This window comes from Faecalibacterium duncaniae (assembly GCF_010509575.1).
GTDB classification, from domain to species: Bacteria; Bacillota; Clostridia; order Oscillospirales; family Ruminococcaceae; genus Faecalibacterium; species Faecalibacterium duncaniae.
This window is the reverse complement of sequence record NZ_CP048437.1, coordinates 1-57,671: the sequence shown is the minus strand read 5'-3', so window position 1 is coordinate 57,671 and position 57,671 is coordinate 1. Positions and strand designations below refer to the sequence as shown.

The window sequence follows — 57,671 nt, the reverse complement described above, 5'->3', positions numbered from 1 at the left end:
AAGATTAGCATGAGCCGCAGGATTGCGATAGGCTGCCATGATTCCTTCAAACAGAGATTGGATTCCACGTCGGTAGTCCCTGCCACTGGTAGTAGTTGTGTCACAGAATTTGAAAGCGCCGTTCTCGCTCATAAGTGCGCCAATCACATCGCCGATCTTTGAGGGAACTGCTGCGCCAGGTTTTAACTCTGAAAACTTTTCGCGCAGACGTGATTCCACTTCTTTAATTGCCTTTTCTGCCGCAGCTGAACAATGACCATCTACAAATAACTCACGGGAAACATTCACAATCCGCGGGTGTATCTCTGACCAGAACTGGACAACAACGGGTTCTGCTTTGATATGGCGAACAATTACCACCAACTCGCCAAATGCCGCAGGATTCAGGAAAATAGCACCCACTTCGTTTTGCTGAAAAAGTATATTTGCAACACAGGGGAGCGTAGTCGCATAAAAAGGATAGTCTGCTTGGATTCCTCTCGTAATTGCATTGATCCATTGGTAAACGCGCTGAATTTCCTGAGGCGTGTGGAGAAACTGCATATGCAAGTTTGCATTTGTAAAGTCTATCCACTTTCGCAGCTCATACAGTTCGTTCTCATACGGCAGTTTCAAAGCACGCACCTCCCTTACAGCGCCTTTACCGTGTCGATAAACTGGCTCATGCTCATTGCACCCGGCAAGAGGTTTTCCTCATTCTCAAATACCATGTAATAGCGGAAATCCTTGCCTGCTGCTGTACGCCACGCCTGACCGAGTGCGATTTTCTCCCGGCTGTCACCGTTTTTCAGGTGGTCGCCCTTGGTTTCCGCGCAGATGAGCTTGCCGCTTTGGGTCATAATCAGAATATCCGGGTAATGCTTGATAAAGCCGTTGATTGAAAAGCCCTGTCTGGCAATATTCCGATGCCACCAACGGACATTTGGCAGGGCGGTCAGCTCTACGACCAGCTTTTGTTCCAGTTTGTTCATGTCGCCGTCCTCCGCCGTGTACAGCGAACGGGCGTATATGTCAGTATGGGTGGTGGGATGGATTGCGAGGGGCAGGCGGAACGAGGGCTTGCAGACAATGCGCTCCGTTTCCAGCCACTTTTCAAAAATTTCCCGATAGTGGGCTTCCAGCAGCGTTTCAATCTTGTCACGGATCTTCGCCGCATAGCCCAACGGCGCTTTCTCCATGGCGGCGAGCTGCGCCTTGTCCATATCGTCCACAATGCGGTCTATGTAGGCTTTCAGCTCGGCAGCGTCCACCATGTTCAGTTTGTTAAGCTGCTTGAACATCATGTCCTTGCATTGGCGCACCCGGCTTTCCTGCGGCAGATTGTTGAACCACTCCTTGAAATACCGCTGCTCGGCGCTCTCCATCTTGAACACCTTCGGCAAACCGCCGTCCTGCTCCCGCACGTCGATTTCGCGGATTTCATCGTCTGCGGCGGCAAAATCAATGTCGTATGCTTTGCCCTTGAGGGTAAAGCCCTCTGCCAGCATTTCCTTGTCCAGCAGTTCAAAAGAGCCGTCCGTAAACAGAGATTGCTCGATTTTCAGGAAAAACTGCGGGATTTGCAGCGTTTCAATATCCTCCCGGAACTGCGGGTTTACCCCAAATGATTTCACTTTATCCCGCACCTCCCACGGAAGATTGTCCATCACCGGGTCATTGCCGGTCTGCTGAATTGCATCTGTATATGCCTTTTCGACCTCTGCGGCAGCGTCCAGCATGGTGTCGGCCTTCGGGGCAGTTTCAGGCGTTTGCGCCTGTTCTCTGCGCCGCTCCAACTCTGCCCCGATCAATTTCCCATCCAGCCCCGAAAAATCGTCCTCTGCGGTTTCCAGTTCGGAAACTCCTTGCGGGTCAGGCAGCGTAATTTGTTCTGCTGGCTGTTCGGGAATCTGCGGTTTTGCGGACTCCCCGATCCGATAGTCCTTATCGCTGAAACCTGCGCTGTTCAAGCCCTTGACGATATGCGCCACGGTGTTGTTGAAGTCGTTGGAGGAAGTCAGCACATAGGACATATTGAGTGCGCTTTGCGTATGCTGGCTCGTATGGGGCAGACGGAGAATCCGTCCCAAAATCTGCTCCACGTCAACTTGACTTGTCTTATTGGCAAGGGACGCAAGAATATAGGCAAAGGGGCAGTCCCAGCCCTCTTTCAGCGCATTGACCGTGATAATATATCGGATCGGGCAGTTTGGGGACATCAACTCCACATTTTTCAGCTCGTTCACATCGGCGGTACGAATGGCAATTTGATCGGCAGGAATCCCGGCGTCCACCAGCTTGTCCCGCAGTTTTTCAAAGGTGGTCGCGTCCTCCTTGCCCTTCGGCTGTGCCTGAAACAGCGCGATAGGACGGATATATTTACCCGTCTTGGCGTACTCCGCGTTTGCGATTTCTTCCAGCTTGTTCCGCAGGTCGATTGCATCAGTCAGTACCTCGGCTTGGCTGTCCCGGTTATAGACGATCACCGGCAGCTTGACCATGTGTTCGTTTTTCAGCTGCACCGCGTCCACATAGGAGATGATATTGCTCTCCTTTTTCGGTGTGGCGGTCAAATCCAGCACAAAGCAGGGATTGAAGTTTTCCAGCATTTCAAGGCTCAATTCCGACCGGGCATGGTGGCTCTCGTCCACGATGACAAGCGGGTTAAGCTGGTTGATGATCTGGAACAGAGCGGTTTCGTCCGCTTTTTCAATGGGGCTGTCGGGCTTGCCCAGCACCTTTGCAAACGCGGCAAGATTGCTGTTTTCCTGATAGGCTTTCAAGCCCTCCTTACCGCGACCGCGGAAGGAATCATAGGACAGCACCATAACCGACAACTGCTCCGTTACGGCCGTGGGGTTGAAGTTCTGACCGTTCAAAAGCTCCTGCTTGGTGTAGACCTCCACACGCCCGCCGAAATCCACGTCGATTTTTTGGCGGTAGGGATGGGAGGTGTCTTTCAGGGCTTTCGCCGTCTGTGTCAGAATCGCGTCCGATGGAACAAGCCACACGACCGCCTTTGTCTTGGTAGCGGGGAGCGCGTCAAAGATAGGGCGAACGGCGTTGCAGGCAATGAAGGTTTTGCCGCCGCCTGTCGGTACCTTGAAGCAGAGATTTGGAACACCGGGTATCACGTTTTGGTATCGCCCTAAAGCCGGTGCGCTCTTTTCCCGCCAGAACTGCTCAAACGCTGTCATATAGTTCTGCGTTTCGTTCAACAGTTCCAGATAGCGGGTCAGGTCCGCTATCACTTTTTTCTGATAAGATTTCAGTTCCATACAGCGAACACCCCTTACAGTCTGCTAATATCTCTCGGTATTTTCTTGAATGTAACGCCCATTTTTGCCAGCTTGTCCTCACTGATGGAGCAGCGGTCGGCGTAGATCACCGTTCCGTCGGCTTTTTCCGTAATGGTGGAGAGGAACGCATAGTCCAGCACCGTCACGCGCTGCGGCTCGTAGTAGAAGTAATAGCCTGTGCTGTTGTGCTTGCCGAGGTAATAGGGATTTCCGCCGCTGGGCGGGGCGTAGGGCTGCTTTGTTTCCATGAACCAGATGTATTCGCGGATTTTCTCCGGGGCAACCGCTTCGTTCAGGCAATCGCCCATAAGCAGCGGTTCGCCAAGATCATAGAAGCTGAAATTGCCGCCTGTGCCCTCCACGGCGTTTTTACCCTCACCGTAGCCCTTGATAACGCGCTTCACGCGCTCGGCGGTGATGCTGTCGGCGTAGTCCATCATCTCGACAAGAATAAACTTGCGGTGTCCGCCGTCCGCTTTGTTCATGTTCAGCACCGCATGGGCGGTGGTGCCGGAACCGGCGAAGGAATCAAGGATAATATCGGCATCTTTTGTGATTGCTTGAACCACGCTTTCAATCAGTGCAACCGATTTCGGATAGTCGAACGTTTTGGGCGATTCAGGAAAAATGTTTTTAAGCGTTTGCGTTCCGTTAACAGTGAAAAATGCTTTTTCAGCCCATATCGTAGGAACCTGTCCGCCTACGGTCTGATTTTCTCCAAATAACAACGTCGGAACACCATCTTCATGCCCTAAAACTTCCAACTCGCCGTCTTTGATTTTCTTGATAACTCCGCTTGGCAAATACTGGACACTGTATTGGTTCTGATTGCTCCCGCTTTTGTTTTTTGAGATTTTTATATAGCCTTTTTCCCAATCCACTTGTAATCGTCCTGAAATCTGCCGCCAGACACACTGCTTGCCTTTTGCTGTTACGGGCCAAACGGCAACTTTCCCTTGTGGAGCGATAGAGTAGTCATATGGAAAATCAGCTTTCTCTCCGGTGTATGAGCCGTCATCAATTTGCTCTTGTAATGATTTTCCTACACCAGCAAATACACCATTTTCGTCTATAAAAATTGGATATGTCTGATTTGGACGTTGTGTCTTGTCGAACGTACTCAGTGTAAGCCCCTCGAATGGCGTTCTGTTATTCCCGCCACAAAAATCAAGTGCGTTTGCGTGAAAGTCCGCAGGCACAACAAAAACCAGATACTCTTGCACATAGTTAAAACCGCCTGATGGTTTCCCACCAGAAGTTTGTACTGTGACAGTCACAATCTGCTTTGTCCCAAAAATCTCTCGCAAGAGATTTACAAGATTATGTAGTTCATGGTAGCTGATGCTTATAATTAAGCATCCATCATCCGCCAGCAGCTTTTGCAGCAGCTTCAAGCGCGGATACATCATGCACAGCCACTTGTCGTGGCGGGTCAAGTCCTCGCCCTCTTTGCCGACGACCTCGCCCAGCCATTTCTTGATCTTGGGGTCGTTGACGTTATCGTTATAGACCCAGCCCTCGTTGCCGGTGTTGTAGGGCGGGTCGATGTAAATGCACTTGACGCGCCCCTCATACCGGGGCAGCAGCGCTTTCAGGGCTTCCAGATTATCGCCCCGGATGATCATGTTTTCGCTGCCGTTATCTTCGCTGTGCTGTCCGTTTTCATCAAAGCTGTACTTGCGCTCCAACACCCGAAACGGCACTTTCTGATGGTGATTGATCACCTTGCTTTTTCCAATCCATTCAAGTGTTGGCATGGCTGATTTCCTCCTGAAAATAAAGCATATTTCGTAATTCACAATGCAGAATTTTCGACAGATTACAATTATGCATTACGCATTATGAATTATGAATTTTCTTCTTGATATACTTGCCGTTCTTGATTCTTGCGTCCGCCGGTTTCTCTGCGTCCTCTGGAATCCCCCAGACCGAGCCAATGCGGATCGCACCGGGGACACGCCCCTCGCCGCACAAAATCTGAATACGGCGGGTGGAGATACCCCAGCGTTCAGCGGTTTGCGCGATTGATAAATACTTCATGGGCAGCACTCCTGTTGCAGTTCCGTTCTGCGTCTGCTTATAAAATCACAGTATAATTATAATCGTCAAAGCGAATAAAAGCAAGGACTTTCCGGAAAAGCTCAGGAAGTATCTTCAACCTAAAAAACAAGGGTTTGGGGCTTTCCCAAAAATCAAAATGGGCGTATCGGCTGCAAGGCTGAAACGCTCATTTTCCCGGTGTGTACGGACACCGGATGTGCTTGCTATTCTCTCAAATCTCATATCCGCAGATACAACGCGCTCCCGCTTTCGCAAAAGCAGGGGCGCATATTTTTTGAAAATTTCTCATTTTGATCCCTGCGTTTTGACTTAAAAATGTCCGTTGTAAAGTGAAAGGAGTTCTTTGATATGCCAGACCGCACGCGACCCATCCGCAAGGAAATCTGCCTGAACGAGCAGGGGTTGAATCTCATCCAGCACAAGATGCGGCAGTTGGGAACGCACAACTTCGGTGCGTATGCCCATAAGATGCTGATCGACGGCTACGGTACTTTACACTTCACTTTTCATAAGTCCTACTATCACCGCTTTATCACAATAAATTTTACAAAACCATCTTGACGCACCTTGCAAACCGTGATACCCTTTATCGCAAATCCCGCCGAGCTTGTCGGGGCAATGCCCCTCCATCTTGCTGCGCAAGACCGCTCTGCCGCTTAAAAGCCCCACTGGGGCTTTCATTGCTACGCAAACGCGGTCTCGTCGAAAAGTACAGAGTGGCGAGGATTTGTTCCCTATGAAGATTTTTACCGCCCCGCAACACACCCGATCTATTTTGCCGCCGTTTCACCCGACAAAATCATCGCTGCGCTGCGTGGGCGGTATTTTTCTTTTTTACAAATAAAATCTTATGTAGTTGTTCAATCTTCCAAAATTTGTTTTTAGTTGTTGACTACACAACCACAAAGTGTTATTCTGTGCTTGAAAGAAGCAGGTTGTAGTGTCTGCACTGCGTCCGGCTTTCTTCATACTGTACCTTGAATCCTACATAAGCCGTCTGAACGAGATACTGCGCCATGACCTCACACTTTCTGTGGGCGAGCCGGACAACGCCGCTGCAAAACAGGGGTAGGAACTGCGTTCGGTGTGAACGGTGACCATGAGCAGGGGCTTTGCCTTTTCACACGTTTTGCTCTGCAAAATTTTCAACGTGCATTGCGGTTCGAATTCTGAAATTTTCAGTGTTGCACGGAAAGGGCGAAAGCAAGTATCGACCTGTGGCCACAAATTTTCAATGCTTGAAAATGTTCTGTCACATGGTCTGCCACTTGTTGAGGAGTGCCTTCCCCAAACCCTGCTCTAGCTTCGCACCGTTGGTGCGAAAGCGGCGTGTCGCATTACATAGCCTTCTCCATCCCGGAGTGGGCATTTATCATTTTCACAGGAGGTCGAATATGGCTGAAATGAAAAGTCCGAACGCACACGCACGAGAGAACCGCAATGACACGCCGCGAAAACGAAAGACACACATCATCAAGGTCAGAGTGACCGCAGAAGAAAAACTGCGGATCGCATACGCCTGCAAAGAACTCCACCTCACCCAATCCGAACTCGTCCGCCGTGTCCTGTACGGCGTAAACGTCAAGCACACCGTTGTGGTGGCGCAGGGCGGCGAGGATGCACTGGCGGCGCTTGCCGCCTTGTCTGCCCAGTGCAGCAAGGTGGGCAGCAACCTCAACCAGCTTGCACGGCACTTCAACTCCGGCGGCAAAGACACCGAGCAGCTCCGGGCGCAAATTCTGGAGGAACTGTCCGCACTCACGAACTTTCGGCTGAAAGCCGAAGAAACGGTTGGTGAACTGTATGGCAACCATCAAGCATTTGACCTCGAAAAACTCTAACTATGCCGCCGCCGAAAGCTATCTCACCTTTCAGCACAACGAGTACACTGGTCTGCCCATTCTGGACGAGAAGGGCAGACCTAAGCTGCGGGATTCGTACCTGCTCGACACCCTTGAGTGCGGCGAATCTTCGTTCGCTATGGCCTGCCTGATTGCCAACCGCAAGTACGGCAAGAACGGCGGGCGGGAGGACGTGAAGACCCACCATTATATCATCAGCTTCGACCCGAAGGACGCAGTAGAGAACGGCCTGACCATGGAGCGGGCGCAAGCCCTTGGCTTGCAGTTCTGCAAGGAAAATTTCCCCGGTCATCCCGCCATCGTCTGCACCCACCCGGACGGGCACAACAGTGCGGGAAACATCCACGTTCACATCGTCATTGGCAGCTTGCGTGTCCGCACCGTGGAACGGCAGCCCTTCATGGACAAGCCGTGCGACTGGGAAGCGGGCAAGAAGCACCGCTGCACTTCTGCCATGCTCCGGCACCTCCGTGTCGCAGTCATGGAGATGTGCGAGCAAGCCGACCTGAACCAGATCAATCTGCTGGAAGCCCAAGGCGACCATGTTTCGGAGCGCGAGTATTGGGCGCAGCGGCGCGGACAACGCCGCCTCGACCATGCCAACGCCAAACTCGCCGCCGAAGGGCAGCAGCCCACCCAGACCGTCTACCAGACCGAACTGGACAAGCTGCGAAAGCAGATCTACGCTGTGCTGAACAAGACTACCACCTTCGAGGAATTTTCTGCATTGCTCATGCAGAAACACGGCATCGCCGTGAAGGAGAGCCGAGGCCGGTTGAGCTTACTGCCCGCCCGGCCGGACAAAGTTCATCACCGCCAAGAAACTGAGCAAGAAGCTGGAAAAAGAGCAGGTGCTGACCGTCCTCTCCCAGAACATCCAGCTTGCCGTCACCATCCAGCCCAGCAGCGAGAAGAAGCCGGATAAGATCAGGAAACTGGTTGACATTCAGGCGAACGTTGCTGTGGGCAAGGGCATCGGCTATGAGCGTTGGGCGAAAAAGTTCAACCTCAAACGCTGGTCGCAAACCTTGTGTCTCCTGCAGGAGAAGAAGCTGCTCAGCGAAGATGCCCTGCACCAGCGCATTGCCGAACTGCAAACCCAGCACGACGATGCACTGGCGGTGGTCAAAGACTTGGATGCCCGCATGGTCTCCCTCAAGGAGCTGCGCGGGCATCTTGTGGTCTATCGGCAGTACAAGCCTCTTGCACAGAAGCTCCAGACGGTGCGGAATCCCGCCAAGTTTAAGGAGCAGCACCGTGCAGAGCTTGCCGTGTACGAAGCCGCTTGCGCCTATTTCAAGGCCAATGGACTCCGGACTCTGCCGGACCTCAAAAAGCTGGATGCCGAATACCAGGCCCTTTCCTCGGAGAAAAACGGGTTCTACACCCGCTACAAGAAAGCGCAGATCGAACTGCGTGAACTCCGCACCGCACAACAAAACGTGGAAGCCTTCTTCCGCAAGGAAGAGCGCAGCCACGCCGTACCGCAGCAGGAGGTCAAATGAACAACACTCTGACGGATCGATGTGTGAATAAACCCAACCTCACCCACGCCCCTCACCGGGCTTCGTCCTTTCGCCTGTACCCCAACCATTGGGACGGAGGGTAGCACCTCTGTCTTTTCGGACGTAAAAAGCGCCATCTCGACCCGGCAGGCAGCGGAGCTGTACGGCTTCGCTGTAAACCGGAACGGTATGATGTGCTGCCCCTTCCACGGGGATAAACACCCCAGCATGAAGGTGGACAGTCGTTTCCACTGTTTCGCCTGTCAGGCGGATGGCGATGTGATCGATTTTGTCGGCAGACTTTTTCAACTTTCTCCCTACAAGGCTGTGGAAAAGTTGAAGAACGATTTCGGCATGGCACTTGCCGACGGTAAGGTGCGGCTTGCTCCCCGCAGACCGCCCAGCGTCCGGCAGCAGCTGCTGGACTATTACCGCTGTCTGCAGCGTTGGCGGATCCGATACGCACCGCAGTCACCCACAGAAGAACTTCACCCCTGCTTCCTTGAAGCGATAAAGAACCTTGACATCGTTGAATATTATCTGGACTGTTCGGTGCTCCCGGACCCGAAGACCGAAGACGAGCTACGGAAGTATTGGGAGGGATTGCATGAGCGACTGGAAAAAGAGGAACGACGATTGGCGTGATGAGGACGAACTGGAAGAAGAGGAAGAATGTGAATGCCCTTGGGTAGACAGTAAGGGCAAAGTGCGTGAAACCGCTTACTGCCAGTACCTTTTAGAGAAACACCCCATGATGTGCCTGAAACAGAAGCTGTTCGACCAGAACGGCGAGGTAGACGAGGATGCACTGCTCTACGAAGTCCACAGCGACCTCCGTGACTTTGTGCTCGACAACCTTGCCAAGAAGGAGAAGCAGGTTCTGGACGCACTCCGTATCGAAACCTATACCCCTGAATGGAAACCCCAGCTTGACCGCATCCATCTCCAGAACGGAACCTACTTTCTGGACGAGCGGGGATTTGTGCCGGAAAAGGAACTCTGCCTGAACCGGCTCCCCGTGGAATACCAGCCCGATGCCCCTGCACCGACCAAGTGGCTGGAATTTCTGGACGGTCTGCTGATCCCGGAGGACATTCTGACCTTGCAGGAATATCTCGGCTATCTTCTGATCCCGTCTACCAAGGCGCAGAAGATGCTGGTCATGACCGGCAAGGGCGGCGAGGGAAAATCCCGCATCGGCTTGCTGCTGAAGAAGCTGTTCGGGGAAGCCTCTCACTCCGAATCCATCCTCCGCATCGAAACGAACCGCTTTGCCAGTGCAAATCTGGAGTACAAGCTGGTCATGGTCGATGACGATCTGAACATGGTGGCTTTGCCCGAAACCCGGAACATCAAGTCCATCGTCACCGCCGAGGACCGTTTGTGCATCGAGCGAAAGAACAAGCAGGCTGTCCAAGGTCTGCTGTACGTTCGTTTCATCTGCTTCGGCAATGGCAACCTTGTGGCCGCTCACGATGACAGCGACGGCTTCTGGCGCAGACAGATCCTCATCACGGTGAAAGACCGTGACCCTGCCCGGGTGGATAATCCCTTCCTCATCGAAGAGTTGTCCGAGGAGCGTCCCGGCATCCTGCTGTGGATGCTGGAAGGGTTGCACCGTCTGCTGGCGAACCGCTATCAGTTCACCATCAGCGAGCGCTCCATCCAGAACCTTGAAGCAGCTATGGCAGACAGCGATAATCTGACCCAGTTCATGCAGGCCAGTGCGTATGTCCGCTTCAAGCCCGACACCGAGGAACGCTCCACCTATCTCTACCGCGCCTACACCAAGTGGTGCGAGGATAATCTGGAATCACCCGTTCCGCAAAAGAAGTTCAGCCAGTTCCTGCTGAAAAATGCAGGGAAGTATGGCCTGACCTTCTCCAAGCACATCGAGGGAAAGTACCGCGGCTTCCGGGGCGTATGCGTCCACCCCGCCTTTGCTGCGGCATAAAACACACGAAAAGTGAAAAACTCCCGCCCTACGCGCCCTAAAGCCATGGTTTTGACTTGTTATCGCTGTTTTCTCCGGGCGCGTATCTGCCCTTTCCGGGCGGATGCAGGGCGGCAACGCGCCCTTCGGGGCGGGAAAGAAACCCGGATGCGCCCCAAAAGGGCGCGTCCATCCCAGCCATGCGCCCCATAAAATCCACGCAGAAAGGTACTTTTGTGTAGTTTGGGGCGCGTGGGGCGCGTAAATTCAAGTTCTCGCACTTTTTTGGGCTGCTGCTTCGGGTCAGGAGCGGCAGGCCCTTACATATTTTACCGGCCCACAAGGGTGCAGCTCAACCGGAGCTGCACCGGGTCTGGAGAAGTGCAAAGGAGACATGCCTATGACGAATGTCCGCAAAAATTCCGCTAAACTGACCCGTGAGGACTTGAAAATCGTGCCCGAATCCCCTACAATGAAATTGTCCGAAACCCCTGCCGTAGAACCTTCTGACCAGACCAGCAAAACCGTCCGACACGCCCCGCTCGTTTACCGGGTGGAGGAGATCGCCCAACTGTTGGCGATCTCCAACCGTGCTGCGTACAATCTGTGCAACACCACGAAAGATTTCAAGGTGATCCGCCTCGGTACCAGCATCCGGGTAAGCAAGCAGAGCTTTGACGATTGGTTTGCTGCGGTCTGAGGGAGGGAACATCTATGGCATCTATTATGAAACGTGGCAACACGTATTCCGTCCGATACAACTACAAAGATCATGCTGGCAAGCCCTGCAAGGGCTGGGAAACCTTCAAGACCAAGGCCGAAGCGCAGGAGCGCAAGATCACGGTAGAGAAGGAACTGCTGGACGGCACCTTCCTCGTGCCCGATGCAATGACGGTGGAGGAAATGCTGTACAAGTGGATTCCCATTCAGTCCAGCAAACACAAGTGGTCTCCCAAGACCTACACCCAATCTGTGGCGATGGTGCAGAACCTCATCGTGCCGTATATCGGAAATCGGAAGGTACAAGACCTCCGCACCTACGACATTGAGCAGTTCTACGCCACCCTGAGCCAGACCCCCTGCGGCCAGTACGTTCACGGCGAAAAGCAGGAGCTGACGGAAAATCAGAAGAAGCGGCTGTTATCCAGCACGTCCATTCACGAAGTCCACACGCTCCTGAAGACCGCCTTTTCGTATGCCGTTGACTGGGATCTGATCCACAAATCGCCTACTCCCCGTGAAGCCCCCAAGATCAATACCGAAGAACGCACCATCTGGGATGAGCGCACCATGCTGGCGGCGTTGCAGACCATTGAGAACCCCGCCCTCCATCTGGCGGTGCATCTGAGCATGATTCTCTCCCTGCGAGAGGGTGAGATCCTCGGCTTACAGCCGGGAGACCTCGCCTTCGATGCCGCCGATGGTCGTGGAGCTATCACGGTGAACAAGGCAATGCAGCGTGCCAACAAAGAAGCCTTGTCCAAGATCGACCCCAGCCAGATCTACCACACCTTCCCGGACAGACGGGAGGGGAGCAAGTCCTCGCTGATTCTGAAAAAGACCAAAACCAAGAAGTCCAACCGTGTCCTGTATATGACGAAACCGCTGAAAGAGGAACTTCTGGCATGGCTCGACAAGATGAAGCAGGACGAACAGAACGCCCCGGAGAAGTACAGCAACTGCGGTCAGCTGTTCCGCTTACCAGACGGCTTACCCATTGCCCCGGACGTTCTGACCAAGTGGTATCGGCAGTGGCGAGCAGAGCACCCGGAGTTTGAGAAGATCGTGTTTCATGGTCTGCGACACTCCAGTGCCACCTATCAGCTGTTGCAGTCTGGCGGTGACTTCAAATCGGTGCAGGGCAACACAGGTCATGCAACTGCTACCGTCCTGATGGACACCTACGCTCACACGCAGGACAGGCCCCGGTTGGAGCTGGCAAAGAAGATCGAAGCCGACTTCTACCGGCAGGACACAGCAGGAGCAGGGCCGCAGGCGTCCCCGGAAAGCAAAATGCCGGCGGCAACAAAAATCACAGGCAAAATGATCCTTGAAGCCATCCGGCAGATGGACGCAGAAGAACGCCGCGAGCTGACGCGGGTGCTCTTCGCATAAAAATTTCTTTTTTGTGCAGCGAAATGCACGCTGTGCGAGCAATGCAAAGATAACATGGCTTTTTTGTAAAGTGTGCAGAAAGTGTGCAAGTGTGTGCGACCTCTGCCAGAAAAACAAAAAAGCCATGAAATCTTTCGATTTCACGGCATTTTCTGGTGCGATGGAAGGGACTCGAACCCCCGGCCTACTGATTCGTAGTCAGTCACTCTATCCAGCTGAGCTACCAACGCATACGTTCCGGTCGGAACAAGATGTATTTTATCACGCAGGGCGGGGTTTGTCAACAGTTTTTTGCAGATTTTTTGATTTTATTTTCGTTTTTTATTTTTCCACGCAGAAAAGTACGTCTTTTCGTTTTTTCAATATTTTCCGTGCGGACCTCAGGCTTCCTCTGCCAAACGCTCGGCGATGCGGACACCGGTAGGCGTTGCAGCAAGGCCGCCCTGGCCGGTCTCCCGCAGATCGGGGGAGAGCAGACTGCCCACGCGGCCCATGGCATCGATGACTTCATCGCAGGGGATGGCGTAATCCACCCCCGCAAGCGCCATATTGGCGCAGGAAACGGCGTTCACGGCACCAACAACATTGCGCTTGATGCAGGGCACCTCCACCAGACCGGCCACAGGGTCGCAGACCAGGCCCAGCAGGTTGCCCAGTGCCATAGCGGCAGCGGCGGCGCACTGCTCCGGCGTGCCGCCCTTCAGGTGGCAGAGGGCGGCGGCGGCCATGGCGCTGGCGGCTCCCACCTCAGCCTGACAGCCACCCTCGGCACCGGCCAGAGTGGCCCGGGCGGCGATGACCTGCCCGAAGCCTGCGGCCACATAGAGGGCATCACAGATGGCTTCTTCATCGGCCTCGCCTGCACGGGCAAGGGGAAGCAGCACCGCCGGTAGCACACCGCAGCTGCCCGCTGTGGGGGCAGCAACGATCCGTTTCATGCAGGCGTTGCACTCAGCGGTCTTGAGGGCTTCGGCGGTCACTTCAGCAAGGTAATCCCCGCCATAGCTTCTGCCCGCCTGATGGGCCTGTTCCACCTTGGCGGCATCGCCGCCGGACAGGCCGCTGCGGCTGCGCTGGGCAGGGTCATAATCCCGGCTGGTGGCCTCCATCACATGCCACAGGTGGAGCATGGCATGGCGGCTGGCCTCTTCGGTCAGGCGGCTCTCGGCCAGATCACTGCGCAGGATGGCCTCGGCAAGGGAGAGGTTCTGGCTGCGGGCAGCGGCCAGCATTTCTTCACAGGATAAAAAGGACATGGTCATTCCTCCGCGTCTTCTTCGGGCTCGTCGATGTTCAGGCAGGTCACCTTCAGGATGCCGGGCAGGGTCGCCAGCTTCTGTTCCAGCGGGTGGGGGATGTGGGAATCGCACTCCAGCACCATAACGGCATAGCCGCCGGTCCCTGCGCGGAACACCTGCATCGATGCAACGTTGATCCTGCGCACGGCAAGGCAGGTGGTCACCTCGGCGATGCAGCCGGGGGTGTCCTCATTGTGAATGATCAGGGTGTTGCTGTCGCCGCCGAAATCGGCAGGCACACCGTCGATCTCGGTCACGCGGATGCGCCCGCCGCCCACCGAAGCGGCTTTCATGGAAAGCACCCGCCCCTCCCGGCCTGTCAGGGTGAGAACAGCGGTATTGGGGTGCGCAGAGCGCAATTCCACCGGATGAATCCGGAATGCCATGCCCTGCTCTGCGGCCAGGGCAAAGCTGTCGGGCAGGCGGGGATCATCGGGCCGCAGGCCAAGCAGGCCGGCGACCAGGGCTTTATCCGTGCCATGTCCCTTTCCGGTGGTGGCAAAACTGCCGTACAGGCCGATATCCGCCTGCACCGGGATCTCACCCAGAAGCTTCTGGGCCGTGTAGCCGATCCGGGCGGCACCCGCTGTATGGCTGGAAGAGGGGCCGATCATAACCGGCCCGAGAACGTCAAACAAGCGCATCCGATGCACATCCTTTCGTGCTCCGCCGGGCAAAAATCGCCCGCTTCGCACTTTTTTCTCTCTTTTATTATACCGCTTTTGCCCCACTTGTGCTATAATAACTTTATTAATGTTTGAAATCGCTCCTTTGGGGGCAACACGGAGGTTGGATTCCTATGAAACTGGTAAGCGTGGAAACTCCCGAAAAGAGTGTCTGCAAGATGACCTTCAGCGCAACAGCTGAGGAGCTGGAGGCCGCATCCAATGCGGTGTATGAGCGCACCCGCGCCAGCTACACCATCAAGGGCTTTGCCAAGGGCGAGGCCGACCGTGCTCAGATCGAGGCCGACCGCGGCGAGCACACATTCTGGTATGATGCCATCAACGACCTGATGGATCGCGATGTTCCTGCCCTGTACGAGGCCGCCATGGCCGAGCACGGCTTCAAGGCGGTGGATGAGCCCAGCTATGACCTGGTCAGCGTCAAAAAGGACGAGGGCTTTGTAGCCACCGCCACCACCCCGCTGCAGCCGGAGCTGAACCTGACCCAGACCACCGGCTTCCATGTGGAGTGCGTGACCCCCGCCGTCACCGACAAAGAGATCGATGCCGTGCTGGAGCGCCGCCGCAATGCTGCTGCCGAGCTGGTGCCCCACAAGGGCCCGGCCGTCAAGGGCAACATCGTTCACATCGATTACGAGGGCCTGCTGGACGGCAAGCCCTTCCAGGGCGGTTCCGCACAGAACCAGCCCCTGCAGCTGGGCAGCGGCCGGATGATCCCGGGTTTTGAGGACGGCATTCTGGGCCACAAGGGCGGCGAGGAATTCGAGATCAACGTCACCTTCCCGGTACGCTATCACGTCAAGGACCTGGCCGGAAAGCCCGTTGTCTTTAAGATCAAGCTGATCGATGTCTGCGTCCGCCAGCTGCCCGCCCTGAACAGCGATTTTGCCAAGAAGGTGGGCAAGGTGGACACCATGGAAGCGTTCCGGGAGCAGGTGCGCAAGCAGCTGCACGACGGCAAGCACGCCAGCGCCCTGAACCGCGCAAAGGATCAGGTGCTGACCCAGCTGGCCTCTGCCGCTGAGGGCGAGCTCCCCAGCGTTCTGGTGGAGAGCACCTACCAGCAGGAGATGCAGAACATCCAGCAGCAGCTCCAGATGCAGCGCATGAGCCTGGACCGCTACCTGAGCCAGATCCACCAGACCCGCGAGAACTTCACGGCCAACGTTCACGCCGCCGCCGAGAAGAACACCCGCGCCCGGATGGCTCTGCTGCAGGTCGCCCAGAACGAGGGTCTGGTGCCCACCGATGAGGAGATCACCAAGAACCTGCAGGAGCGCGCCGACCGCACCAAGAAAACGCTGGAAGAGGTCAAGGCCAACGCCAACATCCCCGCCATGCAGCGCAGCGAGGCCATCCGCCGCGCCGCCGACTGGGTGATCGAGCACTCCACCATCGAAGAAAAGTAATTTCCCAAAGTACAACAAAAAGAGCCTGTCTCCAAGGAATTTCGGAAGACAGGCCCTTTTCTTTAGCAGTTTATTTTGTCAGAAGATTGAAGCCCATGACCACGATGCCCAGCACGACCAGAACGATGCCGGTTGCACGGTTCAGGGTCTTGGCATCGGCCTTATTGGCAAAGACAGCGGCGATGCGGGCCCACAGCAGGGTAAACAGAACGCAGAGGATGAACACGGTCCAGTCCGGTGCGCCGCCGATGGTAAAGTGGGAGACCGCGCCGGTCAGGGCGGTGAAGGTCATAATGAACACGCTGGTGCCCACGGCAGTCTTGAGCTCGTAGCCCAGCACACTGGTCAGGATGAGCAGCATCATCATACCACCGCCGGCACCGATAAAGCCGCAGATCATCCCGATGACCACACCGCAGACGATGGACTGGAGGGCACGCTTCTTAGCAGAGACCCCCTGCATGGCTTCTTTGGTGGTCATAACGGGCTTGACGATGAATTTAATGCCCAGCAGGAACGTCATAAACACCGAAAAGCTGCCCATGGTGGTGGAAGGCACTAGGCTTGCCACCCAGCTGCCCACCACGGTGAACAGCAGCACACTGGCCATCATGATCAGGCCGTTCTTGATATCCAGGTTTTTGTTTTTGTGGTAGGTGTAGGCAGACACCGCACTGGCCAGCACATCCGAGGAAAGGGCAATGCCGACCGCCATATAGGGGTCCATCCCCAGAAAGGTGATGAGCATCGGGCTGATGACCGCGGCAGCGCTCATGCCCGCAAAGCCGGTGCCCAGGCCCGCGCCCATTCCGGCAAAAAAGGTAACGATGATGGTAAACAGCAGATTCATCTTATTTTTCTCCTTCTAGGATCGCATCCAGATTTTCGTTCATCGTATCGATGACTTCAAAAAATATCTCGAGTTTTTCTTCCTCCAGCCCTGCCATCAGGCGGCGGATGAAATCATCCTGCATCCTGCGGCCCTGTTCGATGATGGACTGCGCCTTTTCGGTGCAGGCAAGCTCCGTTTTGCGGCGGTCACCCGGTACCGGGCGGCGCTCCAGAAAGCCCTCCTGCACCAGCTTGTCCACATTCACCGAGACAAGGTTCGCCTTGATGTGGCGCACCTCCACGATATCGCGGGCGGTCGTGTAGTTGGGGTTGTTGGCAAGGAACATCAGGATATCAAACGCTGTCTGCGGCAGATGCAGCTTCTGGCACAGCGGCTTGCAGACGGCGCTGTACACAAGGCCCGTCTTGTTGGCAAATTCCACACTGGGGTTCAGCTCACGCATTGTGCGCCCCTCTTTCTCTCTTTTTGAATTGTTCATTTTTGAAATATTTTAGCACAAGAAATCTCTGTTGTCAAGGGCAGGCGGCGTAAAATCAACTGATCCCTATATTTTTTTCATCGCAAAAAGCCCGCACCATGAAGATTTTCACGGTACGGGCTTTTGATATGCTTCAGGACAGGGTCACAGCACTGCCACGGCAAGGAACCGCACAACGAGCGCGGCAAGCCATGCCACAACACACTGATTCACGACCATAACGGTGGCCCAGCGGCCGCCCATCTCCCGCTTGACCGCTGCCACAGCGGCGATGCAGGGGGTGTAGAGCAGGCAGAACACCAGCAGGGGAGCCGCAGCCGCCGGGCTGAGCGCCGCGCCCAGTGCGGCAGAGGAGCCATACAGGATGGTAAGGGTGGAGACAACGCTCTCCTTTGCCATAAAGCCGGTGATCAGCGCCGTGGACACCCGCCAGTCGCCAAAGCCCAGCGGTGCGAACAACGGCGCGATGCCGCTGGCGATCCAGGCCAGGATGCTCTCCTGCGGGTCTGCGGTCAGGCTGAGCTGGAAATCAAAGTTCTGCAGGAACCAGATGATGATGGTTGCCAGGAAGATGACTGTAAAGGCACGCTCGAGGAAATCCCGGGCCTTTTCCCAGAGCAGCTGGGCCACATTTTTCAGGCCGGGCAGGCGGTAGTTGGGCAGCTCCATGACAAAGGGCACGGCCTCACCCTTGAACAGCGTTCCCTTGAGCAGAAAGGCCATACCAATGCCCACAAGGATGCCCAGGAAATACAGGCCCACCATGACCAGTGCGGCGTACTCCGGGAAGAAGGTCACCGCAAACAGGCTGTAGATTGGGAGCTTGGCCGAGCAGCTCATAAAGGGCGTGAGCAGGATAGTCATTTTCCGGTCCCGCTCCGAGGGCAGCGTGCGGCTTGCCATCACGCCGGGAACCGTGCAGCCAAAGCCGATGAGCATGGGCACGATGCTGCGGCCCGAAAGACCGATGCGCCGCAGCAGCTTGTCCATCACAAAAGCCACGCGGGCCATATAGCCGGTATCCTCCAGCAGGGAAAGGAAGAAGAACAGGGTCACGATGATGGGCAGGAAGCTCAGCACACTGCCCACACCGGTAAAGATGCCGTCGATCACCAGCGAATGCACTGCATCGTTGACGTTCCACGCCGTCAGGGCATTGTCCACAAGGATCGTCAGATTCTCAATGCCCAGTTCCAGCAGGCCTTGCAGCCCCGCGCCGATCACGCCGAAGGTCAGATAAAACACCAGCGCCATGATGCCCACGAACGCCGGAATCGCCGTGTACTTTCCGGTGAGGAAGCGGTCGATCCTTGCGCTGCGCAGCTGCTCCTTGCTCTGGTGGGGCTTTACCACGGTCTGATTCACCAGCTGGTGGATAAAGTGGAACCGCATATCTGCAATGGCAGCGGCGCGGTCCAGACCGCGTTCCTGCTCCATCTGCAGGATGATATGCTCGATCATCTCTTTTTCATTCTGATCCAGCTTCAGGGCCTCCTCAATGCGGGGGTCGCCCTCCACCAGCTTTGTGGCAGCAAAGCGCACCGGGATTCCCGCCGCCCGGGCGTGGTCCTCGATGAGGTGGATGATGCCGTGGATGCAGCGGTGAACCGCACCGCCGTGGTCATCCTCGCCGCAGAAGTCCATCCGGCCCGGACGCTCCTGATACTTTGCCACATGGATGGCGTGATCCACCAGCTCATCCACGCCCTCGTTCTTGGCGGCGGAAATGGGGACCACCGGGATGCCCAGCATCGCTTCCATCTCGTTGATGTTGATGGTGCCGCCGTTGCCGCGCACCTCATCCATCATATTCAGTGCCAGCACCATGGGGGTGTCCAGCTCCATCAGCTGCATCGTTAAGTACAGGTTGCGCTCGATGTTGGTGGCATCCACGATGTTGATGATGCCCGTGGGCTTTTCGCCAATGATGAACTGCCGGGTCACGATCTCCTCGCTGGAATAGGGCGACATGGAGTAGATGCCGGGCAGGTCGGTGACTTCGGTATCGGGGTGTTCCCGGATGGCACCGCTCTTGCGGTCCACCGTCACGCCCGGAAAGTTGCCCACATGCTGGTTGGAGCCGGTGAGCTGGTTGAACAGAGTCGTTTTGCCGCAGTTCTGATTTCCGGCCAGCGCAAATGTCAGCACCGTTCCATCCGGCAGCGGGTGTTCACCCTTTTTGGTGTGGTAGCGGCCGCCCTCGCCCAGGCCCGGGTGCTCCACCATCCGGCCGGCCTTCCGTGCCGGAGCTGCTGCGGGTGCTTCCGCCGGGGTGATCTCGATCCGTGCCGCATCGTCCAGCCGCAGGGTCAGCTCATAGCCGTGGATCTGCAGCTCCATGGGGTCCCCCATGGGCGCAAATTTCACCAGCGTGACCTTCTCGCCGGGGATCAGCCCCATATCCAGAAAATGCTGGCGGAGTTCTCCCGTTCCGCCCACTGTATCGATCACGGCACTTTCGCCGATCTTCAGTTCCTTTAATGTCATGGCAGATGCCTTTCCTTCGACAAAATGTTAGTGTATGTGAACAGTCTTAATATATGCTAACTCAAAGGCATTGTCAAGGCAGGAAGCGGCAAAAATTCTCGCCTGTCCCCGCTGTTTTTTGTAGAAATCTTTCTCCTGTTCCGGCAGATTTCCGGGCAAAAGAAAACGCACCCCTGAATTTTCACGTTCAAAGGTGCGTTTTGAGAACAGTTCTGTTTACTTCACGGTGTGATAGCCATCGGGGTTGTTCTTCTGCCAGTTCCAGCTGTCGGCACACATCTCCTCGATGCCGTACTCAGCCACCCAGCCCAGCTCATTCTTGGCCTTGGTGGGATCGGCATAGCACTCGGCGATATCGCCGGGGCGGCGGGGATCGATCACATAGGGGAGCTTCTTGCCGCAGGCCTTCTCAAAGGCATGGATGACATCCAGCACGCTGTAGCCGTGGCCGGTGCCCAGGTTGCAGATGAACAGGCCGCAGTTGGTCTGCAGCTTCTTGATGGCGCAGACATGGCCCCGGGCCAGGTCAACCACATGGATGTAATCGCGCACGCCGGTGCCGTCGGGGGTGGGGTAGTCGTTGCCAAAGACATGCACCTTTTCCAGCTTGCCCACGGCCACCTTGGCGATGTAAGGCATCAGGTTGTTGGGGATACCGTTGGGGTCCTCGCCGATCAGGCCGGACTTGTGGGCACCGATGGGGTTGAAGTAACGGAGCAGGGCCACGTTCAGGGTGGGGTCAGCCTTGCAGACATCGGTCAGGATGCGCTCAGTAAAGGCCTTGGTGGTGCCGTAGGGGTTGGTGGTGGCACCCACGGGGAAGTCCTCGGTGATGGGCACGCTGGCGGGGTCACCGTAGACAGTGGCGGAAGAGCTGAACACGAAGTTGCGGCAGTTGTGGCGGCGCATCACGTCCAGAATGACCAGCGTGCAGTTGAGGTTGTTATAGTAGTACTCGATGGGCTTGGAAACGCTCTCGCCCACAGCCTTATAGGCGGCAAACTGGATGACGGCATCGATATCAGGGCACTCGGTGAAGATCTTCTCCACGTCCTCGTGCTTTGTCATATCGGCCTGATAGAACCGGAAGTCCTTGCCGGTGATCTGCTTGACCCGATCCAGCACCACGGGGGAAGCGTTGTAATAGTTATCTGCCACCACGATGTCAAAGCCAGCGTTCAGCAGTTCGATACAGGTGTGGCTGCCGATATAACCGGCACCGCCGGAAACCAAAATTGCCATAAAAGTACCTCTCTTCTCGTCACCAAAGTTGCTTGCGCGGGGCAGGCCCGCCTTCTGCCACAAGGATACAACGTTTTGGCCGCAGAATCAAGTAACGGGAATTTTATAAGGATGGATTTTTGTTTCCATTTATTTTCCCGCACATTGATTTACAAGCTTTTTTTGTGTTTTGCACATGGAGTGATGGAACACTTTGTGCAAATCAGAGAAAAAGCCCTCTCAGGCAAAGCCGTCAGGCTTTGAATGAGAGGGCTGCATTTTACAGTTTCCCGCACTGTTTGCCGGTGAAGAACCGCAGGGTGGTGTTGGCGCGGAACACTTTCCCGGCCCGCAGGGCGGTGGAGGGGAACTCCGGGTGGGAGGGGCTGCAGGGGAAGTGCTGGGTCTCCAGCGCAAAGCCGCCGTATTTCTGCATCGGCACGCCACCCTTGCCGGGGGCAGGGCAGTCCTGCAGGAAATTGCCGGTGTAGAGCTGCACGCCGGGCTGGGTGGTATAGACCTTCATGCTGATGCCGGTCTTATCGCTGGAAGCCCAGGCGCACAGGCTCTGGCTGGCCCCGCGGCCCCTGTCGATGACAAAGCAGTGGTCATAGCCGCCGCCCACCATGGTGGTCTGGGAAAAGCCGGTGTCGATGTCCCGGCCAATGGGCTTGCCCGCCCGGAAATCCATCGGCGTGCCCGCCACGGGCAGGATATTGCCGGTGGGGCAGGTCTCGTTGTTGCCCTCCAGATAGCGGGACGCATAGATGCGCAGCTTCTGGCCCAGCACATCGCCGCCGCCATCCAGATTGAAGTAGGTGTGGTTGGTCAGGTTGATGATGGTGTCGGCATCAGAGGAGACACGGTAATCCATCCGCAGGGCGTTGTCCTCGGTGAGGATATACCGCACCGAGATCTTCAGATTTCCCGGGAAACCATCCTCTCCATCGGGGCTTTCCGCCTCCAGAAGCAGGGTATCGCCAAAGGTCTTTACCTCATACAGCTTGCGCGGGAAGGTGCCGTGCAGGTGGTTTTTGCCGTTGTTGGCTTCCAGCTGATAGGTCTTGCCGCCCACATTGAACACGGCGTTCTCGATGCGGTTGGCATACCGGCCCACGAACGCGCCGCAGCAGGTACTGCCGGACGATTCAAAGTCCTTGACGTAATCGGCGTAGGTGTCGTGGCCCAGCACCACATCCACCGGCCCGCTCTTGGTGGGCACCCAGATATTCTTGATGATACAGCCGTAGTTCAGCACACTGACCGCCAGCCCGCCGGGGTTCGAGATGATGTATTCATTGATCTTTTCGCCGTTTGGAGTCATGCCAAAGGGCTTGGAGAGAAACTGTGCCATAGGGCTCGCCTCCTTTTGTATTTTTTGGGGACAGCACACTCTCTGTTTTATCCTTTATTGTTTTGATTATATCACAATTTTCTCCTTCTGTGTTGGCATTTTTTAAGGGAATCTATCCAATATTTCGAGAGATTTTTTGTAAATTCTGCCCCATAGGCAGAAAAAAGCCCCGGAGGGCCAGGGGTAGGCGCTCCGGGGAAAATTTCCGAGTATTTACTTCATTTACCTTTTAGCCAACGCCCAGCATGCTCAGAATTTCCTCAACACTTGTGGTCACATCCATAGCAACTGCAACGTAGGTTTTTCCATTCACAGTCTTTGCTACAATACCCAGTTTATTGACTTTCAGCCCGTCATTCTCAATACTGTTGAGCTTGCCCATTCTGGCAACAATTTTTGCCACATCGCCAATATTCTCCGGGGTGACTTCCAGTACTTTATAGGGTTTATCCGTGGTCACAACACTCTCAGGGAACGGCATCGCTGCTTTAACATTAATCTCAGCATGCACGTCCTTCAGTTCCTGAATTTCCTTCATGAGCGCCTGCATATCCAGAGCATTTTTGAAATTAAAGGTGCCATCTTCCATATTGATCTGATCGATTTTGCTTTCTGCCAGTTTCTTCAGATCCGCGTCATTTACCTGAATACCGGTAGACTGCTTCATTGCTTCAAATGCAGTTTCTTCAACCTGCTGTGCAAAAGACTTGCTGGGAGCCTCATCGCCGCAAGCGGTGAGCAGTGCCAGAGCCATTACGCCGACCAGCAGAAGGGCGGCCATTTTCTTGAGCATTTTCATTTGTAGAACCTCCAATGTAAAATGATATTTTACCACACAGAAAGCATACCCCTACACCTTCTGCATTGTGACCTCATTTTACATCTCCCCCTCCCCCCTGTCAATATTTTTTATTGAATCCCCCCAATTTTTAGAGACTGTGCCAAAGCTGCGGCAAATTTTTTAGCAGATTGACAAAAAGCACCCCTCACATGGCTGTGAAGGGTGCTTTGGGGAAGTTTTCTTATGCAGAACACGGTTCGGTAATTGCCTCCCGCACCTGTTCTAACGAAAGTTCGGTGGTCTGGGCGATCTTATCCAGATCATGCTCTCCGTTCTTCCAGAGATTGAGCGCAATGCGCTTTCCCTTTGCCACCTCGGCATCTTCTCGTTCCCGATCAACGATCACCTGCATTGTCTTGCACATAGCTGCCACTCCTTCCGTTTCTTCTTTAAAGTATTTTACTCTTGCCCTTATTTTGGGGTTCCGGATATCCCGATAGTCATCACAGCGGAAATCCTGCATCAGCGCGCCGACCTCATCCGTTCCCCGATATGCGCCGTTCACATATACGATATGTGCACGGTCGTGGAACAGCTTCCCGGTTTCCTGAATCGTCCGTTCAATATTGTAAACCGGCAGACCATCTCCCAAAACATCATTTGCCGTAATAAATATGATATATGTCTCAGGCAGGTCAGAATATTTTTCGCCAGAAGTCGTCAGGCGGGAATCAAACAGCGCACTGTTCAGCCGCGCCCGTTCCGGAGCGGCTCCCTTATCTTCCTGCTGTACTTCGATATCGTACTGCTTGCCTGCATCATCCGTTGCATAAATGTCCAGCCGTACAGAACGGCCAAACAGATTGCCGATCGTAAGCTGTGTTGCAGACCTTGCGACGGTCAGGTCCTTTCGTTTCAGGATGATGCGAAGCAGCTCCTGTGTGCTCTCTTTATCTCCTGAAAACACCTGTGTCATAAAGGTGTCATCCATCAGGGTGAATTTACGGATAGCATTCATGCGTTCTTCATTCTTCTCATCCAACTGTACGAACCGCATTTCCGCCATCCTTTCGTTTCAGAAAAAGAGTACTTTTCTACGTTTATATTTTATCATCATTTTATCTATCCTGCAAGTATCAAAAAAGCACCCCTCACTTGGCTGTGAAGGGTGCTTTGGGGAAATTTTCTTACTCCGGCTGAGCGGTGTTCTGGGCGATATACTCGGCGGCATCATCGGGGATGTCGTCAAGGTTCTCATCGCCGATATCCACGTTCAGCGGCGGCTTCTTGAAGAGGATGTCATACATCAGGGGCACAACGTACAGGGTCATCAGGGTGGCGTAGGTCAGGCCAAAGATGATGACGATGGCCATACCGCTCATCAGCTGGCTGGCCATATCGCCGCTGAACACCAGCTGGAGCATGGCCAGAACGGTGGTCAGGGTGGTCATCAAGATGGGGCGCATTCGTGTTTTGCCGGTGGCGATCAGGGCCGCGCGGCGCTCCATGCCGCCGATGCGCAGCTGGTTGGCGTAATCCACGAACACGATGCCGTTGTTGACGACCGTGCCCATCAGGACGATGAAGCCCATCAGGGAGATCATGGTCAGCTGCTGGCCGGTGAGCAGCAGGCCCAGCAGACCGCCGGTAAAGGCCAGCGGAATGGTGAACAGAACAATGAAGGGGGAGAGCAGGCTCTGGAACTGGGCCACCATAACAAGGTAGACGAAGGGCAGAGCCAGGAACATCCACTGGCCCATCTGATCCACCACCATGCCGTTGATCTCAGAGCCGCCGCCCATATAGAAGCTGCAGCCCTCGGGCATTTCATCGGATGCGGCAAACTCGTTCAGCTTCTTTTCCAGCGCGCGGGTCTCGGTGGTGGTATTGGTGCCCTCCACCGCATCCGCCGTCACGCTGATATAGCGGGTCTGGTTCTTGCTGGTGATGGAGTCCGGGGTGGAGCCGGTGACCCAAGTGGCCATATCGCCCAGCGTGCAGGTGCCGGTCTCGGTGGTGCCGTCGGCGGCCATGACGGAGGTCGTAAAGGTCATATCCATCATGTTTTCCTTGGTCATGGGGTCCAGATTGTTGCTGATCTGGACATTCATGGTGGAGCCATCGATGGCAACGGGGGTCTGGGCCGTGGTGGTGGTGGTCAGCTTGGCGGCGATCTGCTGGTAGACCTGCGCCACGGTCAGGCCGTAGGAACGGACCTTATCCCGGTCAATCTGCAGGTTGATGGTGGCATCGCCGCTGCCCAGACCGTTGGTGGCATTGGTAAAGCCGTCCATCTCGTTGACCATATCCACCACCTTCTCGGAGAGGGCAGTCATGGTATCAATGTCGCTGCCGGAGACCTGAACGGTCAGGCCCATATCCAGCTGGCTGGTCAGCTCCTGCATTCCGCTGATCTCAACGGTGGCGGTGCAGTTCTCCACGCCGTTCACAGCTTCCTCCAGCGCCTCGCGGGCCTGTTCGATCTGCCGGGAGGAGAGGCTTTCGTCCAGCATCACGTTGATCTGGTAAGTGCCGTAGCTGTTGGCGGCTTTCAGCAGGTCGGTGATGGTCTGGGGCAGGCCCAGCTGGCCGACATCCATTCCGGCCACGCGGCTGTCGGTGGTAACGCCCACCTCTTCCACGTTGTCCACAGCCAGCAGGGCATCAATGACATTCTCGGCCACAGCATAGGATTCTTCTTTGGTCATATCCTTCTCGGTGGAGAGGGTGACGATGGCCTCGTTGCTGGTGATGGTGGGCAGCATCTCAACGCCCATGGACATCACGCGCCAGCCGCAGAACACCAGCAGCACCACTGCCGCGCCCAACGGTGCCCAGCGGTGCTGGAAGCACCATTCCAGGCTCTTGACGTACTTTTCCTGCACCTTGTCGAACCACTTGAGCTCTTTGGGCTTGGAGTTTTTCAGCAGGGTAGAGGAGGCCGCCGGGGCAACCGTCAGGGCCACGATGAGGGAAGCAGCCAAACAGTAGCCAATGCACATGGACATGGGCTGCAGCAGGCTCTTGATGACACCCGATGTGAAGATGACGGGCAGGAACACGCAGACAGAGGTGAGGGTGGAAGCCATGATGGCCATGCCCACCTGCTTGGTGCCCTGGACCGCCGCACGGGCAGCGGGCACGCCGCGGCTGCGCAGACGGTAGATGTTCTCGATGACGACGATGGAGTTATCCACCAGCATACCAATGCCGAGGGACAGGCCCGCCAGCGTCATAATATTCATATCCAGACCGGTGAAGTACATGAGCACCACGGCAAACAGCACCGACAGCGGGATACTGATGCCGACCACCAGCGTGGGCTTGATATCCTTGAGGAAGATGGCCAGCACGATGATGGCAAGGGCCGCACCAATGAGCATACTGCTCAGGATGCTGCTGACGATGATGCTGATGTAGTTGCCCTGGTTGGACAGCACGACCACATGCAGGCCATCGTATTTCTGTTCCAGCTCTTTGAAGGCAGCCTTGCAGTTGCCGGAAACTTCACCGGCGCTGGAAGAATTGCTCTTGAAGATCTTCAGCACCACAGAGCGCTCGCCGTTCAGGCGGGTAAAGCTGTCCTCCGCGTTGTCAATGATCTGCACATCGGCCACGTCAGACAGGCGGACATCGCCAAAGCCGTCCACATGGAGCAGCAGGGCACCGGAGATATCCTCGATGCTGTCGTACTCCTCGCCGACCTTCAGCAGCCAGGACTTGTTGCTGGAATCCTTGACATAACCGGCGGGCATGGAGAAGTTCTGGGCATAGATCAGCTGTGCCAGCGTGTCGATATCCAGCATCTTGGCCACGTCGGAGTTCTCCATGGCCATCTGCTTGGCATCCTCATACTGCTGCTTGGCATCTTCCAGCTGCTTCTCGTAATCGTTCAGCATCTCGCGGGCCTCGGTGAACTTGATATAGGCCTGCAGCTGCTGCTGGGAATAGCTGCCCACGATCTGGGTGAACTGGTCCATCAGGCCGGGCACGTCGTCCATGGCCTTGATGGTGCTCTCCAGTGTGCTGTAGATGTTGTTCAGGCTCTGCTGCACCTGCAGATCATCGGCCAGCTCCCCGGCCGTTGTACCGGCGGTGTCGCCCTGCGCGTTCAGGCGCTGCTGCAGCTCCTGCAAAGCGGTGGTCAGCTTATCGGTGATATCGCGCAGCTCCGCCACGATTTCGATCAGAGAATCGATATCCTGCATTCCGGTCTCGTTGAACTTGTCCACGACCCGCTGCAGGCCGTCCCGCACATCGATCAGGGCCTGCTGGATCTCCGGCTCGTTGACCACGGCAATGAGCTGGTTGACGCTGTCTAAAAGGGCCTGTGCCTGCTTTTTGACCAGCATGAAGGAATCCTGCAGTTCGCCGGAATACTGGCTGTTGATGGTATCGCTGACCAGCTTGTCGTAACTGGCCAGCTGGGTCTCGTACTGCTTTCTGCCCGCCTCGATCTGAGCTTCGGCAGTGTCCAGCTGGGCCTTTGCATCGGCCAGCTGCACGTCAATGACTTCCAGCAGCTTTTCGTTGATGGCATCGATCTTTTCCTGATCGAGCTGCACCTGCACCATCCGGGTGACCAGACCATTGGCGGAAATATTGGAAACGCCGCCCTGACGCTCGATATAGGGGACCATGGTGTCGTTGACGAAATCGGCCAGCTCATAGGAATCGCTGCCCTCGCGGCTGACAGCCACGGTCATAAAGGCGTTCATGTTCAGGGTATATTCAATGATGGAGGGGGTCATACAGGTGCTTGGCAGGCTGGAGGCGGTCTGATCCACCTTGTTGGACACCTTGACCACGGCACTGTTCATGTCCGTATCATCCTCAAACTCCATCAGCAGCAGACTGTAGTTTTCTGCCGAGGTGGCGGTGACGTTTTTCACGCCCGAGATGGTGCCCAGCGCACTCTCCATCACGTCGGAGACCTCGTTCTCCACACGCTCCGGGCTAGCACCGGGATAGACCGTGACCACCATCAGGTACGGTGTGTTCACGTTTGGCAGCAGGTTGGTCTGCATATTCTGCACGGACACAAGGCCCAGCATGATGACCATGATGACTGCAACCAGAACGGTGAACGGTTTTTTGACGCTGAATTTTTCCATTTCTTCCTACCGTTTCTGTGTTTTCCCACGCATTGCGCGGCTGCTCTTTTTTCTCAGAGCGGATCAAAGGCGATACCCCTATTATACACCCGGTTCCGGGGCTTGCAAGGCTTGCCCGGAGATTCTTTAGCAAATCTTGAGAATCTTTTGTGAAATCCGGATGATACCTCAGTTTTTTGACGTTTTGGAGATCAAATTTCAGACGGAGTTCAAGTGGGATACGAATGAACGGGGCGGAATGTTGCAGAGGATGAAATTTTTTACGCTTCAAACCTCTCAGGCGCTGCGCGCCAGGCCCGGGTTGCGGCTCCCAGCATCCATTTCGTGTTGTAAACAACACTTATGTCTTGCTGGCCGCAGCCCCAACAGCAACGCCCTTTATCCGCCACCGGCGGCGGTTGTTGCTGTTGCTCCTAGTAGGGGAGCCCTTGGCAGGCCGTCACGTTTTCGTGGGCAGACGCTTCGCTACTTTTTCTGCATCTATGGCATATTTTCTCCAGTTATGTTATACTAAAGAATAGAATGGATCTTCAGGCCCTTCTGCGGGCCTTTTTACGAGATAGGGGAGTTTCCCCTGTGAGGAACAGTATGAAAAAAGTCATCTCTGTCCGTTTCAAGGAAAACGGCAAAAGCTATTATTTCGACCCTGCCGGGGCCGACATCAAAACCGGCGAATACGTGATCGTGGAGACCGCCCGAGGCATTGAGTGCGGCGAGGTGGTGCAGGGCGTGAAAGAGATCGCCGACAGCGCCGTTTCCAAGGCGCTCAAGCCCATCACCCGGATGGCCGACAGCGTGGATGTGCGCCGGATGCGCCAGAACCGCGAGGATGAGAAGCGCGCCTACCACACCTGCCAGGAGTGCATTGCCCGCCACGGCCTGGAAATGAAGCTGGTGGAGGCCGAGTACACCCTTGACCGCTCCAAGATCATGTTCTACTTTACCGCCGACGGCCGGGTAGACTTCCGCGAACTGGTCAAGGATCTGGCCGGCATCTTCCACACCCGCATCGAGCTGCGCCAGATCGGCGTGCGCGACGAGAGCAAGATGATCGGCGGTCTGGGCATCTGCGGCCAGCCTTTCTGCTGCAGCCGCTTCCTCAAGGATTTCCAGCCCGTTTCCATCAAGATGGCCAAGGAGCAGGGCCTTTCCCTGAATCCCACCAAGATCAGCGGTGCCTGCGGCCGGTTGATGTGCTGCCTTTCCTACGAGGAAAACGCCTACGAATACCTGAACAGCATCATGCCCATGGTGGGCAGCACCGTGCGCACCCCGGATGGTCTGGGCACCGTGCTGGAGGTGAACCCCATCTCCGGCTACCTGCGGGTGCGCTGCGGCACCGAAGCCCTGACCCCGCGCTACTATAAGGTGGGCGTGTGTGAGTATATCAGCGGCGGCAAACGGGCACCCCGCCGCCCCGACCCGGACGACGATTATTCCGGTGTGCGCAACCCCGCCCCGGTGGTGGCAGCCGCCGATGAAAAGGGCAATGTGGGCTGCGGCAAATGCCCCAAAAAAGAGAAATAATTCCCAGAAAAATAGTGGGATATCACGGTGGTTAGTATCATAAAACTAACCTTTCTTCGTGATTTTCGCCAAAAAACTCTCTTAATTTTCCCGCAAAGTTAGGCCTTGCTTTTGTGCAACCCCACAAAAATAAAACTTTGGGCTTTTATGGCACACGGTTAGTCTTGCCTTTTCTTTTCCACTTTGTTAGAATGCAGACAAGGATGAATTCCGGGGAAGCCTGCTGGCACCGTGCGAGGGCAGACTTCTTCTTAAAGCTAGTGCACGGGTGATAAAAGGAGAGTTTTATTATGGCACACAAGGTTTCTGACGCATGTGTTGGCTGCGGCGCTTGCGAGGGCGCTTGCCCCGTTGGTGCTGTCACCATTGAGAATGGTGTTGCAGTTGTGAATGCAGACGCTTGCATCGATTGCGGCGCTTGCGAGGGTGCTTGCCCCACCGGTGCTATCGCTGCTGAATAATTTCACGGCGAACACTGAAAAAACGCATCAAAAGCAGCAGACCTGTCAAAAGCGGGTCTGCTGCTTTTCTTTCATGCACAATTTTCCCCGATTTTTCCGCCCGATATTTTGGCAGTGGATTTTAGGTGCTGTATATGGAACATTCCACCGAGATTTTGTATAATAGAACAAGAGTCTATTGTTCAGCCGTGCACCGCTTTGGCTCAGACGCGCTGCTGCTGGCCCGGTTTTCGGAGCCAAAGCGGGCCTGGCGTGCCGCCGACCTGTGCTCCGGCTGCGGCATCGTGAGCCTGGAATGGCACGACCGGGGCCACCGCGGCCCCTGCCTGGGGCTGGAGCTGCAGCCCGAAGCCAGCGCGCTGCTGGCCGCCGCCTGCACCGAACAGGGCATTGAGCACATCACGCCCGTCTGCGCCGACCTGCGCTCCTTCCGGGAGGGCGAGGGCAGCTACGACCTGTGCGCCTGCAACCCGCCCTATTTCACGGCAGGGGAACAGGCCGCCGACAGGGCCCGGGCCACTGCCCGCCACGAGACGGACTGCACGCTGGACGATGTCTGCAAATGCGCGTTCCGGCTGCTGAAGGATGGCGGGCGGCTTTCGCTCTGCCACCGGCCCGAGCGGCTGGCCGAGGTGCTAGCGGTCCTGCGGGCCAACCGGCTGGAGCCCAAGCGGCTGGCCTTTGTGAAGAACCGGCCGGATGCCGCCCCCTGGCTGTTTCTGGTGGAAGCCCAGAAGAACCGAAAAACCGGGCTGCGGGTCGAGCCAGATGTGCTCATCTCGGCAGGCGCGGCAATGTATGGACGCTGAACCTCTCAGGCGCTGCGCGCCAAGTACGGGTTGCGGCTCCTAGTAGGGGAGCCAAATGTGCTTGCCTCTCCTATTAGGAGAGGTGGCATCCCGTAGGGATGACGGAGAGGTTTTGTACAAATCAAATGGGAGGATACTATGGCAGGTACTCTTTATATCGTTGCCACACCCATCGGCAACCTGGATGACATGCCGCCCCGTGTGGCAGCCACCTTTGGCGCGGCAGATTTCATTGCCGCAGAGGATACCCGCGTGACCATGAAGCTGCTCAACTTTCTGGGGCTGAAAAAGCCGATGGTGAGCTACTATGAGCACGCCCTGCAGAAGGGCGAGGGGATCCTGCGCCGCATTGAGGAAGGCGAGAACTGCGCCCTGTGCAGCGATGCCGGTATGCCCTGCGTGTCTGACCCGGGCGAGGTGATCGTGCGGGACGCGCTGGCCCGGGGCATCAAGGTGGTGCCCGTTCCGGCAGCCTCCGCCTGTGTGACGGCGCTGGCCGTCTCCGGTCAGGACACCTCCCGCTGGGTGTTTGAGGGTTTTCTGCCTGTGAACAAAAAGCAGAAGCGGGAGCGGCTGGCCGAGCTGCGGGGGGAAAAGCGGACGGTCATCTTCTACGAAGCGCCCCACAAGCTGCGCACCACGCTGGACGACCTGACCGCCGCCTTCGGCCCTGAGCGGAGCATCACCCTCTGCCGGGAGCTGACCAAGCTCCACGAGGAGATCTGGAAAACGACGCTGGGCGAGGCCCAGACCCATTATGCCGAGAATGACCCCCGCGGCGAGTATGTTCTGGTGATGGCCGGTGCGCCCGCCGCCGAAGCCGAAGAAGAGCTGACCCTGGAGCAGGCCGCCCAGCGGGCGCTGGAACTGACCCGGAACGGCTATGCAGCCTCTGCCGCCGCCAAGGCCGCCGCGCAGGGCACGCCGTATTCCAAGAGTGAAGTGTACAAGCAGCTGCTTGCTTTGCAGGCAGATTGACCTCTCTGTCCATGCTTCGCATTGCCCCCTCTCCTGACAGGAGAGACAAGAACGTAAGCTTGGCTCCCCTACCAGGAGCAACAGCAACAACCGCCGCCAGTGGCGGATCAAGGGCGTTGCTGTTGGGGCCGCGGCCAGCAAGACATAAGTGTTGTTTACAACACGAAATGAATGCTGGGAGCCGCAACCCGTACCTGTCGCCGAAGGCGACTGAGAGGTTTCATACGTATAAATAAGGAGGACGTAGTCCCGTGACGAAACTTTTGATCCTGAGCGACAGCCACAACAGCGCCAGTGCAGTGGAGCGCATCCTGCACGCAGAAAGCGATGCAAATGCCGTTGTCTTTTTGGGAGATGGCCTGCGCGACCTGGAAGAGGCGCTGACCCTGCACCCCAAAATGAAGGTCTACGCCGTGGCCGGCAACTGCGATTTTGGCGCGTTGGAGCCGCTGGACGGGCTGGCCGCCTTCGATCAGGTGGTCGTTTTCTATACTCACGGTCACATGTACGGCGTAAAATACGATCTGGACACGCTGGCAGATGCTGCCGCCGCCCGCGGCGCTGAGGTGGCATTGTTCGGCCACACCCACAAACCCATCGCCCTCCAGAAAAACGGCGTGTTCCTGTTCAACCCGGGCTCCTGCGGCCGCTGCTACACCGGCCCCAACACCTACGGCGTGATGCTGTTGGACAAGGGCAAGATCACCAGCTTTGCACACAAAGAGGTACCGCAGCAATGAGCATCAATGAGGTGCGTTATCTGCCCGAATGCGGCAGCACCAACGCGTATATGAAAGAGCATTTTGAAGAGTTTGGCCCGGTGGGCGCGGTATACACCACCAACCAGACCGCCGGGCGGGGCCGCCTGGGCCGCACCTGGGTCAACGCCGAGGGCAAGGCGCTGTACTACACAGTCGCCATCCGGGAGCCGCTGGCGCAGCCCGCCACCCTGCCCCTGCTGGCCAGCCTTGCCGTGCGCAGACAGCTGGCCCTGCGCTACGGCGTGGACTGCCAGATCAAGTGGCCCAACGACCTGCTGCTGAACGGCAAAAAGATCGTGGGCATCCTGTGCGAAAGCGTCTGCTACGGCTACCAGCAGCAGGGCCGGGGCATCCTGTGCGGCATTGGCATCAACCTGGCCCAGCCGCAGAGTTATTTTGATGCCGCCGACCTGCCCCATGGCACCTCGCTGGCCCTGCAGGGTGCCGCGATCGATCTGGAGCAGGATCCCGGCTGGCTGGCCGAGGCCCTGACGGATTTCGGCTTTGATCGGCCCCTGTACACCTTTGCGCGGGATGGCTTTGCACCTTTCCGGGAGGAGTACAAGGCCGCCTGTGTCAACATCGGACGGCGGGTGACCTTTGACCTGCCGGACGGCGGGCAGGGAGCAGGCGAGGCCGTGGATGTGGATGAGGAGGGCCGTCTTGTTGTCCGCACCGACAGCGGCGAGGAGCATGTGTTCACCGGCGAGGTCTCCGTGCGCGGCATCTACGGTTCCCTTTGAAACTTGATATAACACAGCACCCCCGGCAGAGGATCGCTCTGCCGGGGGCACTGTTTCAGACAAACAAAAGTCCCCTCCGGCGCTTGCGGTACACCGGAGGGGACTTCTGTTTTGGGGTATTGCTTTGGTGTGAGGAGGAATCATGTGCAAGGGAGACGGTTGCGGCCCCGCTCCCTTGTGCTCATAGTATACCCGATTTCGGCGCAAAAGTCATTACTTTCTTGTGAAATCTTGTGAAAATTCTGTTAAGCTTCGCACGAAATTATTTCGCTCATTCAGTTTCACCTTTTTCCTCTTTCCGCAGGGCTGCGGCGTGACGGCGGCCTTCCCCCACATAGTGGGCGGCATTGGCAAGGCTGGCGGCTGCCTGCTCGGGGCTGACCTGCTTGATGATCTTCCCCGGAACCCCCACCACAAGGGAATCGTCCGGGATGATCTTGCCTTCCGGCACCAGCGCACCGGCCCCGATGATGCAGTTTTTGCCCACAACACAGTGGTTGAGCAGGGTGGCGTGCATCCCGATCAGGGAACCGTCTCCCACGGTGCACCCGTGGACAAGGGCACAGTGGCCCACGGTCACGTTTTTGCCCAGCGTGACCGCCCCGCCCGGGTCACAGTGGAGCACCGCATTATCCTGCACATTGGTGTTCTCGCCCAGGGTCAGGGTGCCGTCGTCCCCGCGCAGAACCGCACCATACCAGACCGAGGAACCCGGCCCCAGCACCACATCACCCAGCACCGTGGCGTTGGGTGCCACGAACACCGCACCCTCGTCCCGGGGAACTTTTCCACCAAAAGGCAACAACATTGTGAAAAACCACCTTTCTCTTTTCCGTCATTTATGGTATTCTTTTATATAGTGTTTTAGTTTTTGATTCAGGGAAGCCGGGAGCTTCCGTTGGAGGATACGCTTATGCAGAACTCTACTCTCTTCCGCCGGGCGGCGGCCCTGCTGCTGACCGCAGCGCTGGCCCTGACCCTTATCCTGCCCGGTCTGGCCGCATACGAAATGCCCATCCAGACCGTGAACGAGGGCGAGTCGGTCTATCTGTTCAACGCGGACATCGACAAGCCCATTCTGGAACAGAACGCGGACCAGCAGCGCTACATTGCCAGCCTGACCAAGATGATGACAGCCCTGCTGTTTCTGGAAAGCGGCAAGGACATGAACGCGGAGATCACCATCCCCGCCAGCCTGACCCAGGAGTTCAAGGACATCCAGAACGCCAACGGCAGCACCATCAACCTGCGCATCGGTGAAACGGTGCGCCGCATCGACCTGCTGTACGGCCTGCTGGTGGCCAGCGCCAACGACGCAGCCAGTGCGATCGCCAGTGATGTTTCGGACGGCGACCTGACCGCCTTTGTGGCCCGGATGAACCAGCGTGCCAAAGAGCTGGGCTGCACCAGCACCAGCTTTACCTGCGTGCACGGCCTGTATGATTACGGCAACGTCTCCTCGGCCCACGATCTGGCCCTGATTGCCAAAGCCTGCGCCGAGAACGAGACCTATATGCAGGTGGCAAACACCCTGAGTTATACCCTGCCTGCCACCAACCTGCACCAGAACGAGCGCACCATCACCTCCACCAACCTGATGCTCAACCCGGAGTACCCCTACTACCGGGATTACATCCGGGGCATGAAGACCGGTTTTACCACCCTGGCGGGTCGGTGCTATGTGACCTTTGCTCAGAAGGACGGCCACACCTACGGGCTGGTGGTGCTGGGCTCCGACCTTGACAACATTTACAGGGAGGCCTCCGAGATCCTGGACTGGGCCTTTGCAAGTTTTTCTGACCGGGAACTGGTGGACACCGAGACCCCGCTGACCACCGCCCCCCTGAAGAAGTGCCGCTCTTATGAGGAAGTGGAGCTTTACGCTGCCGCGCCAGTCAGCGGCTACGGCCATGCGGACGACAAGGTAACCTTCACCTACAACCTTCAGAAGAACATCTCCGCCACCGTCAAGGACGGAGCTGTCCTCGGCACGGCCACGGTTTATCTGGACGGCTATGAGGTGGGCACGGTAGACCTTGTGACCCATCAGGAGTATGTCTCCGACTTTCGCACCGACCTTCAGTCCACGCTTCTCCTGATGGCGGCCCTCATCGTTCTTCTGGCTGTTCTCAGCTTCTTCACCCTTGTTGCCGGGGGCGGCTCACTGAATCTGGGCCGGCGCAGAAAAGCACGGAGAAGATGATCTCACCCTCTCAGTCTCGCTAACGCTCGACAGCTCCCCCGAAGGGGGAGCCAAGGGCTATTCCATATATAGCAGCATTTACCCTCTTTGATGTTTTGCCTCTCCCTTCGGGAGAGGTGGCATTGCGCAAGCAATGACGGAGAGGGTAAAGGCTGCTCTTTTTTATCAGAATGTCCGGAACTTCATTGCCAGCACGCTCAAGGTGATCTTGGGGTTCACCTGTGCGCCCAGCCGCTGGATCGCCGCATCGGCGGCTGCAAGGGCCTTGCGGGCGGCATCGCCCTGCACCGGGGCACGGGGGCTGCCGCGCAGCCCTGCGGCCGCTACGGCCCGGAAATCGGCCAGCAGAGCGGCTACCCCCACCTTATCCTTTTCGTAAGCTGACAGCAGAACAGCGGCAGCATAGCTGTCCTGCGCGGCCGCTGCTTTGGCGAGGGCAAGCGCCTTGTCCACCTGCGCCCGGCGGGCCTCATCCCGGGCCGCATCCAGCACTGTGCCGATGTGGCCATCGAACAGCTCACTGTACAGGACGGCATCCTTGCTGTCCACCCCCTGTGCGGTGCAGTAGCGGGCGCAATCGGCGGGGGAAACGGGAGCCACTGCAAAGCTGATGCAGCGGCTCCGGATGGTGGGCAGAACGCCCGCCAGCGAATCCGCCGTCAGCAGAAAAAGCACGCCCTCGGGCGGCTCCTCCATGACCTTCAGCAGGGCGTTGGCCGATTCCTCGTTCATCCGCTCCACATGGTAGAGCAGCACAGCGCGCCCCTCTGCCGAAAGGCTGGTGTTGAAGATCTCGCTGCGCATGGCCGTGACCTGACCAACCAGATACCGCCCGCCGCTGCCCATACCGGTCACGGAGATGGCTTCCCGGACGATGCCTGTCTCGATCTGGCCGCTGTCGCGCTTACCGGCCTTTGCCACGGCACGGCAGCACTCGCCCCGGAGCAGGGCTTCGGCGGGCGCGCCGCCGTTGGGGTAAAGGTAATCCGCCGCCACACAGCGGGCCGCAAACCCGGTTCCCAGCCCCTCTTCGCCCACCAGCAGAACACTGTGGGTCATGCGGCGGCCCCCCAGCATCAGCCGGACGCTGGTCTTTAATTCCGAATTGCCTTCCAGACGATCAATCATCATCTCCGATTTTTCCTCTTCCACTGCTCCCGGCGTATCCAAGCGCGGATGTTATGCCAGGCCTGCGGCCCGAAGAACAGAAGGAAGCCCAGCATACAGAGCAGATAGTTCAGCTTGCCCAGCATCCCCATGCTCAGGAAGCTGAACACCCACAGGGCGGCGGCAAAGATGCCGAAATACTTCACCTTGAGGGGGATGACGAAGAAGAGCAGCACCTGCAGTTCCGGGTAAAGCATGGCAAAGGCCAGCAGAAGGGAGAGGGACAGGCAGTAGGTATCGGCAGATCCTGTCAGCAGGCAGGCCAGCCACGCGCCTGCCATCCCCAGCAGGACGTAGAGGTTGAAGCGGAAATCGCCCCACTCCCGTTCCAGCGCACTGCCGACGAACCAGGTAAAATAGATGCCCAGCACCACGCTGAGCGGCCCGCCGCCCGAAAAAGGCACCAGCACAAAGGTGAACAGCCGCCAGATCTGCCCGGCGAACAGGGCACTGCGGCTCAGGGAGAGATAAAAGGAAATATACTGGTTGACAAACAGTTCAATGGCGTAGACCAGGATCTGGCCGCCGATGAGGATGTTGATGAGGTTGGGAATGCAGAACCGGCCGTATTTCCGTTCCAGCTTGGTGATCCAGTTCATAGGCAGAAGCCTCCGTTATTCGTAAAATTTGCGCCCCGTTGGCCGGGAACGCTCTCTTTTTTCATTGTACCATGATTGGCAGGGCCATTCAAGGCGAAGGGTGTGAACAAAGGGATCTGGCTGTCTGTTCATCCGAGTGCTAAAACAGCAGGTTGTATCCACTTTTGGTGTATTCAGATGGACTTATCCACTCTTTCCACTGGGTTTTCCACCGGAATTGTGAAAAAAGCCCCGGTTTTCCCACGATGTTTTCCACTTTTTCCACTGAGTTTTCCACATTTTCCTGCGAGGTGGTTTATACATGGTGTATTGTACCGCGCAGATCTTTGCGAAAATCAGGGGAATTATGGGCCTTTGCACCTTTTTTCCGAAAGAAAGTCAAACCCCAAAATTTACTTTTTACAGCAGGCAGAAAATCCACTCGTTGAATTTCTCCCCGTTGGAATGAAGGAGACGGTAGTTTTCCACACCCATTTTCTACAAAAATCGACCTGTGGAAAACAGCGGGAAAACCTGAGTTTTCAACAAAAAGAAACAGCCCTCTCAGGCAAAGCCGTCAGGCTTTGACTGAAAGGGTTGCTCCTATAAAATCAAACGTTACATCATATTCCGGAACACGATCTGCGCGATCTGGAAGTACAAGATCAAGCTGCAGGCATCCACGATGGTGGTGATGAAGGGGGTCGCCATGATGGCCGGGTCCGCACCCAGCTTCTTGGCGGCAAGGGGCAGCATACCGCCCACCAGCTTTGCCAGGATGACGCTGAAGAACAGCGACACACTGACGACGATTGCGTAGCCCATCACATTGTCATACTGACCGGCAAAGATGAAGGTGTACATCAAGTAGATACGCAAACCGTTCACCAGGCCCAGCACCGCACCCACGATCGCAGAAACACGGAGTTCCTTGGCCAGCACCTTGAGGAAATCGGCGGGTTCCACCTCGCCCAGCGCCAGACCGCGCACCATCAGGGTGCTGATCTGGTTGCCGCAGTTGCCAGCGGTATCCATCAGCATGGGCATGAAGGAGACCAGCAGGGGCAGGCTCACAAAGGCTTCCTCGTAATGGGTGGTGACCATACCAGTAAAGGTGGCCGACAGCATCAGGATCAGCAGCCAGGGGATGCGCTGCTTGGCGTGGGTCCAGACACTGGTGCCAAAATAAGTCGTGGCCTCATCCGCAGGCAGAATGGCGGCCATCTTCTGCATATCCTCGGTGCTCTCATCGGTCAGAACATCGATTGCATCGTCGATGGTGATAATGCCCACAAACATGCCCTCGTTGTCCACAACGGGCATTGCGGTAAAGTCGTAGCGCTGCATCTCACGGGCCACGAACTCCTGGTCATCCGTGACCTTCACGGTGACCACGTTGTCGTCCATAATATCGACCAGCGGGGTATCAGGGTCTGCCAGCAGCAGGTCACGGGCAGAGACAACACCCTTCAGGCGGTTGCGTTCCACAACATAGTTGATATAGACGGTCTCGGCGTTCTCGCCCTGCCGCCGGATGGCATCCAGCGCCTGCCGGACATTCATCTCTTTTTTCAGCCGGACATATTCAGGGGTCATCAGGCTGCCGGCCGAGCTCTCGGGGTAGTTCAGCAGTTTGTTCAGGCTCTCGCGGGTCTGCTTGGAGGATTTCTCCAGCACCCGCTTGACCACGCCTGCGGGCATATCCTCCAGCAGGTCGGCGGCATCGTCCAGGCTCATCTCCTCAATGGCGCTGACCAGCTCCACGTCGGAGAAGGCGTTGACCAGGTCATCCCGGGCTTCATCGGACATATAGGCGAAGGCCTCAGTGGCCACTTCCTTTTTCAGCAGGCGGAACACCACCAGACGGTTGTTCTCGTCCAGCTCCTCCAGCAGCTCTGCCAGGTCGGCAGGCTGCTCCTCCTCGGTGACCTCGCGCAGCTTGACGTACTGCTTTTTTACCAGCATCTTGAGCAGGCGGCTCTTGGTCAGCATCTCGGGGTCAGCCTTGACCTCCTCGTCCCGGGCCTCCTCTTTCTCGGCCTCCCGGATGTCCTGCTTCAGATCCTCTGTGGCTTCCTCGTTCAGATCTCTGACCAGCTTCTGGCGCACCTCGTCCGGGATATCAGCGGGCAGCTCCTGCACAGGCAGGGCAGCCTCGGTCAGTTCGTTTTTCTTTTCTTCCATTTCCATTTTGCGTACCTCCTACCGTATTCCGGCGGTTGGTACAGGGCAAAACAAAAAGCGCCGCCAACGGCCCGCATCCACCCCTTGCCAGGGCTTCCACGCGCACAAAGCCGCGCCCTTTCTCCCCGCTGAGAAGTGCCCGAACAGCACCTCTTACCGGGCAAAAAAGGCGAACGCAGCCTGCTCCATGTCCCGTCCTATCGCACCAAAACCGCATCTTCGACTATGATCCGGGTCCATTGTCCTGCGTTCACCTCCTAAAGATCTTTTCCACTTTTTATTATAGCGCCGCCCAAAAGGCCGGTCAACCCTAAATGCACCGAATCAGGCGGGAATTTCCGCCAAAACACGCAGAAAGCCCCTTCCAGTGCTTGCGGACCACTGAAAGGGGCTTTCTGTTTGGATATTGCCTTGGTGTGAGGAGGAATCATGTACAAGGAATCGGTTGCGGCCCCGGTTCCTTATGTCAGTAGTATAGCACCAAAAGCACGGGTTTGCATGAAAATCCTATGAAGAAATTGTAAAATAGCGAGAAGATATTTTTATCGCGCCCTTGACAAAATGGGATATATCATATATTATAGAAATGGGATATATCCCATAGAGGAGGGCTGCCGCTTGGAATGTTACGATGTAGACTTCTACCATAAGGAGAATGGCGACTGTCCGGTAGATGATTTTCTGGAATCCCTTGACACCAAAATGCGTGCAAAGGTATTGGGTGCTGTCGCACTGCTGGAAGCCAACGGACCACAGCTGCGGGAGCCCTACTCCAAATTTATTGGGGACGGAATTTTTGAGATCCGTGCTAAGCAGAGCAGCAATATCACACGTGTTCTGTATTTCTTTTACATTGGAAAGCGCATTGTTCTGACCAACGGCTTTATCAAGAAAACGCAAAAAACACCACCAGAGGAAATTGCCCTGGCCAAAAAATATCGTGCAGACTATCTTGAACGAAAGGAGAAGATATCGTGAGTGATTTTCGGAATTTTCTCAACAAACAACTGGAAGACCCTGAATTCAAAGCGGAGTGGGAGGCACTTCAGCCAGAGCTTTCGCTGGTACAGGCAATGATCGATGCCCGGAAGGTAAGCGGCCTGACCCAGAAGGAGCTCTCGGAGCGTACCGGCATTGCTCAGGCAGACATCAGCAAGCTGGAAAACGGCAACGCAAATCCTTCTCTGCGGACGCTGCAGCGCCTTGCCGCCGGTATGGGAATGCAGGTCAAAATTGAATTCATTCCTGCTTCCGCAAAATAGTATATGGATGAGAGAACCGCTGTATGGAACATTCCGTACAGCGGTTTCTGTTTCCTCACACAAAAATACGCCCCGTTCACTATAAAGTGAGCGGGGCGCTAAAAACGGATTCGTTTTTGACTGCGGCAAGATCCCTGCAGGGCAGGTCTTATGCAGCAGGCGGAGCAAGGTATCTGTTGCCAGACCTTATGCTCCTGACACACGCGGGGTGTGCTTTCAAGGACCCTCGCGGGCGCTTTGGTATTTCAAACACCCTGCCCGGCGCGGTTCGCGGGCCGCGGCGGGCGAGGGAATGAAATCAGAAGTTTGCGCAAATGCTCGTTTGCACGTTCATCATGCTCTGTTCAAGGCGGCGGGGCCGCAGTTTCGCACTGCTGCGTTGCGCAGTAATCGCCAGTGCGGAGCAGCCGCCTTGCGGACTAGGGTGCCGCTGCGGCCATTGCCAGCCATTGTTCAGAAAACAGGATTACTTGTACAGCTCGACCAGACGGGTCAGGTGCTCGTAACGATCGTTTGCAACCTGCTCGTTGCGTGCGAACAGAGCCTTTGCACGCTCGGGGAATGCACGGGTCAGGCGGCTGTAACGGGTCTCGTTTGCCAGCAGTGCCTGATACTTCTCGGCATCCACAGCCTTGGAGGTCAGGGTGAAGGGGTTCTTGCCCTGAGCCTTGTTGGCGGGGTTGAAGGTGAACAGGTTCCAGTAACCAGCCTCAACTGCCTTCTTCATCTCGTTCTGGCAGTTGGTCATGCCGCCCTTCACACCGTGCAGCTCGCAGGGAGCGTAGCCGATGATCAGAGAGGGGCCGGGATAAGCCTCAGCCTCAGCGATTGCCTTGACAGCCTGGTTCATGTTAGCGCCCAGAGCGATCTGAGCAACATAGATGTAACCGTAGGTCATTGCGATCTCGGACAGGCTCTTCTTGCTGATTTCCTTACCAGCAGCAGCGAACTGGCAGACCTCACCAATGTTGGAAGCCTTGGATGCCTGTCCACCGGTGTTGGAGTACATCTCAGTATCGAAGACCATGACGTTGACATCCTCGCCGGAAGCCAGGACGTGATCCAGGCCGCCGAAGCCGATGTCGTATGCCCAGCCGTCACCACCGAAGATCCAGACGGACTTCTTGGCGATGAACTCCTTGCTCTTCAGGATCTCAGCGGACTCGGTGCAGCCAGCGGCAGCAGCCTTCTCCAGCTCAGCGATCAGAGCCTTGGCGGGTTCGTCGTTTGCCTTGGTGTTGTTCTTGGTCTCCATGAACTTGTCGAAGGCAGCCTTCAGCTCAGCGGAAGCCTTGTCAGAACCAGCAACCTCAGCAATGCGCTTGATCAGGTTCTCACGAACGGTCTTCTGGCCGAGGTACAGGCCCAGACCATGCTCAGCGTTATCCTCGAACAGGGAGTTGCACCATGCAGGACCATGGCCGCTGTCCTTGTTGACGGTGTACGGAGAGATGGAAGCGGTACCGCCCCAGATAGAGGAGCAGCCGGTAGCGTTGGAGATGTACATCTTCTCGCCGAACAGCTGAGTGATCAGGCGAGCGTAAGAGGTCTCAGCACAGCCTGCACAGGAGCCAGAGAACTCCAGCAGGGGCTGGTTGAACTGAGAACCAATAACGGTGTCATCAGCAAACTTGCTGGGCTTCTTGGAGATGTTGGCGACGCAGTAGTCGAAGACTGCCTGCTGATCGGCCTGGCTCTCCTGAGGAACCATAGCAATTGCCTTGGTGGGGCAGACGGTGACGCACTCGCCGCAGCCCATGCAGTCCAGAGGAGAAACAGCCATCACAAACTTGTACTCGTTTGCGGGGCGGTTGTCACGGCTCTTGGTCTGAGCAGGAGCAGCTGCCAGCTCGTCAGCGGTCAGCTGGAAGGGACGGATGGTAGCATGAGAGCAGACGAATGCACACTGGTTGCAGCCGACGCACTTGGAAGCATCCCACTCGGGAACGTTCACAGCGGTGCCGCGCTTCTCGTATGCGGATGCGCCCTGCTCCCACTCGCCGTTTGCATTTGCAACGAAAGCGGAAACGGGCAGGCTGTCGCCGTCCATACGAGCGATGGGCTCCATGACATCACGGATCTGCTTGACCAGCTCCGGACGGCCGGTGAGAGCCTTGGGAGCGGGATCAGCCTCGGGGTTGGACCAGGAAGCGGGAACGTCGACCTTGTGGATCGCGTCAACACCAGCATCGATGGCCTTCCAGTTCATCTCAACAACGTCCTGGCCCTTCTTGCCGTAGCTCTTCTGAGCTGCCTGCTTCATGAAGTTGACAGCGTCCTCGATGGGCATAACGTCAGCCAGCTTGAAGAAAGCGGACTGCAGGATGGTATTGGTGCGCTTGCCCATACCGATTTCGATTGCCTTATCGATGGCGTTGATGGTGTACAGCTGAATGTTGTTGTCAGCAATGTACTTCTTGGCCTCAGCGTTCAGGTGCTGGCCCAGCTCCTCATCGGTCCACTGGCAGTTGATCATGAACACGCCGCCGGGCTTGACATCCTGGACCATCTTCATGCCCATGTGGATGTAAGCGGGGTTGTGGCAGGCCACGAAGTCAGCCTGGTTGATGTAGTAGGGGCTGCGGATGGGCTTGTCGCCGAAACGCAGGTGGCTGATGGTCACGCCGCCGGTCTTCTTGGAGTCATACTGGAAGTATGCCTGAACATACTTATCAGTGTGGTCGCCGATGATCTTGACGGAGTTCTTGTTTGCGCCGACAGTACCGTCGCCGCCCAGACCCCAGAACTTGCACTCCTTGGTGCCAGCAGCTGCGGTGATGGGAGCGGGCTTGACCTCGGGCAGGGACAGACCGGTGACATCATCGGTGATGCCCAGAGTGAAGCGCTCCTTGGGCTGATCCTTCTCCAGCTCCTTGAACAGAGCGAAGATGGAGGACGGGGGAGTGTCCTTGCTGCCCAGGCCGTAACGGCCGCCGGTCAGGACGACATCGTTCAGGCCAGCCTCACGCAGGGTAGCAGCAACATCCAGGTACAGGGGCTCGCCCAGGGAGCCGGGCTCCTTGGTACGATCCAGAACTGCAACCTTCTTGGCAGTCTTGGGCAGGACCTTCAGCAGAGCGGAGGACACCCAGGGACGGTACAGGCGGACCTTGACGATACCGACCTTCTCGCCCTTGGCGTTCAGGTAATCGATGACTTCGTCAGCAACGTCGCAGACAGAGCCCATAGCGATCATAACACGGTCAGCATCGGGTGCGCCGTAGTAGTTGAACAGATCGTAGTTGGTGCCCAGCTTCTCGTTGATCTTGGCCATGTACTTCTCGACCACTGCGGGCAGTGCGTCGTAAGCGGAGTTGCAGGCCTCACGGTGCTGGAAGAACACGTCGCCGTTCTCGTGGGAACCGCGCATCTTGGGGTGCTCGGGGTTCAGAGCCTTGGCACGGAACTCCTCAACAGCCTTCATGTTGCACATTTCCTTCAGATCAGCGTAGTCCCACTTCTCGATCTTCTGGTACTCGTGAGAAGTACGGAAGCCATCGAAGAAGTTCAGGAAGGGAACCCGGCCCTCGATTGCTGCCAGATGGGCAACAGGGGACAGATCCATAACTTCCTGCACGCTGCTCTCGACCAGCATTGCGAAGCCGGTCTGGCGGCATGCCATAACGTCGCTGTGATCACCGAAGATGTTCAGGGACTGGGTAGCAACGGTACGTGCAGAAACATCGAACACGCAGGGCAGCTGCTCAGCAGCGATCTTGTACATGTTGGGGATCATCAGCAGCAGGCCCTGAGAAGCGGTGAAGGTGGTGGTAACAGCACCTGCACCCAGAGAGCCGTGCACAGCGCCGGCAGCGCCGGCCTCAGACTCCATCTCGACGACCTTGACCTGGTTGCCGAAGATGTTCTTCTGACCGGCTGCGGACCACTGGTCCACAGAGTCAGCCATCGGAGAAGACGGGGTAATGGGGTAGATAGCAGCCACGTCCGTGTAGGCGTATGCTACATGAGCGGCAGCGGTATTGCCATCCATGGTTTGCTTTGCTCTAGGCATTTTTCTTCCTCCATTGTTCAGAATTTGGTACCTTTTGCGCGGGGCAATCGCGCCCCGCTGGGGCCGGAGAACCCCAAAAGGCACTATTGCTCATATATTATATTAGCAAATTCCGCCCTCAAAGTAAATGCAAACCCACTGGCAAAACGCAACAAAATTTCAAGAAATTTTTTGGTGCTTTTTTACGCTTGTGTTTTTTGTTGCATCTAACCTGACAGATTATTAAGAATCCGGCTTTTTTGCTGTATTTTTCTTAATTTATCCTCAATTTTGAATTGACAACCGGCGCTTTGTTGCCGTAAACTTGAACCAGCATCATTATCATCTGGAAAGGACGCAAATACGATGGACGCTGCACATTTTGAAAAGACGCTCACAAGTGAGGTGCTGTTCGAGGGCCGGGTGGTCACCCTGACCAAGGATACCGCCCTTTTGGAAAATGGAAAGACCGCCACCCGCGAGGTGGTCCACCACCACGGCGGAGCCTGCATCGTGCCCTACTTTGAGGACGGCACCATCTGCATGGTGCGCCAGTTCCGCTACGCCATGCAGCAGGAGCTGTGGGAGCTGCCCGCCGGCAAGCTGGAAAAAGGGGAGAATCCCTTTGAAGCCGCCAAGCGGGAGCTGGAGGAGGAGTGCGGCCTGACCGCCGACAAGTACACCTCCCTGGGCGAGTTCTACCCCACCGTGGGCTATGATACCGAGATCATCTACACCTGGGTGGCCACCGGTCTGCATGAGACCCGGATGCATCTGGATACGGACGAGTTTCTGACCCCTGACCGGGTACCGCTGACCCAGGCCTATGAGATGGTGATGCGCGGCGAGATCAAGGACGGCAAGACCATTGCAGGCGTGCTCAAGCTCAAGGCCCTGTTGGACGAGGGCAAGCTGTGAACATTCTCTACGAAGATACTGCCCTTGTGGTGCTGGACAAGCCCGCCGGGCTGACCAGCGAGGAGGGCGTGCCCGCTGCCCTGCGCCAGCGGTGGGGCAGGCCGGATGCATACGTTGGGGTCATCCATCGGCTGGACACCGGCGTTTCGGGGCTGATGGTCTATGCCAGAACCCCCGGAGCCGCTGCTGCCCTGACAAAACAGGTGACGGAGAGCCAGCAGGCTTATGCCATTCTGGACGGCAGAGTAGAGGCTGGCCCCGGTGCACCGGCACAGCCCTGCTTCCTTAAAACATACCGGGCCGTGATCGCAGGCGGGCCGGACGAACAGCTGCCGCCCGAGGGCATCCTGCGGGACTATCTGTTCAAGGACAGCCGGAAGGGCCGGGTCTTTCCGGTAAAGCGCCCCCGCAAGGGGGTACGGGAAGCCGTGCTGGAATACCGCATCGTGGAGACGGCACCGGACGGTTCCCTGAGCCTTGCGGAGATCACGCTCCACACCGGGCGGACACATCAGATCCGGGTGCAGTTTGCCTCCCGGAAGCACCCGCTTTACGGAGACGGCAAATATGGCAGCCGATTCAAAGGGGACATTGCCCTGCAGAGCGCAGGGCTGCAGTTCGTCCACCCGGAGACGGGGGAGAAGATGGCGTTTCAATTGGAGAAACCGATCAAAGCGCCGTGGGACTTAAACCCCTCAGTCACCTGCGGTGACAGCTCCCCTAGGAGTGGAGCCCTTGGCATAACGGGTAACTTGTAAAACTTTACAAAACGCCAGAGCCGCCCCTACCAGGGGCGGTGGCAATGCGAAGCATTGACGGTGGGGTTTAGGAAGGGTGGTATTATGGAAGAGTACAAGACCGACGCTGAAATTTACGCTGTACTGGAGCGGGAGATCATCGACCTGACCCTGCGGCCGGGCAGTTCGTTGAGTGAAAACCCGCTCTGTGCCCGCTTTGGGGCACCGCGCTCCATGATCCGGGTGGTGCTGCAGCGGCTGCAGGAGAACGGGCTGGTGAAGATCGTGCCCTACAAGGGTACCACTGTGACCCGGCTGAACCGGGAGATCGTGGATGAGCTCATCTACGAGCGCACCGCCGTGGAAGCCCGCGTCCTGCGGGACTTCTCGCCCAAGTGCACGCCGGAACAGCGGGCGCTCATCCGGCGGCGGACCGATGCCTACGCCGCGCTGGCCCGCGCCGAGGAGATCGACTACAACAAGCTCTATGAGGCAGACCGCCTGCTCCACGAGACATGGTTTGCCGCCATGGGAAAAATGTATCTGTGGCGCACCTTACAGAACGCCCACGCCGATTACAGCCGCTTCCGGATGCTGGACACCATGACCAGCGGCGGGCTGGACGAGGTGATCGCCGACCACCAGAACATCATTGCCGCCATTGAGCGGTGTGATCTTGCCGCCTTTGAGCCGCTGGTGGAGCGCCACCTCTACGGCGGCATCCGTCGGCTGGGCTCTAAGCTCACCGGGGAATATGCCGACTACTTTGAGCCGGAAAAATAATGCACCCTTAAAAAATGTTCCACGGGGAACAAAACCGGCACAGCGCCTGCCTGACGCTGTGCCGGTTTTCTTTGCCCCTTTTTCAGAAGAACACGCCGGAGATGAAGATCTCCAGCCCAATGCCGATGAGGATGACACCGCCCAGCACAGAGGCCTTGCCGGAGAGCTTTGTGCCGAACTTTTTGCCGATGCGCAGGCCCGCCATGCAGAGGAAGAAGGTGACGACGGCAATGATGCCGGAAGCTGCCAGCGCCATCAGCCAGCCATACTCCGCAATGGTAAAGCCGACCGAGAGGGCATCAATGCTGGTGGCCACGCCCTGCATAAAGAGGGCACCGGCACTCAGCGCGGCGGCTTCCTCGGTTTCCTCGCCCCGGATGCCATCGATCAGCATCTTGCCGCCGATATAGCCCAGCAGGGCAAGGGCGATCCAGGGAATGAATGTTTCAAAGGAAGAGAACATCTCCACGATGGTATGGACACAGACCCAGCCTGTCATGGGCATCACGGCCTGAAACACGCCAAAGGTGCCCGCAATGATGCACATCCTTTTTCGGGACATGCCGGGGTCATGCAGACCGTTTGCCATCGAGACCGAAAACGCGTCCATGGCAAGGCCCACGCCCAGCAGTGCACTGTTGAGAAAAAACAAAAAACTCCATTCCATAACTGAATGCCTCCTGAATCTGACCAAAATTACGGTGCGGCAAAACAAAACCCGAGATCGGCGCGCGTGCACATCCGGTCTCGGGTCATTTTTTACAAATGAACTCCATGTGTTGGGCGTGGTACTCCGCACCATAACACATGAGTCTCGCAAATGAAAGCAAGCCAGACAGCAGTGCTGTCATTGTGTTGACTTGCTGCGCCGTCTGCAAACAGCGCCTGCTACTCCCCCATGGGATTTTGTGATCGTTTCGTTAGTCTATCATATTTTCTGATAGAAGTCCAGGCTAACTCTTTTATTTTATCTGGCAGGAGAGGCTCAATCCTCAGCCGGTGCCTCGGAGGCGGAGGCCTCATCGGCTGCTTCCATGGCGGCCAGCTGCTCTGCGGTGGGCTCATCGCCTTCCTCAGCCTCTACTGTCTCGGTCTGGGCTTCATCGTCGTGGTCGGTACGGGCCAGGACCATGACCTTATCATTCTCGCCCAGACGCATGACACGGACACCGGAGCCGTAACGGCTCTGCACCGGGATCTCATTGGCGTGCAGGCGGATGATGATGCCCTCCTGGCTGCTCAGCAGCACGTCATCCACATCGTCCACGATCTTGACCGCGGCGACCTTGTCCTTGGAGGCATCGTAGTTGCGGATGCCCTTGCCGCCGCGGGCGGTGATGCGGTAGGTGTCGATGTCGGACCGGCGGCCCTTGCCGTTCTCGGTCACGGTCAGGATGGTGGCGTTCTCACGGCAGATGCAGACACCCACGACCTCGTCGCCCTCGGCCAGCTTGATGGCGCGCACGCCGTGGCCGCTGCGGCCCATGGGACGGGCATCCTCCTCATTGAAGCGGATGGCCTGACCGTTGCGGGTGGCAACGATGAGCATATCGTGGCCGGAGGTCAGTCTTGTCCAGGCCAGCGCATCCCCCTCGTTCAGGGCAATGCCGATCAGGCCGCTCTTGCGGATGTTTGCATACTGCTCCAGCGGGGTGCGCTTGATGAGGCCCTGCTTTGTGACCATGGTCACGAAACCGCCCTCATTGGCCGTATCCTTGCTCTGGCAGAGCATGTTGGTGACCTTTTCGCCCTCGGCCAGCTGCAGCAGGTTGACGATGTTGGTGCCCTTGCTGGTGCGGCTGCCCTCGGCAATGGTGTAGCCCTTGATGCGGAACAGGCGGCCCTTATCGGTAACGAACAGGACGTAATCATGGGTGGAGCCCACGAACATCTCCTGCACGATGTCCTCTTCCTTGCGGGTCATGCCGGAGATGCCGCGGCCGCCGCGCTTCTGGGCCTGATAAGTGGCCTTGAGCTGGCGCTTGATATAACCGGCCTCGGTCAGGGTATAAACGCACTGCTCCTCAGCGATCAGGTCCTCGATATCTACCTCGCCGGTCACGGTCTCGATCTCGGTGCGGCGGTCATCGCCAAAGCGGCGCTTCATTTCCAGCAGCTCGCTCTTGACGATCTCCAGCACGCGGGCATCATCGGCCAGAATCTCTTCCCAATCCCGGATCTTGGCGTTCAGGGAGCCCAGCTCTTCCTCGATCTTCAGGATCTCCAGACCAGCCAGACGGCCCAGCTGCAGCTTGACGATGGCATCTGCCTGCGGGTCATCAAAGCCGAACTGCTCCATGATGGCAGCCTTGGCCTCGCTCATGCCGCCCTTGCAGGCACGGATGGTGGCGATCAGCTCATCCACAATGTCGGTGGCCTTCTTCAGGCCTTCCAGAATATGGGCGCGTTCCCGGGCCTTTTTCAGGTCATACTGGGTGCGGCGGCGCACCACCTCGTCCTGGAACTCGACATACTTCTGGATCATCTGCTTCAGGGTCATCACCTTGGGCACCTTGTGGTCGATGGCCAGCATGATGACACCCACGGTATCCTGCAGCTGGGTGTACTGGTACAGCTGATTCAGAACGACCTGGGGGTTGGCATCCTTGCGCACGTCAATGACGATGCGCATTCCCTTGCGGTTGGTCTCATCGTTCAGGTCACTGATGCCCTCGATCCGCTTTTCCTTGACCAGGTCGGCAATGTTCTCAATGAGGCGTGCCTTGTTGACCATGTAGGGAATCTCGGTCACGATGATCTGGGCGCGGCCATTCTTCTTTTCTTCAATGGTGGCGCGGCCGCGCAGGGTGATCTTGCCGCGGCCGGTGGCGTAGGCAGCACGGATGCCACTGCGGCCCATGATGATGCCGGCGGTGGGGAAATCGGGGCCCTTGATGTGCTCCATCAGGCCGGGCAGGTCGATGTCCGGGTCCTCGATATAGGCCACACAGCCGTCAATGACCTCACTCAGGTTGTGGGGCGGGATGTTGGTAGCCATACCAACGGCAATGCCCTGACTGCCGTTGACCAGCAGGTTCGGGAAACGGCAGGGCAGAACGCTGGGCTCCTTCTTGGTCTCATCAAAGTTGGGGTCCCAGTCGATGGTATCCTTGTCGATATCGGTCAGCATCTCCACGGCCATACGGCTCATGCGGGCCTCGGTGTAACGGTAAGCAGCCGGGGGGTCGCCATCCACAGAACCAAAGTTACCCTGACCATCCACCAGCGGGTAGCGCAGGGAGAAATCCTGTGCCAGACGGACCATGGCATCGTAAACGGATGCGTCGCCGTGGGGGTGGTAGGAGCCCAGCACGGCACCAACGGTGTCGGCGGATTTGCGGTATGCATGGCTGGGGTCGTTGCCGCGCTCATGCATGGTGTACAGGATGCGGCGGTGGACAGGCTTCAGGCCGTCCCGCACATCGGGCAGGGCGCGGGACACGATGACTGACATGGAGTAGTCCAGGAACGCGGTCTCGATCTCCTTCTTGACATCGCGGATGATCTTTTTGGTACCGCTGCCCGGTATCATCACATAATCTTCTTCCATTGTTTCCTCCAATTACACATCCAGCTTCGCGTACTGGGCGTTGGTCTCGATAAAGCGGCGGCGGGGCTCCACCTGGTCGCCCATCAGGATGGTAAAGGCTTCATCGGCCTTCTCGGCATCCTCAATGGTGATCTGAACGATGACCCGGTTATCGGGGTTCATGGTGGTCTCCCACAGCTGTTCGGGGTTCATCTCACCAAGGCCCTTATAGCGGTTGACCTTTGCGCCGGGCATCTCCTGCGAGAGGATGGCCATTTCAGCATCGTTGTAGGCGTACTTGATGGTGTTGCCCTTCTGCACCTTGAACAGGGGCGGCTGGGCGACATAGACATGGCCCTGCTCGATGAGGGGGCGCATATAGCGGAAGAAGAAGGTCAGCATCAGGGTGCAGATGTGAGAACCATCGACATCGGCATCGGCCATGATGAACACTTTATCATACCGCAGCTTGGAGATATCGAATTCCTCGCCGATGCCGCAGCCCAGAGCCAGCACCACGGGCATCAGCTTATCGTTTCCGTAGATGCGGTCCGCGCGGGCCTTTTCCACGTTCAGCATCTTGCCCCACAGGGGGAGGATGGCCTGAATGGCGGAGTCACGGCCCATCTTGGCAGAGCCGCCTGCAGAGTCACCCTCGACGATGAAGATCTCGGTGCGGGTGGGGTCTTTTTCACGGCAGTCGGCCAGCTTGCCGGGCATCCGGCTGGTCTCCAGCGCGCTCTTACGGCGCACCAGCTCCCGGGCCTTTTTGGCAGCAGCACGGGCGCGGGCTGCCTGGGTGGCCTTTTCAAAAATGGCCTTTGCCACGCCGGGGTTCTCCTCAAAGAACTCCATCAGCTTGGTGTACACCATGTTGGAAACAAGGGTGCGGATCTCGGTATTGCCCAGCTTTGCCTTGGTCTGGCCCTCAAACTCTGCCTCCTGCAGCTTGACGGAAATGACGCAGATGAGGCCCTCGCGGACATCGGAGCCGGAAAGGTTCTCGTCCTTATCCTTCAGCAGGCCGTGGCTGCGGCCGTAATCATTGAACACACGGGTCAGGCTGGTGCGGAAACCCTCTTCATGGGTGCCGCCGTCCGGGGTGTTGACGTTGTTGGCAAAGCTCAGCAGCAGTTCGTTATAGCTGGAATTATACTGCAGCGCGATCTCGGCCATGCCCCGCTCGGTCTGGCCCTTGAGGTAGATGACATTGGGGTGGAGCACCTCCAGATTGCGCTTTTCGCCCAGATAGGTGACAAAGCTCTTGATGCCGCCCTCATAGCACATGACCTCGGTACGGTAGCAGGGGTCACCTTCCTGGCCATCCTCCAGAACGGGGGTGTAGAGCTCCCGCTCATCGGTCAGGGTGATCTTGACACCGGCGTTCAGGAAGCTCTCCTCGCGCAGGCGCTTTTCCAGCGTCTCGAAGTTATAGACGGTGGTGTCCTTGAACATCTCGGGGTCGGGCTTGAAGGTAACGCGGGTGCCGGTGACCCCCTCAGCCACTGTGCCCAGGCACTTCAGGGGGCCGTCCGGGTCGCCGCGGCGGAAGGTCTGCTCGTATTCATGGCCGTCGCGGCGGACATTGACCGTCAGCCACTCAGAGCAGGCGTTGACCACGGACGCGCCGACACCGTGCAGACCACCGGCCACCTTGTAGCCGGAGTTCTCGCCGCCGAACTTACCGCCTGCGTGCAGGATGGTATAGACGACGGTGACGGCGGGCAGACCGGTATCGGCCTGGATATCCACGGGGATGCCGCGGCCGTTGTCGGTGACCTGAATGATGTTATTCTTTAAGATCTTGACCTCAATGTGGTTGCAGTAGCCTGCCAGCGCTTCATCAATGGCGTTGTCCACGATCTCGTAAACCAGATGATGCAGGCCCCGCTCACCGGTGGAGCCGATATACATGCCGGGACGCTTGCGCACGGCCTCCAGACCCTTCAGGACCTGGATCTCGCTGGCATTATACTCATGGTCGGTCGCGGTTTCCACATTGGTGCTGGTGATGATTTCCTCTGCCATATCCTTTCTCCCTTTACTTGATATTTTTTCAATCGATTGGATCGTTGTTAATTTTTTCAGAACGACATTTCGGTGCGCCGCTTCATGGCCGCGCTGGACAGCTCCGAAAGATAAACGGTGTCCACAGGGGCATCGGCCAGAACATAACACTGGGGCAGGTCATCCGAAAGGCTGACCACGGCCCCATTCTTCTGGGCATAGTTGAGAAATTCCCGCCCCCGGGGGGAGACGGTGGTGGTCTCCAGATTGAAGATGCCGATGATATCACGGTCATTCAGGACATAGTCCCGGCCCAGATGGATATACATTGCGTATATTCTCCCGCAGATGCAGACTGCATATTCTGTCGCATTTTTCGCATTCTATGCAATGCAGCGATGCAACATTTCTCCATTTCAGATTTTACTCAGGACACCGCCGTTCATGCGGTAGACCTCGCCATCCGTTTTCAGGAAGGCCGTATCGTCACAGCTGGTGACAAAGGTCTGTTTTTCCCGCATCCGGGTCAGCAGATACTGCTTGCGGCCATCATCCAGCTCACTGAGCACATCGTCCAGCAAGAGGACGGGGTGCTCCCCGGTGATGGCAGCAGCGGCGGCGGCTTCGGCCATTTTCAGGCTGAGCACCACACTGCGCTGCTGCCCCTGGCTGGCAAACACTCTGGCGGGCTGGCCGTCCAGCAGCAGCTCCATATCTTCCCGGTGGGGGCCGCACAGGCTCTGCCCGGCCCGGACTTCCTCATTCTGGCGGGCTTTGAGCAGGGCTGCCAGACCACCCGGCTCAAACTGGGCGGCATACCGCAGCTCCATCCGCTCCGCCCCATGGGAAAGCTCCTCGTAATTGGCACAGGCCAGCGGGGCCAGCCGTTCCAGGTAGGCCCGCCGCCGCTGCTGGATGGCTTCCCCCTGCGCGGCAAGCTCGGTGTTCAGCACCTCGAGCAGGGCCATTTTTTCGGCGTAGGGACGTTCCTGCCCGGCAGGGGAGCGGCGCAGCAGAGCGTTTTTCTGCTGCAGGGCCCGCAGATAGCGGCGGTACACGGTCAGGTAGCCGGGGTAGAGCTGACAGAGGGCGGCATCCAGAAATTTGCGCCGCCCCTCGGGTGCTCCCTTGACCAGGCTCAGGTGGCCGGGGTCAAACACAACAGCCGGAAAACTGCCGGCAAGCCCTGCCGCCCGCCTGGGGGCTGCCCCGTTCACCGAGGCGTACCGTCCGGGCCGCTGGGAATCCGGGGTGCCCACCGTCAGCCGGACACGGTTCGGCTCGTCAGGCTCCTGTTCCTCCTGCTGTGCCCGGAGTGTGGAGGCTTCCAGCACGGCAAAGGGTTCGCCCCGCCGCACCAGCTCTGCATCCTTGCCGCCCCGGAAGCTCTTGCCGCCGGTCAGCAGCCAGATGGCCTCCAGCAGGTTGGTCTTGCCCTGGCCGTTGTTGCCGCAGATCACGGTCAGCTCCCGGCCCGGGGTCAGGCTTGCCGATGCGATATTGCGGTAATTCGTTACTTCTAAGGAAAGCAGGCGCATGGTTTACTGGCCCTGTCCCACTTCCACGGTCTGGCCGTCCAACTCGACGACATCCCCGGCGCGGCACTTTTTGCCCCGCATGGTGCAGACCTCACCGTTCACCTTGACAGCACCGCCCTGCACCAGCTCCTTGGCTTCGCCGCCGGTCTCACACAGACCCGCATATTTCAGCAGGGCATCCAGCTTGATAAATTCCGTATGGATGAGAATTTTTTGCATTTTTATGCCTCTCAATCATTCTTGAAGCGGACAGGCAGGACCAGATACAAAAAGTCGCTGCCCTCGGTAGGCAGGACCTTGACCGGGCTCAGCGGGCCGCTGATCTCCAGCTTGACCTGCTCGGTGCGGGCGTTGCGCAGGGCATCCAGCAGATAGCGGTTGTTGAAACCGATCTCCACCTCATCGCCCTCGCACTGCGCGTTGAATTCATCCACCACGCGGCCCAGATTGGTCTGGCAGCGGACCACCACTTTACCCTCTGTAAAACTGATGCGGAGGGGATTTTTTAAACGCTCTGTAATGATCAGGGAGGCACGCTCGATGGTCTCGATGAACTCCTTGGTGTCCAGAACCACGCTGGTGCGGCTGCCATTGGGGATCACGTTGTGGTAGTTGAGGAATTCGCCCTCGATCAGGCGGCTCATAATGGTGTAACCGGCAGTGGTGAACACCACATAGCGGCGGTTTGCGGAGATGTGCACAGTCTCCTCGTCGTCGTTGGCCAGCAGGTGGGAGACCTCGTTCATGGTCTTGCTGGGTACGATGATACGGATTTCCTTTATGGCTTCCACCGGCCGCTCCACAATGGCCAGACGGTAGCCGTCCAGCGCAACAACGGTCAGCTTATCCGGCGAGATCTCGAATAATTCACCGGTATGCGCAGGTTTTTTCTCATCCTGACTGACGGCGTACAGGGTGCGCTCGATCATATCACGGAGTACGCCGGTCTTGATGTTCAGGGTCTCCTCGGCACCGGTGTTGGGCAGCTCGGGGAAATCGGTGGGGTTCATGGACTGGATCTCGAACTGTGCCACACCGCTCTGGATGGTGGTTTTTCCGTTTTCGGCCGATTGGATGTTGATCTGGCCGGAAGGCATCCGGCTGACCATGCTGCTGAGCAGCTTGGCGTTCAGAACCACCTCGCCGGGCTCTTTGACATTGGCATCAATGGTGGTCACGATGCCCATTTCCAGGTCGTAGCCGGTCAGGGTGAGCTGGAAGCCTTCGGCTTTCAGCAGGATACCCTCCAGTACTGGGATGGTGGAGCGCAGGGTAACAGCTTTGGAAACGCCGTCAATGGCTGCACTCAGCAGGGTCTTATCGCAGATGATGTTCAATTGCGCGTCTCTCCTTATTTTGGATTCAAGTTTTGAGGTTCTTTCTCCCATAAAACAGGGACAAAACCTCCAAATCTATATTGAACTTGTTGTAGTATTCGTAGTAGGGGCTGGGGAAGATGTGGAAAAGTCGGAAAATGTGTGGAATGGTGCGGCTCCGTGGTTTTCCACCGGCTTGTGAATGCAGTGTGAAAGGCTTGTGGAAAGGGCTGCAGCTGCTTTTCTTTCCACGGCGGGTGTGCAAAACAGAAGTTGAATGTTGAAAACTCGGTGGAAAGAGTGGAGAACTTTGTCGTCTGAACACAATATCTTGTTCTGTTTTCCCGGATTCCCCTGCATTTCTCCCCATATTTGGGGTTTTATCCCCTGTGAGAGTATGACTTTTGCCCCTGTTTTCCCGTCAGGCCTTGACGTTCTTGATGATGTCGCTGACGGTTTCGCGCAGGTGCTGGTCGTTCTTCATGTCCCGCTCCATGGTCTTGAGGGAGTAGACGATGGTGGAGTGGTCACGGCCCGAGAATTCCCGGCCGATCTCCTCCATACTCATGCCGGTGACTTCGCGCAGGATATAGATTGCCACGCGGCGGGCGGATGCAACGTTGGCGTTCCGCTTGGTGCCCCGGATGTCGGCAGGGGAGACGTTGAAGGTGCGGGAGACCTCGCCCACGATCTTCTCGATGGTCACGGGCACGGGCTGGGTCTCGTTGAGGATGTCCTTGATGGCGTTCTGTGCCACGCTGATGACAGGCTGGATGCCCTCCAGCATGTAGTAGGCGTTCAGCTTTTTCACTGCGCCCTCCAGCTGGCGGATGTTGTTCTTCAGGTGGTTGGCGATGAATTCAGCCACGTCCTCGGGCAGATCCAAGTGGAGCAGCTCGGCCTTGCGCTTGACGATGGCCACGCGGGTCTCGAAATCAGGCGGCTGGACATCGGCGGTCAGGCCCCATTCAAAGCGGGTGCGCAGGCGCTCTTCCAGGCTCTTGATCTCCTTGGCCGGGCGATCAGAGGCGATCACGATCTGCTTGTGGGCATCGTGCAGGGAGTTGAAGGTGTGGAAAAACTCCTCCTGGGTGGACTCCTTGCCGGCGATGAACTGGATATCGTCCACCAGCAGCAGGTCGGCCACGCGGTACTTCATCCGGAAGTCCTCGGTGCTGCCGGCGCGGATGGCGGCGATCAGCTCGTTGGTGAACTGCTCGCAGGTAACGTACATGATAACGAAATCGGGGTGGGTGCGCTTGATCTCGGTCTGGATGGCCGTGAGCAGATGGGTCTTGCCCAGACCGGAGCCGCCGTAGATGAACAGCGGGTTATAGGCCCCGGAGGGGTTGGCCGCAACCGCCTGCGCCGCAGCAAACGCAAACTGGTTGGAGGGACCCTTGATGAAGTTCTCGAAGGTGAACTCGTAATTACCCTGGGGCGAGGCGGGGTTTGCCTCGTACTGCTGGGCCAGCACCACCTCATGGGGCGGGGTGCTGGGCACCACCAGCGTGATGTCCACGTCAAAGCCCAGCACGGTTTTAAAGGCCTCTTTCAGCAGGCCGAGGTAGCGGTCGGTGACGATCTTGCAGATGAAATCGTTGCGCACCGACAGGGTGATATGGCTCGAGTCCTCAAAGCTGATGGGCTCAAGTCCGTCGATGTAGAGATTATAGGTCGGCTCGGCCATCTGCGTTTTGCAGTATGCCTGGGCGGCCTCTAAAACGTCCTTGAAAGAATCCAT

General features: G+C 57.0%; 49 protein-coding genes and 1 tRNA gene (1 of these 50 running past the window's edge). 22 read left to right on the top strand and 28 right to left on the bottom strand.

What is annotated here, in order from left to right; genetic code table 11:
* The 4 genes from GXM22_RS00245 to GXM22_RS00230 all read right to left on the bottom strand — a co-directional run.
* On the bottom strand, window positions 1-624 hold the 5' portion of the coding sequence (locus GXM22_RS00245; RefSeq protein WP_005928943.1) for a TIGR02391 family protein. It extends 81 nt beyond the left edge of the window; only the first 624 of its 705 coding nucleotides appear in the window; the start codon lies at window positions 622-624; its stop codon lies off the left edge, out of view.
* 5 nt (window positions 625-629) lie between these two features.
* Entirely contained in the window at window positions 630-3,257 is a 2,628-nt protein-coding gene (locus tag GXM22_RS00240; RefSeq protein ID WP_005928946.1) for a DEAD/DEAH box helicase, read from the bottom strand.
* 14 nt (window positions 3,258-3,271) lie between these two features.
* Window positions 3,272-5,035 carry a site-specific DNA-methyltransferase gene (locus tag GXM22_RS00235; RefSeq protein WP_005928948.1) on the bottom strand — a complete coding sequence of 588 codons (1,764 nt, stop codon included), beginning with the start codon at window positions 5,033-5,035 and terminating at the stop codon, window positions 3,272-3,274.
* Between the two features lie 82 nt (window positions 5,036-5,117).
* Entirely contained in the window at window positions 5,118-5,318 is a 201-nt protein-coding gene (locus GXM22_RS00230; protein WP_005928951.1) for a hypothetical protein, read from the bottom strand.
* Window positions 5,319-5,687: 369 nt separating this feature from the next.
* Between GXM22_RS00230 and GXM22_RS00225 the strand changes: the two genes are divergently transcribed.
* The 8 genes from GXM22_RS00225 to GXM22_RS00195 all read left to right on the top strand — a co-directional run bounded on the left by GXM22_RS00225 (window position 5,688) and on the right by GXM22_RS00195 (window position 12,754).
* A complete protein-coding gene (locus GXM22_RS00225) occupies window positions 5,688-5,900 on the top strand; it encodes a hypothetical protein (protein WP_005928958.1) in 213 nt (70 codons plus the stop codon).
* Between the two features lie 833 nt (window positions 5,901-6,733).
* Complete coding sequence (locus GXM22_RS00220) at window positions 6,734-7,180, top strand: plasmid mobilization protein (protein ID WP_005928963.1); 447 nt, start codon at window positions 6,734-6,736, stop codon at window positions 7,178-7,180.
* The gene (locus GXM22_RS15150; RefSeq protein ID WP_005928966.1) at window positions 7,143-8,126 is read left to right on the top strand and encodes a relaxase/mobilization nuclease domain-containing protein; all 984 of its coding nucleotides are present in this window, start codon (window positions 7,143-7,145) and stop codon (window positions 8,124-8,126) included. Before GXM22_RS00220 ends, GXM22_RS15150 begins: the two co-directional genes overlap by 38 nt.
* Window positions 8,053-8,706 carry a hypothetical protein gene (locus GXM22_RS15145; RefSeq protein WP_005928969.1) on the top strand — a complete coding sequence of 218 codons (654 nt, stop codon included), beginning with the start codon at window positions 8,053-8,055 and terminating at the stop codon, window positions 8,704-8,706. Before GXM22_RS15150 ends, GXM22_RS15145 begins: the two co-directional genes overlap by 74 nt.
* 189 nt (window positions 8,707-8,895) lie before the next feature.
* Window positions 8,896-9,351: a CHC2 zinc finger domain-containing protein gene (locus tag GXM22_RS00210; RefSeq protein ID WP_005928973.1), complete on the top strand. Its 456-nt coding sequence runs from the start codon at window positions 8,896-8,898 to the stop codon at window positions 9,349-9,351.
* Window positions 9,314-10,660: a DNA primase family protein gene (locus GXM22_RS00205; protein WP_005928977.1), complete on the top strand. Its 1,347-nt coding sequence runs from the start codon at window positions 9,314-9,316 to the stop codon at window positions 10,658-10,660. The genes GXM22_RS00210 and GXM22_RS00205 overlap by 38 nt, the downstream gene beginning before the upstream one ends.
* Before the next feature lie 373 nt (window positions 10,661-11,033).
* Window positions 11,034-11,339, top strand: coding sequence for a helix-turn-helix domain-containing protein (locus tag GXM22_RS00200; protein ID WP_005928983.1), 306 nt, complete (start codon window positions 11,034-11,036; stop codon window positions 11,337-11,339).
* 14 nt (window positions 11,340-11,353) lie between these two features.
* Complete coding sequence (locus GXM22_RS00195; RefSeq protein ID WP_005928986.1) at window positions 11,354-12,754, top strand: site-specific integrase; 1,401 nt, start codon at window positions 11,354-11,356, stop codon at window positions 12,752-12,754.
* Window positions 12,755-12,907: 153 nt separating this feature from the next.
* Here GXM22_RS00195 and GXM22_RS00190 read toward each other — a convergent pair.
* From GXM22_RS00190 to sdaAB, 3 genes are all read right to left on the bottom strand, one after another.
* Window positions 12,908-12,984: transfer RNA gene (locus GXM22_RS00190), tRNA-Arg, on the bottom strand.
* A gap of 150 nt (window positions 12,985-13,134) precedes the next feature.
* Window positions 13,135-14,010: an L-serine ammonia-lyase, iron-sulfur-dependent, subunit alpha gene (gene sdaAA, locus GXM22_RS00185; protein WP_035393223.1), complete on the bottom strand. Its 876-nt coding sequence runs from the start codon at window positions 14,008-14,010 to the stop codon at window positions 13,135-13,137.
* Between the two features lie 2 nt (window positions 14,011-14,012).
* On the bottom strand, window positions 14,013-14,696 hold the full coding sequence (gene sdaAB, locus GXM22_RS00180) for an L-serine ammonia-lyase, iron-sulfur-dependent subunit beta (protein WP_005928993.1): 684 nt from the start codon (window positions 14,694-14,696) through the stop codon (window positions 14,013-14,015).
* A gap of 155 nt (window positions 14,697-14,851) precedes the next feature.
* Between sdaAB and tig the strand changes: the two genes are divergently transcribed.
* On the top strand, window positions 14,852-16,147 hold the full coding sequence (gene tig, locus GXM22_RS00175; protein ID WP_005928997.1) for a trigger factor: 1,296 nt from the start codon (window positions 14,852-14,854) through the stop codon (window positions 16,145-16,147).
* Window positions 16,148-16,217: 70 nt separating this feature from the next.
* On the opposite strand, the gene GXM22_RS00170 is transcribed toward tig, so the two are convergent.
* The 8 genes from GXM22_RS00170 to GXM22_RS00135 form a co-directional block, all read right to left on the bottom strand.
* Window positions 16,218-16,997, bottom strand: coding sequence for a sulfite exporter TauE/SafE family protein (locus GXM22_RS00170; RefSeq protein ID WP_005929000.1), 780 nt, complete (start codon window positions 16,995-16,997; stop codon window positions 16,218-16,220).
* 1 nt (window position 16,998) lies between these two features.
* The gene (locus tag GXM22_RS00165; protein ID WP_035393226.1) at window positions 16,999-17,442 is read right to left on the bottom strand and encodes a MarR family winged helix-turn-helix transcriptional regulator; all 444 of its coding nucleotides are present in this window, start codon (window positions 17,440-17,442) and stop codon (window positions 16,999-17,001) included.
* 180 nt (window positions 17,443-17,622) lie between these two features.
* Window positions 17,623-19,965 carry a ferrous iron transport protein B gene (gene feoB / locus GXM22_RS00160; protein ID WP_005929006.1) on the bottom strand — a complete coding sequence of 781 codons (2,343 nt, stop codon included), beginning with the start codon at window positions 19,963-19,965 and terminating at the stop codon, window positions 17,623-17,625.
* A gap of 216 nt (window positions 19,966-20,181) precedes the next feature.
* Window positions 20,182-21,207: a UDP-glucose 4-epimerase GalE gene (gene galE, locus GXM22_RS00155; RefSeq protein ID WP_035393228.1), complete on the bottom strand. Its 1,026-nt coding sequence runs from the start codon at window positions 21,205-21,207 to the stop codon at window positions 20,182-20,184.
* Window positions 21,208-21,466: 259 nt separating this feature from the next.
* Window positions 21,467-22,540 (bottom strand): aldose epimerase family protein, encoded by a 1,074-nt coding sequence (locus GXM22_RS00150; RefSeq protein WP_005929018.1) that lies wholly within the window; start codon window positions 22,538-22,540, stop codon window positions 21,467-21,469.
* Between the two features lie 229 nt (window positions 22,541-22,769).
* Window positions 22,770-23,339: a hypothetical protein gene (locus GXM22_RS00145; protein WP_005929020.1), complete on the bottom strand. Its 570-nt coding sequence runs from the start codon at window positions 23,337-23,339 to the stop codon at window positions 22,770-22,772.
* A gap of 223 nt (window positions 23,340-23,562) precedes the next feature.
* The gene (locus GXM22_RS00140; protein ID WP_035393230.1) at window positions 23,563-24,378 is read right to left on the bottom strand and encodes a PD-(D/E)XK nuclease family transposase; all 816 of its coding nucleotides are present in this window, start codon (window positions 24,376-24,378) and stop codon (window positions 23,563-23,565) included.
* Between the two features lie 130 nt (window positions 24,379-24,508).
* Window positions 24,509-28,435: an efflux RND transporter permease subunit gene (locus GXM22_RS00135; RefSeq protein ID WP_005929026.1), complete on the bottom strand. Its 3,927-nt coding sequence runs from the start codon at window positions 28,433-28,435 to the stop codon at window positions 24,509-24,511.
* A gap of 588 nt (window positions 28,436-29,023) precedes the next feature.
* Here GXM22_RS00135 and GXM22_RS00130 point away from each other — a divergent pair.
* The 6 genes from GXM22_RS00130 to GXM22_RS00105 all read left to right on the top strand — a co-directional run bounded on the left by GXM22_RS00130 (window position 29,024) and on the right by GXM22_RS00105 (window position 33,714).
* A complete protein-coding gene (locus GXM22_RS00130) occupies window positions 29,024-29,962 on the top strand; it encodes a PSP1 domain-containing protein (protein ID WP_035393233.1) in 939 nt (312 codons plus the stop codon).
* 290 nt (window positions 29,963-30,252) lie between these two features.
* On the top strand, window positions 30,253-30,423 hold the full coding sequence (locus GXM22_RS00125) for a DUF362 domain-containing protein (RefSeq protein WP_005929040.1): 171 nt from the start codon (window positions 30,253-30,255) through the stop codon (window positions 30,421-30,423).
* A gap of 134 nt (window positions 30,424-30,557) precedes the next feature.
* Entirely contained in the window at window positions 30,558-31,232 is a 675-nt protein-coding gene (locus GXM22_RS00120; RefSeq protein WP_005929046.1) for a tRNA1(Val) (adenine(37)-N6)-methyltransferase, read from the top strand.
* 138 nt (window positions 31,233-31,370) lie between these two features.
* Window positions 31,371-32,210 carry a 16S rRNA (cytidine(1402)-2'-O)-methyltransferase gene (rsmI, locus tag GXM22_RS00115; protein WP_005929049.1) on the top strand — a complete coding sequence of 280 codons (840 nt, stop codon included), beginning with the start codon at window positions 31,371-31,373 and terminating at the stop codon, window positions 32,208-32,210.
* Window positions 32,211-32,461: 251 nt separating this feature from the next.
* The gene (locus GXM22_RS00110; RefSeq protein ID WP_005929053.1) at window positions 32,462-32,950 is read left to right on the top strand and encodes a YfcE family phosphodiesterase; all 489 of its coding nucleotides are present in this window, start codon (window positions 32,462-32,464) and stop codon (window positions 32,948-32,950) included.
* Window positions 32,947-33,714 (top strand): biotin--[acetyl-CoA-carboxylase] ligase, encoded by a 768-nt coding sequence (locus tag GXM22_RS00105; RefSeq protein ID WP_005929057.1) that lies wholly within the window; start codon window positions 32,947-32,949, stop codon window positions 33,712-33,714. Before GXM22_RS00110 ends, GXM22_RS00105 begins: the two co-directional genes overlap by 4 nt.
* 271 nt (window positions 33,715-33,985) lie before the next feature.
* Here the strand turns inward: GXM22_RS00105 and GXM22_RS00100 are convergent, their stop codons facing one another.
* On the bottom strand, window positions 33,986-34,522 hold the full coding sequence (locus GXM22_RS00100) for a gamma carbonic anhydrase family protein (RefSeq protein ID WP_005929060.1): 537 nt from the start codon (window positions 34,520-34,522) through the stop codon (window positions 33,986-33,988).
* Window positions 34,523-34,627: 105 nt separating this feature from the next.
* Here GXM22_RS00100 and GXM22_RS00095 point away from each other — a divergent pair, with 105 nt between their 5' ends.
* Window positions 34,628-35,917, top strand: coding sequence for a D-alanyl-D-alanine carboxypeptidase family protein (locus GXM22_RS00095; protein WP_005929062.1), 1,290 nt, complete (start codon window positions 34,628-34,630; stop codon window positions 35,915-35,917).
* Between the two features lie 165 nt (window positions 35,918-36,082).
* On the opposite strand, the gene GXM22_RS00090 is transcribed toward GXM22_RS00095, so the two are convergent.
* Together GXM22_RS00090 and GXM22_RS00085 are read right to left on the bottom strand one after the other, a co-directional pair.
* Entirely contained in the window at window positions 36,083-37,048 is a 966-nt protein-coding gene (locus tag GXM22_RS00090) for a hypothetical protein (protein ID WP_005929064.1), read from the bottom strand.
* Complete coding sequence (locus GXM22_RS00085) at window positions 37,045-37,683, bottom strand: rhomboid family intramembrane serine protease (protein WP_005929065.1); 639 nt, start codon at window positions 37,681-37,683, stop codon at window positions 37,045-37,047. Before GXM22_RS00085 ends, GXM22_RS00090 begins: the two co-directional genes overlap by 4 nt.
* Before the next feature lie 102 nt (window positions 37,684-37,785).
* Between GXM22_RS00085 and GXM22_RS00080 the strand changes: the two genes are divergently transcribed.
* On the top strand, window positions 37,786-38,250 hold the full coding sequence (locus GXM22_RS00080) for a hypothetical protein (RefSeq protein WP_147585116.1): 465 nt from the start codon (window positions 37,786-37,788) through the stop codon (window positions 38,248-38,250).
* A 30-nt stretch (window positions 38,251-38,280) separates the two neighbouring features.
* Here GXM22_RS00080 and mgtE read toward each other — a convergent pair whose 3' ends face one another.
* Window positions 38,281-39,852, bottom strand: coding sequence for a magnesium transporter (mgtE, locus tag GXM22_RS00075; protein ID WP_005929072.1), 1,572 nt, complete (start codon window positions 39,850-39,852; stop codon window positions 38,281-38,283).
* Window positions 39,853-40,464: 612 nt separating this feature from the next.
* On the opposite strand from mgtE, the gene GXM22_RS00070 reads away from it, so the two are divergent.
* Both GXM22_RS00070 and GXM22_RS00065 read left to right on the top strand, forming a co-directional pair.
* A complete protein-coding gene (locus tag GXM22_RS00070) occupies window positions 40,465-40,824 on the top strand; it encodes a type II toxin-antitoxin system RelE/ParE family toxin (RefSeq protein WP_035393236.1) in 360 nt (119 codons plus the stop codon).
* Window positions 40,821-41,108 (top strand): helix-turn-helix domain-containing protein, encoded by a 288-nt coding sequence (locus GXM22_RS00065; RefSeq protein ID WP_005929083.1) that lies wholly within the window; start codon window positions 40,821-40,823, stop codon window positions 41,106-41,108. The genes GXM22_RS00070 and GXM22_RS00065 overlap by 4 nt, the downstream gene beginning before the upstream one ends.
* Before the next feature lie 466 nt (window positions 41,109-41,574).
* On the opposite strand, the gene nifJ is transcribed toward GXM22_RS00065, so the two are convergent.
* On the bottom strand, window positions 41,575-45,120 hold the full coding sequence (nifJ, locus tag GXM22_RS00060) for a pyruvate:ferredoxin (flavodoxin) oxidoreductase (protein WP_005929090.1): 3,546 nt from the start codon (window positions 45,118-45,120) through the stop codon (window positions 41,575-41,577).
* Window positions 45,121-45,465: 345 nt separating this feature from the next.
* Here nifJ and GXM22_RS00055 point away from each other — a divergent pair, with 345 nt between their 5' ends.
* The 3 genes from GXM22_RS00055 to GXM22_RS00045 all read left to right on the top strand — a co-directional run bounded on the left by GXM22_RS00055 (window position 45,466) and on the right by GXM22_RS00045 (window position 47,537).
* Window positions 45,466-46,017 carry an NUDIX domain-containing protein gene (locus GXM22_RS00055; RefSeq protein WP_005929099.1) on the top strand — a complete coding sequence of 184 codons (552 nt, stop codon included), beginning with the start codon at window positions 45,466-45,468 and terminating at the stop codon, window positions 46,015-46,017.
* Window positions 46,014-46,775, top strand: a complete 762-nt coding sequence (locus tag GXM22_RS00050; RefSeq protein ID WP_005929102.1) for an RluA family pseudouridine synthase — start codon at window positions 46,014-46,016, stop codon at window positions 46,773-46,775. Before GXM22_RS00055 ends, GXM22_RS00050 begins: the two co-directional genes overlap by 4 nt.
* An 84-nt stretch (window positions 46,776-46,859) precedes the next feature.
* The gene (locus tag GXM22_RS00045) at window positions 46,860-47,537 is read left to right on the top strand and encodes a GntR family transcriptional regulator (RefSeq protein ID WP_005929105.1); all 678 of its coding nucleotides are present in this window, start codon (window positions 46,860-46,862) and stop codon (window positions 47,535-47,537) included.
* Window positions 47,538-47,619: 82 nt separating this feature from the next.
* Here the strand turns inward: GXM22_RS00045 and GXM22_RS00040 are convergent, their stop codons facing one another.
* From GXM22_RS00040 to dnaA, 8 genes are all read right to left on the bottom strand, one after another.
* Entirely contained in the window at window positions 47,620-48,204 is a 585-nt protein-coding gene (locus GXM22_RS00040; protein ID WP_005929108.1) for a manganese efflux pump MntP, read from the bottom strand.
* Between the two features lie 318 nt (window positions 48,205-48,522).
* Window positions 48,523-51,087 (bottom strand): DNA gyrase subunit A, encoded by a 2,565-nt coding sequence (gene gyrA / locus GXM22_RS00035; RefSeq protein ID WP_005929111.1) that lies wholly within the window; start codon window positions 51,085-51,087, stop codon window positions 48,523-48,525.
* Between the two features lie 12 nt (window positions 51,088-51,099).
* The gene (gene gyrB / locus GXM22_RS00030; protein ID WP_005929115.1) at window positions 51,100-53,094 is read right to left on the bottom strand and encodes a DNA topoisomerase (ATP-hydrolyzing) subunit B; all 1,995 of its coding nucleotides are present in this window, start codon (window positions 53,092-53,094) and stop codon (window positions 51,100-51,102) included.
* Between the two features lie 56 nt (window positions 53,095-53,150).
* A complete protein-coding gene (remB, locus tag GXM22_RS00025; RefSeq protein ID WP_005929118.1) occupies window positions 53,151-53,402 on the bottom strand; it encodes an extracellular matrix regulator RemB in 252 nt (83 codons plus the stop codon).
* An 87-nt stretch (window positions 53,403-53,489) separates the two neighbouring features.
* Entirely contained in the window at window positions 53,490-54,611 is a 1,122-nt protein-coding gene (recF, locus tag GXM22_RS00020; protein ID WP_005929121.1) for a DNA replication/repair protein RecF, read from the bottom strand.
* 3 nt (window positions 54,612-54,614) lie between these two features.
* Window positions 54,615-54,830: an RNA-binding S4 domain-containing protein gene (locus GXM22_RS00015; RefSeq protein ID WP_005929126.1), complete on the bottom strand. Its 216-nt coding sequence runs from the start codon at window positions 54,828-54,830 to the stop codon at window positions 54,615-54,617.
* Window positions 54,831-54,841: 11 nt separating this feature from the next.
* On the bottom strand, window positions 54,842-55,948 hold the full coding sequence (gene dnaN / locus GXM22_RS00010) for a DNA polymerase III subunit beta (protein WP_097773091.1): 1,107 nt from the start codon (window positions 55,946-55,948) through the stop codon (window positions 54,842-54,844).
* A 400-nt stretch (window positions 55,949-56,348) separates the two neighbouring features.
* Window positions 56,349-57,671: a chromosomal replication initiator protein DnaA gene (gene dnaA / locus GXM22_RS00005; RefSeq protein WP_005929139.1), complete on the bottom strand. Its 1,323-nt coding sequence runs from the start codon at window positions 57,669-57,671 to the stop codon at window positions 56,349-56,351.

Excerpts from the sequence above, each read along its gene's own strand:
- recF (WP_005929121.1), bottom strand. The coding sequence starts at position 54,611 with ATGCGCCTGCTTTCCTTAGAAGTAACGAATTACCGCAATATCGCATCG.
- GXM22_RS00095 (WP_005929062.1), top strand. The coding sequence starts at position 34,628 with ATGCAGAACTCTACTCTCTTCCGCCGGGCGGCGGCCCTGCTGCTGACC.
- GXM22_RS15150 (WP_005928966.1), top strand. The coding sequence starts at position 7,143 with ATGGCAACCATCAAGCATTTGACCTCGAAAAACTCTAACTATGCCGCC.
- GXM22_RS00200 (WP_005928983.1), top strand. The coding sequence starts at position 11,034 with ATGCCTATGACGAATGTCCGCAAAAATTCCGCTAAACTGACCCGTGAG.
- GXM22_RS00150 (WP_005929018.1), bottom strand. The coding sequence starts at position 22,540 with ATGGCACAGTTTCTCTCCAAGCCCTTTGGCATGACTCCAAACGGCGAA.
- nifJ (WP_005929090.1), bottom strand. The coding sequence starts at position 45,120 with ATGCCTAGAGCAAAGCAAACCATGGATGGCAATACCGCTGCCGCTCAT.
- GXM22_RS00220 (WP_005928963.1), top strand. The coding sequence starts at position 6,734 with ATGGCTGAAATGAAAAGTCCGAACGCACACGCACGAGAGAACCGCAAT.
- GXM22_RS00140 (WP_035393230.1), bottom strand. The coding sequence starts at position 24,378 with ATGCGGTTCGTACAGTTGGATGAGAAGAATGAAGAACGCATGAATGCT.
- GXM22_RS00120 (WP_005929046.1), top strand. The coding sequence starts at position 30,558 with ATGGAACATTCCACCGAGATTTTGTATAATAGAACAAGAGTCTATTGT.
- gyrA (WP_005929111.1), bottom strand. The coding sequence starts at position 51,087 with ATGGAAGAAGATTATGTGATGATACCGGGCAGCGGTACCAAAAAGATC.
- sdaAA (WP_035393223.1), bottom strand. The coding sequence starts at position 14,010 with ATGTCCTTTTTATCCTGTGAAGAAATGCTGGCCGCTGCCCGCAGCCAG.
- GXM22_RS00055 (WP_005929099.1), top strand. The coding sequence starts at position 45,466 with ATGGACGCTGCACATTTTGAAAAGACGCTCACAAGTGAGGTGCTGTTC.
- GXM22_RS00235 (WP_005928948.1), bottom strand. The coding sequence starts at position 5,035 with ATGCCAACACTTGAATGGATTGGAAAAAGCAAGGTGATCAATCACCAT.
- GXM22_RS00040 (WP_005929108.1), bottom strand. The coding sequence starts at position 48,204 with ATGGAATGGAGTTTTTTGTTTTTTCTCAACAGTGCACTGCTGGGCGTG.
- GXM22_RS00105 (WP_005929057.1), top strand. The coding sequence starts at position 32,947 with ATGAGCATCAATGAGGTGCGTTATCTGCCCGAATGCGGCAGCACCAAC.
- GXM22_RS00195 (WP_005928986.1), top strand. The coding sequence starts at position 11,354 with ATGGCATCTATTATGAAACGTGGCAACACGTATTCCGTCCGATACAAC.
- rsmI (WP_005929049.1), top strand. The coding sequence starts at position 31,371 with ATGGCAGGTACTCTTTATATCGTTGCCACACCCATCGGCAACCTGGAT.
- feoB (WP_005929006.1), bottom strand. The coding sequence starts at position 19,965 with ATGACATTAAAGGAACTGAAGATCGGCGAAAGTGCCGTGATCGATACA.
- mgtE (WP_005929072.1), bottom strand. The coding sequence starts at position 39,852 with ATGGAAATGGAAGAAAAGAAAAACGAACTGACCGAGGCTGCCCTGCCT.
- GXM22_RS00045 (WP_005929105.1), top strand. The coding sequence starts at position 46,860 with ATGGAAGAGTACAAGACCGACGCTGAAATTTACGCTGTACTGGAGCGG.
- galE (WP_035393228.1), bottom strand. The coding sequence starts at position 21,207 with ATGGCAATTTTGGTTTCCGGCGGTGCCGGTTATATCGGCAGCCACACC.
- tig (WP_005928997.1), top strand. The coding sequence starts at position 14,852 with ATGAAACTGGTAAGCGTGGAAACTCCCGAAAAGAGTGTCTGCAAGATG.
- GXM22_RS00210 (WP_005928973.1), top strand. The coding sequence starts at position 8,896 with ATGATGTGCTGCCCCTTCCACGGGGATAAACACCCCAGCATGAAGGTG.
- GXM22_RS00230 (WP_005928951.1), bottom strand. The coding sequence starts at position 5,318 with ATGAAGTATTTATCAATCGCGCAAACCGCTGAACGCTGGGGTATCTCC.
- GXM22_RS00085 (WP_005929065.1), bottom strand. The coding sequence starts at position 37,683 with ATGAACTGGATCACCAAGCTGGAACGGAAATACGGCCGGTTCTGCATT.
- GXM22_RS00145 (WP_005929020.1), bottom strand. The coding sequence starts at position 23,339 with ATGAAAATGCTCAAGAAAATGGCCGCCCTTCTGCTGGTCGGCGTAATG.
- sdaAB (WP_005928993.1), bottom strand. The coding sequence starts at position 14,696 with ATGCGCTTGTTTGACGTTCTCGGGCCGGTTATGATCGGCCCCTCTTCC.
- GXM22_RS00125 (WP_005929040.1), top strand. The coding sequence starts at position 30,253 with ATGGCACACAAGGTTTCTGACGCATGTGTTGGCTGCGGCGCTTGCGAG.
- GXM22_RS00165 (WP_035393226.1), bottom strand. The coding sequence starts at position 17,442 with ATGCGTGAGCTGAACCCCAGTGTGGAATTTGCCAACAAGACGGGCCTT.
- GXM22_RS00135 (WP_005929026.1), bottom strand. The coding sequence starts at position 28,435 with ATGGAAAAATTCAGCGTCAAAAAACCGTTCACCGTTCTGGTTGCAGTC.
- GXM22_RS00015 (WP_005929126.1), bottom strand. The coding sequence starts at position 54,830 with ATGCAAAAAATTCTCATCCATACGGAATTTATCAAGCTGGATGCCCTG.
- GXM22_RS00170 (WP_005929000.1), bottom strand. The coding sequence starts at position 16,997 with ATGAATCTGCTGTTTACCATCATCGTTACCTTTTTTGCCGGAATGGGC.
- dnaA (WP_005929139.1), bottom strand. The coding sequence starts at position 57,671 with ATGGATTCTTTCAAGGACGTTTTAGAGGCCGCCCAGGCATACTGCAAA.
- GXM22_RS00205 (WP_005928977.1), top strand. The coding sequence starts at position 9,314 with ATGAGCGACTGGAAAAAGAGGAACGACGATTGGCGTGATGAGGACGAA.
- remB (WP_005929118.1), bottom strand. The coding sequence starts at position 53,402 with ATGTATATCCATCTGGGCCGGGACTATGTCCTGAATGACCGTGATATC.
- GXM22_RS00100 (WP_005929060.1), bottom strand. The coding sequence starts at position 34,522 with ATGTTGTTGCCTTTTGGTGGAAAAGTTCCCCGGGACGAGGGTGCGGTG.
- GXM22_RS00225 (WP_005928958.1), top strand. The coding sequence starts at position 5,688 with ATGCCAGACCGCACGCGACCCATCCGCAAGGAAATCTGCCTGAACGAG.
- GXM22_RS00090 (WP_005929064.1), bottom strand. The coding sequence starts at position 37,048 with ATGATGATTGATCGTCTGGAAGGCAATTCGGAATTAAAGACCAGCGTC.
- GXM22_RS00240 (WP_005928946.1), bottom strand. The coding sequence starts at position 3,257 with ATGGAACTGAAATCTTATCAGAAAAAAGTGATAGCGGACCTGACCCGC.
- GXM22_RS00130 (WP_035393233.1), top strand. The coding sequence starts at position 29,024 with ATGAAAAAAGTCATCTCTGTCCGTTTCAAGGAAAACGGCAAAAGCTAT.
- gyrB (WP_005929115.1), bottom strand. The coding sequence starts at position 53,094 with ATGGCAGAGGAAATCATCACCAGCACCAATGTGGAAACCGCGACCGAC.